The organism is Autumnicola tepida, from assembly GCF_031846485.1.
Classification (GTDB): domain Bacteria; phylum Bacteroidota; class Bacteroidia; order Flavobacteriales; family Flavobacteriaceae; genus Autumnicola; species Autumnicola tepida.
Genome location: NZ_JAVRHQ010000032.1, coordinates 1 through 44160 on the forward strand (window position 1 = coordinate 1; position 44160 = coordinate 44160).

At 41.3% G+C, this 44160-nt stretch carries 38 protein-coding genes and 1 pseudogene; 16 read left to right on the forward strand and 23 right to left on the reverse strand.

Going from position 1 to position 44160, the window contains the following annotated elements; translation table 11 throughout:
• Positions 1–68: 68 nt before the first annotated feature.
• From RM553_RS17755 to RM553_RS17770, 4 genes are all read right to left on the reverse strand, one after another.
• Positions 69–2336 (reverse strand): aconitate hydratase, encoded by a 2268-nt coding sequence (locus RM553_RS17755; RefSeq protein ID WP_311536306.1) that lies wholly within the window; start codon positions 2334–2336, stop codon positions 69–71.
• Between the two features lie 542 nt (positions 2337–2878).
• Positions 2879–3832, reverse strand: coding sequence for an AAA family ATPase (locus tag RM553_RS17760; RefSeq protein WP_311536307.1), 954 nt, complete (start codon positions 3830–3832; stop codon positions 2879–2881).
• 12 nt (positions 3833–3844) lie between these two features.
• Entirely contained in the window at positions 3845–5293 is a 1449-nt protein-coding gene (locus tag RM553_RS17765; RefSeq protein ID WP_432271474.1) for a peptidylprolyl isomerase, read from the reverse strand.
• Positions 5256–6119, reverse strand: coding sequence for a peptidyl-prolyl cis-trans isomerase (locus RM553_RS17770; RefSeq protein ID WP_311536309.1), 864 nt, complete (start codon positions 6117–6119; stop codon positions 5256–5258). The genes RM553_RS17765 and RM553_RS17770 overlap by 38 nt, the downstream gene beginning before the upstream one ends.
• Positions 6120–6327: 208 nt before the next feature.
• On the opposite strand from RM553_RS17770, the gene RM553_RS17775 reads away from it, so the two are divergent.
• Positions 6328–7002: an OmpH/Skp family outer membrane protein gene (locus tag RM553_RS17775; RefSeq protein WP_311536310.1), complete on the forward strand. Its 675-nt coding sequence runs from the start codon at positions 6328–6330 to the stop codon at positions 7000–7002.
• 404 nt (positions 7003–7406) lie between these two features.
• On the opposite strand, the gene guaB is transcribed toward RM553_RS17775, so the two are convergent.
• The 6 genes from guaB to ggt all read right to left on the reverse strand — a co-directional run bounded on the left by guaB (position 7407) and on the right by ggt (position 15562).
• Positions 7407–8879 (reverse strand): IMP dehydrogenase, encoded by a 1473-nt coding sequence (gene guaB, locus RM553_RS17780; RefSeq protein ID WP_311536342.1) that lies wholly within the window; start codon positions 8877–8879, stop codon positions 7407–7409.
• 67 nt (positions 8880–8946) lie between these two features.
• Positions 8947–10833 (reverse strand): tetratricopeptide repeat-containing sensor histidine kinase, encoded by a 1887-nt coding sequence (locus tag RM553_RS17785; RefSeq protein WP_311536311.1) that lies wholly within the window; start codon positions 10831–10833, stop codon positions 8947–8949.
• Positions 10834–10974: 141 nt separating this feature from the next.
• A complete protein-coding gene (locus RM553_RS17790) occupies positions 10975–11838 on the reverse strand; it encodes a hydroxymethylglutaryl-CoA lyase (RefSeq protein WP_311536312.1) in 864 nt (287 codons plus the stop codon).
• 140 nt (positions 11839–11978) lie between these two features.
• Positions 11979–12593, reverse strand: a complete 615-nt coding sequence (locus RM553_RS17795) for a LysE family translocator (protein ID WP_311536313.1) — start codon at positions 12591–12593, stop codon at positions 11979–11981.
• Between the two features lie 181 nt (positions 12594–12774).
• On the reverse strand, positions 12775–13803 hold the full coding sequence (locus tag RM553_RS17800; RefSeq protein ID WP_311536314.1) for a quinone-dependent dihydroorotate dehydrogenase: 1029 nt from the start codon (positions 13801–13803) through the stop codon (positions 12775–12777).
• A gap of 58 nt (positions 13804–13861) precedes the next feature.
• Positions 13862–15562, reverse strand: a complete 1701-nt coding sequence (ggt, locus tag RM553_RS17805) for a gamma-glutamyltransferase (protein WP_311536343.1) — start codon at positions 15560–15562, stop codon at positions 13862–13864.
• A 97-nt stretch (positions 15563–15659) separates the two neighbouring features.
• On the opposite strand from ggt, the gene pepT reads away from it, so the two are divergent.
• Together pepT and RM553_RS17815 are read left to right on the forward strand one after the other, a co-directional pair.
• Entirely contained in the window at positions 15660–16913 is a 1254-nt protein-coding gene (pepT, locus tag RM553_RS17810; protein WP_311536315.1) for a peptidase T, read from the forward strand.
• A gap of 12 nt (positions 16914–16925) precedes the next feature.
• Positions 16926–17516 (forward strand): YdeI/OmpD-associated family protein, encoded by a 591-nt coding sequence (locus RM553_RS17815; protein WP_311536316.1) that lies wholly within the window; start codon positions 16926–16928, stop codon positions 17514–17516.
• Between the two features lie 103 nt (positions 17517–17619).
• Here RM553_RS17815 and yajC read toward each other — a convergent pair whose 3' ends face one another.
• The 4 genes from yajC to RM553_RS17835 all read right to left on the reverse strand — a co-directional run bounded on the left by yajC (position 17620) and on the right by RM553_RS17835 (position 20575).
• Complete coding sequence (gene yajC / locus RM553_RS17820) at positions 17620–17925, reverse strand: preprotein translocase subunit YajC (protein WP_311536317.1); 306 nt, start codon at positions 17923–17925, stop codon at positions 17620–17622.
• Between the two features lie 9 nt (positions 17926–17934).
• Positions 17935–18396, reverse strand: coding sequence for a DUF1573 domain-containing protein (locus RM553_RS17825; RefSeq protein ID WP_311536318.1), 462 nt, complete (start codon positions 18394–18396; stop codon positions 17935–17937).
• A gap of 49 nt (positions 18397–18445) precedes the next feature.
• Positions 18446–19390 carry a transcription antitermination factor NusB gene (gene nusB / locus RM553_RS17830; RefSeq protein ID WP_311536319.1) on the reverse strand — a complete coding sequence of 315 codons (945 nt, stop codon included), beginning with the start codon at positions 19388–19390 and terminating at the stop codon, positions 18446–18448.
• 81 nt (positions 19391–19471) lie between these two features.
• Complete coding sequence (locus RM553_RS17835; RefSeq protein ID WP_311536320.1) at positions 19472–20575, reverse strand: Glu/Leu/Phe/Val family dehydrogenase; 1104 nt, start codon at positions 20573–20575, stop codon at positions 19472–19474.
• Between the two features lie 134 nt (positions 20576–20709).
• Between RM553_RS17835 and RM553_RS17840 the strand changes: the two genes are divergently transcribed.
• From RM553_RS17840 to RM553_RS17850, 3 genes are all read left to right on the forward strand, one after another.
• Entirely contained in the window at positions 20710–22467 is a 1758-nt protein-coding gene (locus RM553_RS17840) for an ABC transporter ATP-binding protein (RefSeq protein ID WP_311536321.1), read from the forward strand.
• A 71-nt stretch (positions 22468–22538) separates the two neighbouring features.
• Positions 22539–22922, forward strand: a complete 384-nt coding sequence (locus tag RM553_RS17845) for a PUR family DNA/RNA-binding protein (protein ID WP_311536322.1) — start codon at positions 22539–22541, stop codon at positions 22920–22922.
• A gap of 161 nt (positions 22923–23083) precedes the next feature.
• Positions 23084–23773: a hypothetical protein gene (locus RM553_RS17850; RefSeq protein WP_311536323.1), complete on the forward strand. Its 690-nt coding sequence runs from the start codon at positions 23084–23086 to the stop codon at positions 23771–23773.
• A 46-nt stretch (positions 23774–23819) separates the two neighbouring features.
• Here the strand turns inward: RM553_RS17850 and RM553_RS17855 are convergent, their stop codons facing one another.
• The gene (locus tag RM553_RS17855; protein ID WP_311536324.1) at positions 23820–24155 is read right to left on the reverse strand and encodes a tRNA-binding protein; all 336 of its coding nucleotides are present in this window, start codon (positions 24153–24155) and stop codon (positions 23820–23822) included.
• Between the two features lie 169 nt (positions 24156–24324).
• On the opposite strand from RM553_RS17855, the gene RM553_RS17860 reads away from it, so the two are divergent.
• On the forward strand, positions 24325–24966 hold the full coding sequence (locus RM553_RS17860) for a peroxiredoxin (protein WP_311536325.1): 642 nt from the start codon (positions 24325–24327) through the stop codon (positions 24964–24966).
• Positions 24967–25054: 88 nt separating this feature from the next.
• On the opposite strand, the gene RM553_RS17865 is transcribed toward RM553_RS17860, so the two are convergent.
• The 6 genes from RM553_RS17865 to RM553_RS17890 form a co-directional block, all read right to left on the reverse strand.
• Positions 25055–25600 (reverse strand): YfiT family bacillithiol transferase, encoded by a 546-nt coding sequence (locus RM553_RS17865; protein ID WP_311536326.1) that lies wholly within the window; start codon positions 25598–25600, stop codon positions 25055–25057.
• Positions 25601–25666: 66 nt separating this feature from the next.
• Positions 25667–26599, reverse strand: a complete 933-nt coding sequence (locus RM553_RS17870; protein ID WP_311536327.1) for a peptidylprolyl isomerase — start codon at positions 26597–26599, stop codon at positions 25667–25669.
• A 161-nt stretch (positions 26600–26760) separates the two neighbouring features.
• Positions 26761–28383 carry an amidohydrolase gene (locus RM553_RS17875; protein ID WP_311536328.1) on the reverse strand — a complete coding sequence of 541 codons (1623 nt, stop codon included), beginning with the start codon at positions 28381–28383 and terminating at the stop codon, positions 26761–26763.
• Between the two features lie 81 nt (positions 28384–28464).
• A complete protein-coding gene (locus RM553_RS17880; protein WP_311536329.1) occupies positions 28465–29592 on the reverse strand; it encodes a hypothetical protein in 1128 nt (375 codons plus the stop codon).
• A 398-nt stretch (positions 29593–29990) separates the two neighbouring features.
• Positions 29991–31808, reverse strand: a complete 1818-nt coding sequence (locus RM553_RS17885) for a porin family protein (protein WP_311536330.1) — start codon at positions 31806–31808, stop codon at positions 29991–29993.
• A 30-nt stretch (positions 31809–31838) separates the two neighbouring features.
• The gene (locus tag RM553_RS17890; RefSeq protein WP_311536331.1) at positions 31839–34856 is read right to left on the reverse strand and encodes a tetratricopeptide repeat protein; all 3018 of its coding nucleotides are present in this window, start codon (positions 34854–34856) and stop codon (positions 31839–31841) included.
• Between the two features lie 160 nt (positions 34857–35016).
• Between RM553_RS17890 and RM553_RS17895 the strand changes: the two genes are divergently transcribed.
• Positions 35017–35700, forward strand: coding sequence for a cell division ATP-binding protein FtsE (locus tag RM553_RS17895; RefSeq protein ID WP_311536332.1), 684 nt, complete (start codon positions 35017–35019; stop codon positions 35698–35700).
• A gap of 200 nt (positions 35701–35900) precedes the next feature.
• On the opposite strand, the gene RM553_RS17900 is transcribed toward RM553_RS17895, so the two are convergent.
• Positions 35901–36359 (reverse strand): DUF4442 domain-containing protein, encoded by a 459-nt coding sequence (locus RM553_RS17900; protein WP_311536333.1) that lies wholly within the window; start codon positions 36357–36359, stop codon positions 35901–35903.
• A gap of 143 nt (positions 36360–36502) precedes the next feature.
• Between RM553_RS17900 and RM553_RS17905 the strand changes: the two genes are divergently transcribed.
• From RM553_RS17905 to RM553_RS17920, 4 genes are all read left to right on the forward strand, one after another.
• Positions 36503–36961 carry a DUF4870 domain-containing protein gene (locus RM553_RS17905; protein ID WP_311536334.1) on the forward strand — a complete coding sequence of 153 codons (459 nt, stop codon included), beginning with the start codon at positions 36503–36505 and terminating at the stop codon, positions 36959–36961.
• Between the two features lie 106 nt (positions 36962–37067).
• A complete protein-coding gene (locus RM553_RS17910; RefSeq protein ID WP_311536335.1) occupies positions 37068–37412 on the forward strand; it encodes a PadR family transcriptional regulator in 345 nt (114 codons plus the stop codon).
• Positions 37405–39180 (forward strand): PspC domain-containing protein, encoded by a 1776-nt coding sequence (locus RM553_RS17915; protein ID WP_311536336.1) that lies wholly within the window; start codon positions 37405–37407, stop codon positions 39178–39180. Before RM553_RS17910 ends, RM553_RS17915 begins: the two co-directional genes overlap by 8 nt.
• Before the next feature lie 2 nt (positions 39181–39182).
• Positions 39183–39338, forward strand: coding sequence for a hypothetical protein (locus RM553_RS17920; RefSeq protein ID WP_311536337.1), 156 nt, complete (start codon positions 39183–39185; stop codon positions 39336–39338).
• 55 nt (positions 39339–39393) lie between these two features.
• Here the strand turns inward: RM553_RS17920 and trxB are convergent, their stop codons facing one another.
• The gene (gene trxB, locus RM553_RS17925; protein ID WP_311536338.1) at positions 39394–40389 is read right to left on the reverse strand and encodes a thioredoxin-disulfide reductase; all 996 of its coding nucleotides are present in this window, start codon (positions 40387–40389) and stop codon (positions 39394–39396) included.
• Between the two features lie 177 nt (positions 40390–40566).
• On the opposite strand from trxB, the gene RM553_RS17930 reads away from it, so the two are divergent.
• The 4 genes and pseudogenes from RM553_RS17930 to RM553_RS17945 all read left to right on the forward strand — a co-directional run.
• Positions 40567–41193: a trimeric intracellular cation channel family protein gene (locus RM553_RS17930; RefSeq protein WP_311536339.1), complete on the forward strand. Its 627-nt coding sequence runs from the start codon at positions 40567–40569 to the stop codon at positions 41191–41193.
• Between the two features lie 420 nt (positions 41194–41613).
• The gene (locus tag RM553_RS17935; protein WP_311536340.1) at positions 41614–42762 is read left to right on the forward strand and encodes a glycosyltransferase; all 1149 of its coding nucleotides are present in this window, start codon (positions 41614–41616) and stop codon (positions 42760–42762) included.
• On the forward strand, positions 42759–43919 hold the full coding sequence (gene glf / locus RM553_RS17940; RefSeq protein ID WP_311536341.1) for a UDP-galactopyranose mutase: 1161 nt from the start codon (positions 42759–42761) through the stop codon (positions 43917–43919). Before RM553_RS17935 ends, glf begins: the two co-directional genes overlap by 4 nt.
• Before the next feature lie 10 nt (positions 43920–43929).
• A pseudogene (locus tag RM553_RS17945) lies at positions 43930–44160 on the forward strand (hypothetical protein); the annotation flags it as partial.

Consider the following 44160-nt stretch of genomic DNA (forward strand, 5'->3'; position numbering starts at 1 on the left):
TTCTATAAAAAAATTCCCGTAGAACATGAAGTTTTACGGGAATTTTTTAGTCTGACAAAATTTGCTGTTTAAGCCGCGTTTTGCTTTTTAATGAGGTTTAGTGCAGATCCCTGCCTGTACCATTCAATTTGCGGCTCGTTATAAGTATGATTTGCTTTAATGGTGTCTTTACTACCATCGGCATGTACCACTTCAATAGTAAGTTGCTTATCCGGAGCAAATTCCTCAAGATCTATAAAGTTGAAGGTATCGTCTTCCTGGATTAGTTCATAATCTTCCTCATTTGCGAAAGTAATACCCAGCATCCCCTGTTTTTTAAGGTTTGTTTCGTGGATACGCGCAAAAGATTTTACCAGTACCACTTTCACTCCCAGGTGGCGTGGCTCCATGGCCGCATGTTCCCTGGAAGAGCCTTCCCCATAGTTATGGTCTCCCACAACAACTGTTGGAATTCCTGCTTTTTTATATTCCCGCTGTACAGAAGGTACGCCGTCGTACTCTCCATTAAGCTGATTTTTCACAAAATTTGTCTTCTTGTTGAAAGCGTTAACCGCTCCAATAAGGCAGTTATTGGAAATATTGTCCAGATGCCCCCTGTAACGCAACCATGGCCCGGCCATAGAAATATGGTCTGTGGTACATTTACCCCAGGCTTTAATAAGAAGTTTCGCTCCTGTAAGGTTTTTACCATCCCATGGCTCAAAAGGAGTAAGTAACTGAAGGCGATCACTGTCTTCTGCCACTTTTACTTCCACACCACTTCCGTCCTCTGTTGGAGAAACATAACCTGCATCTTCCACAGCGAAACCTTTTGTTGGCAATTCAATTCCCTTAGGCTCGTCCAGCATTACCTCTTCGCCATCTTCATTTATAAGCTTGTCCCGGGTAGGATCAAAATCCAAACGCCCTGAAATTGCTATTGCAGCCACCATTTCGGGAGAACCTACAAAGGCATGAGTGTTAGGGTTACCATCGGCACGCTTGGAAAAGTTTCGGTTAAAAGAGTGAACAATGGTATTTTTTTCCTCTCCTTTTCTGTCAGAACGATCCCATTGGCCAATACAAGGTCCGCAGGCATTTGTAAATACGGTAGCATCAAGATCTTCAAAGATCTGAAGCAATCCGTCCCTTTCAGCAGTATATCTAATTTGCTCAGAACCCGGGTTAATACCAAAATCTGATTTTGCTTTTACTTTTTTCTCCACGGCCTGTTTCGCGATAGAAGCGGCACGGGTTAAATCTTCATAAGAAGAGTTGGTACAGGAACCAATTAATCCCCAGTCTACATTAATAGGCCAGTCATGCTCTTTGGCTTTTGCTCCCATTTCAGAAATTGGAGTGGCAAGGTCTGGTGTAAAAGGCCCGTTAAGGTGCGGTCTTAATTCTGAAAGGTTGATTTCAATCAATTCATCAAAATATTCTCCCGGATTGGCATAAACCTCATCATCTCCTGTTAAATGCTCGCGTACGGCATTTGCAGCTTCTGCCACATCTGCACGGTTTGTAGCTTTAAGGTAGCGTTCCATGGAATCATCATACCCAAAAGTAGAAGTGGTTGCACCAACTTCTGCCCCCATGTTACAAATAGTACCCTTACCGGTAGCCGACATAGAGCGGGCTCCCTCTCCAAAATATTCTATAATTGCGCCAGTTCCACCTTTTACGGTAAGGATCCCGGCCACTTTTAAAATCACATCTTTAGGAGCGGTCCACCCGGAAAGTGATCCGGTAAGCTTCACTCCAATGAGTTTAGGAAATTTAAGTTCCCAGGGCATTCCTGCCATTACATCCACTGCATCTGCCCCACCTACACCAATGGCTACCATTCCCAAACCACCTGCGTTTACGGTGTGGGAGTCTGTACCAATCATCATTCCTCCGGGGAAAGCATAATTTTCAAGAACTACCTGGTGGATAATTCCCGCGCCAGGTTTCCAAAATCCAATGCCATACTTGTTGGATACCGATTCCAGAAAATCAAAAACCTCACTGCTGGATTTGTTGGCAGCCTGGAGGTCTATAGCCGCTCCCATTTTAGCCTGAATAAGGTGGTCACAATGTACCGTTGTTGGCACGGCAACTTTCTTTTTACCGGCCTGCATAAACTGCAAAAGAGCCATTTGGGCGGTTGCATCCTGGCAGGCAATCCTGTCCGGAGCAAACTCCACATAATCCTTACCGCGCTCAAAAGCTGAAGAAGTTTCTCCATCCCAAAGATGAGAGTAAAGAATTTTTTCTGAAAGTGTCAAAGGTTTTCCAACAACTTCACGTGCTTTATTTACACGATCTGCCATTTGGCTATACACCTTCTTGATCATATCAATATCGTATGCCATTTTCTAAAGTGTTTATTGTTCTAAAAGTCAGGCAAAATTACGAATTTCAGTCGGATTTTGAAAATAACAGCGATTATTCAAAAATTAATGGAAATTTTGTTACAACCAGCACTTCCTACTTCAAATAATTCAATAAAATCAAATATTACAGCTTAAAATTGAGAAGTCGGCAAAAGGAGCTGATTTATTTAAAAATTTCTGAATTTGTTCTGCTTCAGATGAAGCAACTTTTTCCTTCTGAAAAGATATACCACCGGGGCAAAAAAGGGAAGCAGAAACATTGAAAGCACCCAAAACGTCCTGTCCTTAATTTTTTGTTTTAGCATATCCAGGAGAATATTTAGCGAAAAAAGCAGAAGTAGGGCTCTGCAAATCCAGTTGAATATACTGGCACCAGAACCATACTGAAAGAATTTTAAGGGGCTGGTCATCGAAAAGGCCAAAATGATTAAATTTTACCTGAAACCACCCCGGCCTACGGCCACCCCTCCTTGAAAAAAGAAGGGGAGCTTTTTTTTCTTTCAGGATTACATCCCATTCCTTTAAAATAAAGACTTTATAATTTTTTCTTCGGAAATATCCTCTGCTTCGGCTTTGTAATTCTTAATCACCCTGTGGCGCAGGATTCCTATAGCCACTGCCTGTACATCTTCAATATCAGGAGAGAATTTTCCATTTACGGCGGCATGTGCTTTGGCGGCAAGAACCAGGTTTTGGGAAGCACGTGGCCCGGCACCCCAATCTACATAATTCTTTACCAGCTCCGGAGCGGTTTTTCCATTGGGGCGTGTTTTTCCTACTAAGCCAACGGCATATTCCACCACATTGTCGGCTACAGGAATTCTCCTAATTACATGCTGAAGTTCTGAAATTTCCCCGGCAGTAAAAAGAGCTTTTACTTCCGGCTTTTCGTCCGAAGTAGTGCTTTTTACCACATTAACCTCTTCCTCAAAACTGGGGTATTCCAGGTTAATGGCGAACATAAAACGGTCCAGCTGGGCTTCAGGCAGAGGGTAAGTTCCCTCCTGCTCAATGGGGTTTTGAGTAGCCAGCACAAAATAAGGAAGATCGAGTTTATAATGATGCCCGGCCACGGTCACCGCCCGTTCCTGCATGGCTTCAAGCAATGCCGCCTGTGTTTTGGGCGGGGTACGGTTAATTTCATCGGCAAGGATGATATTGGCAAAAACAGGGCCCTTGATAAATTTAAACTGCCGGTTCTCGTCCAGGATCTCGGCCCCAAGAATATCGCTGGGCATAAGATCTGGCGTAAACTGGATGCGTTTAAAGTCGAGCCCCAGGGCTTTGGCAATGGTATTCACCATTAATGTCTTGGCCAGCCCGGGCACCCCTATTAACAAAGAATGCCCTCCTGAAAAAATGGAGAGCAAAATTTGATTTATAACCTCATCCTGGCCTACAATTACCCTGGCGATTTCCTTCTTTAACTGTTGATTTTTTTCAACTAATTTTTCTACAAGCGCAACGTCAGACATCCAGAAATATTTCTACTTTTTCAACCAGTTACTGTTATATTCACAGTCCCTGAATTTACCATTAATTTTAATATACGTATCGGCAATTTTCTCTTTTTGCCATTTCTCTATAGCCTCTAATTGCTTTGCCTGCAGGGCAAGATCTTTAATTTTCAGGTAATCGGTGGCATAATCGGCTTTATGCTCGGGAATACGTTTGGTAACTTTTATAATCTTGAAGAATGGTTTTCCTGTCTGGTCCTGATCGCTCAATCTTAGGGACATTTCCCCTTCTTTTAAATTTACCACCTGGTTGTATAGTGACGGGTCCAGTTTGGTAAGCTCGAATTTAGTATCGCCGGTTTGAGGGTTTCTAAGCCTTCCGCCGTCATTTTTAGTTTCTTCTTCATCTGAAGATGCCTTGGCTGCTTCGGCGAAAGTTAGTTTCCCGGCGCTGATTCTTTTCCTGATAGTATCAATTTCTGCTTTGGCTTTTTCAACTGTTTCATTAGTCACTTCAGGAATAATTAAGATATGGCGTAAATCTACCTGCTGCCCCCTGATTTTATCAATTTCAATAATATGATAACCAAATTCTGTTTCAAAAGGCTCGCTTACTTCCCCTTCCTGGAGGCTGAAGGCAACATCTTTAAATTCCTTTACAAAATTGTCTTTTCTGCCAAGAGATAAAATTGATCCACCGGTATTGGTATCATCAGAATATAAAATCGCCTTGGTCCTGAAACTTGCCCCGTTATCTACCACATCTGCGCGGAATTCGTTCAGGCGGTCTATGGCTTTTTGTTTTTCACTTTCGGGTACCTCGGGTTCCACAACAATTTGTGCGATTTCCACCTCGTCGCCAAAAATAGGGAGCTCGTCCTTCTTCATTTCTTCAAAATAAGCCCTTACTTCTTCAGGAGTCACCTCAATGCCCTCGACAATTTTCTGTTGCATTTTCTGGGAAAGCTGTCTCTGCTTATTTATTTCAAAAAGCTCATCCCTTAATTCCTGTTCAGAAGACTTGTTATAGTACTCCACCACTTTTTCCATAGAACCCAGCTGCCTTACCATTTCAGCAAGCTGCTGGTCTATATAGCTCCTTATATCGGCATCAAGCACGATAATACTGTCCTGTACGGCATGGTGCGCATAGAGCTTGTTCTCCATAAGCGAACCCGCAAGCTGGCATTCCGTAACATCGGCAGTAGCCATATTCTGGCTCTGCATTTGCTTATACATAAGGTCTATGTCGCTGTCCAGGATGATATAATCTCCTACTACCGCGGCAATACCTTCCACTCTTCTGCGCTCGTTGTTCTCTTTTTTTACAGTATTTTCGGCAACCTCTTTTTCCGGCTGTATAGCAGTACTATCGGTTACCACCACTTCCTGCGCATTTGCGGCAAGGGCAGAGAACAGCAGTGCGACTCCTGCGGTGATCTTAGTTATATATTTCAAATTCATTGTTTTTAATTGCATCTTTGGTAATATCTTTTTCTAATTCCTTTACTAATTCCAGTTTTTGCTTGTTCAGCAAAATCTGTTCTATGGTTGCCGCCGCATATTCCAACGGCGCCTGTTCGTTCCTTTCCAGTACATCCTTTACATACACCAAATATACGTTTAGTGAATCTTCAAGCTGCAGATAATTCGATTTTTTTAGTAGTCGTGACCTGTCATCTGCAGAAAGCGGACCGATTTTATCATAAACAGCCTTGGTACGCACCCAAACCGAATCATTCATCGAATAATTTTTAAACTGAAGGGCAAGGCTTTCCAGTTCTTCCTTATCTTCCTCATTAAAACGCCGGATAGCTTCCTTAATTTCGTCAAAATTGGTGTTTTCCTTATCCAGGTTGATATAACGCAGTTTCACCAAATCTTCGTTCAGCCTGAAGTTTTCCTTGTTTTGCTCATAATAAGCTTCCACCTCATCGGGATTTACGGTAGTATCCAGTTTTTTGGAAACCACGGCATCGGTATAAGCATTGGTATAAATCTCATTCCGGTAATTTTCCACCAGGTCATTAAATTCTTCCTGCTGTTTCTGCGGAAGGTTTAACTCTGCCCTGTCAATTAGCAATTGCTGTGTCGCCCAGCGGTTGATGTAATTGGAAACAATCACGGCACTGTCTTCAGGCGAAGTATCTTCCTCTATAAGTGCCATAATATCCTCTTCATATAAATAGGAATCATTAACCCGTACAACCGCTTTACGCTCCTTAGCCGGTTTAAAATAATCACAGCCAACAATACAGAGGGCGATAAAAATAAAGATAACCGCGTAAAAGTTTTTCAAACTCATTATTAGATTGAAGATGCAATTTACATACCAAAAGCTCATTCTTTACTGCCACTGGCTTTAACGGGAGCAAAAATAAGAAAACCCTTAGGTCCTGCAAGTTATTGCCCTAACGTTTCTGCGGTATCATTTATTATTTCAGCAGGTTTCCAATATTTGGCCTACATTCCTAATAACTGTTACTGGTACCTACACAATCCGGCCACAGACTATGCAGGATATACAGGATTTTAAGGCTTTTGCTGAAGATGGCACAAGTGTTGCATCACCGCAACCAGATAAAATGGCAAAAAAATTAGGTTTTACAAATTTGCGCCTCTTATATTTGCGAAAAACTTATAATAAAATGAAAAAAACCGGATTACTTTTTACACTTCTTTTTGTGAGTGTAATGGCAAGTGCACAAACTAAAACAGGGACTATTGATGCAGATTATATTCTTTCCCAAATGCCGGAGATAACAAATGTTAACAAAGGCCTGGAAGAGTACAACACCGAGCTACAGGCGGATTTGCAGAAGAACATCGACAGCTATGAAGGCCTGGTGGGTGATTACCAGGAAAACAACACCAGCTTTACCGATGAGCAGAAGAAACAAAAAGAAACTGAAATTATTGGCCTTGAAAACGAGATTAAAGGTTTCAGGCAAAAAGCTTCGGTAATGCTTCAGATGAAAAGGAATGAGCTTACCAAACCATTATATGAAAAGATTGATGCGGCCATGCGTAAAGTAATCGCTGCTGAAGGTTATACCCACATTTTAAATGCCGGAGGCAATTCCCTGGCTTTTGCTTCAGAAGAATATGATATTACTCTGAAGGTGATGAAAGAAATGGGCATTTCTGCCCCTGCCCCTGCCCCTGCCCCTGCACAAGGAACAGAATAAAATTTTTTTAAAATTACAAAAGCAAAAGAGGCTGTTCAAAAATTACCGAACAGCCTCTTCTCGTTTCATATAAAAATATCCGTTTGACCTTTTTACAATTGAGTCAGGCCGGCCATTAATCCATTAATGATATATAAATTTCCACTTTTAAAGTTCAGAATTTTCTTTTTCGTCTTTAATTATCTGAGAATACAAACCAGCTATTATAATTACAGCCGTAATAATACTAATAGTTTTTCCATTGCTTTCATGGAATAAAATAATACTGCCCACTATCCATAAACAGATAGAAATTAATCCCATAATTTTTACTCTGTTGGATATTTTATTCATGGTTTTTACTTAATTTATTTTCAGAATTTTGGAGCAATCGAGGGTGAATTTCTTTGTACTTAACCTTGTAATTACCTACTGTAATTGGGAGATTCTTTGGTAATAGTCACATCATGAGGATGACTTTCGTGAATCCCGGAAGAAGTGATTTTGATAAATTTTCCGTTTTCCTTAAGAGCTTCAATGTCTTTCGCCCCGCAGTAACCCATACCGGCCTTTAAGCCGCCAACAAACTGGTGGATGCTCTCTTCCAGTTCTCCTTTGTAAGGCACCCTGCCAACAATTCCTTCCGGCACCAGTTTTTTGATATCATCTTCCACATCCTGGAAGTAACGGTCTTTCGAACCTTTTTGCATGGCTTCCACAGAACCCATTCCGCGGTAGGATTTAAATTTCCTGCCTTCGTAAATAATGGTTTCCCCGGGAGATTCCTTTGTTCCGGCAAGCAGGGAACCAAGCATCACGCAATCGGCTCCCGCCGCGATAGCCTTTGGAATATCCCCGGTATAGCGAATCCCGCCGTCTGCAATTACGGGAACTCCCGTACCTTTTATTGCCGCGGCTACTTCCAGTACTGCTGAAAATTGAGGAAAACCTACTCCCGCCACCACTCTGGTAGTACAAATGGAACCAGGCCCTATTCCTACTTTTACCGCATCGGCGCCAGCCTCAACTAAAAATTTAGCGGCATCGGCAGTGGCGATATTTCCAACCACCACCTCAAGATCTTTAAATTTTTCTTTTACCTGCTTCAGCACTTCCACCACTCCTTTGGTATGGCCATGTGCAGTGTCAATAATCACCGCGTCCACGCCTGCACCAACAAGTGCCTCCACCCTTTCTACCGCATCTATAGTCACTCCAACGGCCGCAGCCACGCGCAACCTGCCATAACTGTCCTTATTGGCCATTGGCTTTTGGGTGAGTTTGGTAATATCCCGGAAGGTAATAAGCCCAACCAGCTTATCTTCCTTATTAACTACCGGCAGTTTTTCAATTTTATTCTCCTGAAGGATATCTTCTGCCTGCTCCAGGGAAGTCCCTTCAGAAACAGTCACCAGATTTTTAGAAGTCATAACTTCAGAAATAGGACGGTCATTATTTTTTTCAAAACGCAAATCCCTGTTGGTTACAATCCCCAGTAACCTGCCTTCCCCATCAACAATAGGAATCCCGCCGATGCTGTGCTCCTTCATATAAGCTTTAGCGTCTTTAACTTTAGCCGAAATTGGCAAAGTCACGGGATCTATAATCATTCCGCTTTCCGCACGTTTTACTTTTCTCACCTTCAGCGCCTGTTGCTTAATGCTCATATTTTTATGAAGTACACCTATCCCTCCTTCCCTGGCCATGGCAATAGCCATACGGGATTCTGTTACCGTATCCATCGCTGCGGAAACAATGGGTACATTTATGGAAATATTTCGGGTAAATTTTGATCTGATGCTTACTTCTCGTGGCAATACTTCAGAAAATGCAGGCACTAACAGTACATCATCGTATGTAAGGCCTTCTCCTAAGATTTTGGAATCGTGTGCGGTCATGGCAATTAAGGATTTAATTGCGTGCAAATATAAGCCCTTTTCAGCAGAAACCTATGATAATGAGCGCCTAATTATCCTTTACGGCAGCTTTAGGAAAACTAACTATAAATTCAGATCCTTTCCCTGGAAAAGTATTGATCTCCAACTGCCCATTATTAAGTTCAAGAAACTGCTTGACCAGGAGCAATCCTATCCCCGTTCCAAGCTCCATATCGGTTCCCACCTGCGAGAGCATCCTGCTTGCAAAACCTTTTATTTCCTCTATTTTTTCTTCGGAAATTCCCTCGCCACCATCAAAAATGTGCAGAAATATTCTTTCTCCTGCTTCCCTGTAGAAGATTTTTATTTTCCTGCCTTTGCGGGTGAACTTAATTGCATTGGATAAAATATTATGAATGATCACTGAGAGATGGCCGCGATCTGCCCATACCACCGGAGCATCTACAGGCTCTTCATGAACAATATCGATATCTTTATTTTTAGCCGCCAGAAAATAAGCTGTTTGTATCTTTTTCACTTTCTCAGGAAGCACAACTTCTTCCGGTTTCACCTTATTTCCATCAAGCTGTGAATTTGCCCAGTGCAGCAAATTTTGAAGCATGGCAGAGGTGCCATTTACCTGGATGAGCATTTCATCCAGCAGGGCTTTTTGTTCTTCCTGCGAAACACCCCCCGCTTTTATAAGCTCCAATAACTGCTGAATGGATGCCAAAGGTGAACGAAGATCGTGGGATAGTATGGAAAACAGGCGATCTTTGGCACTATTTGAAACATCAAGCTCTTTATTACGCCGGGAAATAAGTTCATTTTTTTCAAGAATCGTTTTATTCCTGCTCTTGAGTGCTCTTGTAAATTGAGCCTTCTGCCGGGCATTCTTTCTAAAAAGAACAAATAGCAATACAAGAAAAACCACAGCTATAGCTAAGGCTATAGTAATACTACTATTTATAAACAATTTTTGTTCTACCAGATCATTCTCTGCCTGCAGCCGTTCATTTTCAGATTCCCGGCTTTCCAACTGCAGCAGGTTTATTTCTCTCAATTTCTGCTGATTATAGAGAGAATCTTTATACTTCTTATTAAGCTTTAGTTCTTTATAAGCTTTAGCCATTTCCCCGCCGGCAGCATAAACTTCAGCTAAAATTAGAGTATTCCTTTCCAGGTCCCAAAGTGATTCGACTCCATTTGCATAATCCACAGCTTTTAACGCGTTCTCCCGGGCGGCGATGATTTTATCCTGCTTGAGGTAAGCTTCAGCCAACCCGGCATAAGCAAAAGATTTTTCCCAGTTATTTGGCTCTTCCCCGTTTTCCAGAACCTGATAATAATAAGAAACGGCCTTATCTAGGTTTCCTCTTAAAAAAGCAACCTGCCCAAGCTTATTCAGCGATAAATGTTCCACATCCCTTCTGCCGGCCTTTTTGGAAAGCGCTATGGCTTTATGAAGATTTTCTTCCGCAGCATTTAATTTTCCTTCTTCAATCTGGGAAATAGCAATATTGAGAAAAGCAGGATTCGCATCTTCTGATGCTCCTGCCTTTTTATAAGCTTTTATAGCCTGTTCAAAAAATGAAATTGCTTCCCGATGCCGGTCAATTCCCTGCTGAATAAGGCCCTGTCCTATCAGACATTTGGCAATTCCTATCTTATTGTTGGTTACCCGGTAAAGTTGCAGGGTTTTTAGATAAAATTCCAAAGAAGCATCATAATCCCCTTTTATATAATAGGCTACAGCAAAATTATGGGCCACTTTGGCCCGCAAGTCTTCTCCTGAATTTTCGGCTAAAGCTTCTGCTTTTTCAAGAAACAGCAAGGCCGCAGAAACATTGTTGTACATTACGCCCTGCGCCTGGTCCAGGTAAAGATTTATGGAATCGGAAACAGTTGATTCCCGGGCGGAGGCAGAAAGAATGCTGCTCCACAAGAATATTATGAAAAGGGCAATACGGTACAATTATTTAAATTTGGGGACTGCAATTATAAAAAGAAAATTTTAGAAATTACAAACATAACCCTCTCCGGTTAAGACTTTAACCTTTCTAATTATAATAAATTTCCGAAAAATCAGCATCCCAATAATCCTGAAAATGAAAAATTAATGATAGGCCCCAAACACTTTTGAAGCTTCATTATAAGAAGATTCAAAACTGCCCATTCTGATGTTGGTATCGGCCTTTTTTGAATTAAAATAAGAAACCATTCGCTCGGTAGGCATGTTGCCGGTAAGTTCATCTTTGGCCATGGGACAGCCGCCAAAGCCCTGTATGGCTCCGTCAAACCGATAACATCCAGCTTTATAAGCCGCATCTACTTTTTCATGCCAGCTGGAAGGAGTGGTGTGCAGGTGCGCCCCAAACTCTATATTTGGATATTTCGGAATAAGGTTCGCGAAGAGATAATCTATAATATCCGGGGTGGAACTTCCAATAGTGTCAGATAAAGAGAGGATTTTAACTCCCATTGCAGAAAGCTTCTCTGTCCACTCCCCCACGATCTCCACATTCCACGGATCGCCATAAGGATTTCCAAAACCCATGGAAAGATAAGCTACCACTTCTTTATGAGACTTTTCTGCTATTTCCAGAATTTCTTTCAGGATCTCGACAGATTCAGCTATGGTTTTATGGGTATTGCGCATCTGGAAGTTTTCAGAAATCGAAAAGGGATATCCAAGATACCGGATTTGCTCATACTCTGAAGCATCCTGCGCCCCGCGGGTATTTGCCACGATGGCCAGCAGTTTGCTATGCGTCCTGGAAAGGTCCAGCTGTTTTAAAACCTCAGCGGTATCGGCCATTTGCGGAATGGCTTTAGGCGAAACAAAACTCCCGAAATCTATGGTGTCAAACCCGCATCTTAATAAAGACTGGATATACTGTACTTTTTTTTGAGTGGGAATAAAGGTTTTAATGCCCTGCATCGCATCCCGGGGACATTCGATAAGTTTTATTTCCTGCATATGCCCAAAGATAAGCGAACATTTTTAGAAAACGGAATGATGTTGATTTTGTTGTTTTCCTTATTAAGGATTGGAAGTTGGAAATATAAAATTTAAAAAGCTAAAGAATCAAACAGGAAAAGGATTTTTTGAAACTGTGCTTAAATTAATATAAGCACGGCAATAAGAATAAACACCACCACCTGCATCCATTTAAGCACACTCCCGGAATTTGGATGTTTTTTTAGGTAACCCGAAATTTTCCCGGCCATCATTGCCACTGCGGAAAAAATCACAAAGGCCTGCAGCATAAACAAAAGGCCCAGAATATAAAACTGAAGCACTGTATTCCCTGAAGGTTCCCACAGGAAACCGGGGAAAAATGCCAGGAAATAAATAGTGACTTTAGGGTTGAGCACGTTCATTATAAAGCCCTGCCTAAAAAGGGAAAGCAGCGTTTTCTTCTGCAAGCCTTTCGTAGAAAAAGCAATTTTGGAATCGCTTTTAAAAACCTGGTAAGCCAGAAAAAAAAGGTACAATGCCCCAAAAATTTTAATCAGCATAAACAGCACAGGAGAATTTTTAATAATGGCAGAAACACCAAAGGCCACTAAACTGGTATGCACCAGAATTCCTGAAACCAGCCCTAAGACGACAATAATCCCATATTTGCTGCCGTTGGCCATCCCCCTCACCAGCACATAAATGATATCGGGCCCGGGAGATATGGTTAGCAAAACTGAAGCGGTTAAAAATGGAATTAGCTGTTCAAGCATTTAGGATGTTGTGGGTTGTGGATTGTGGATTGTGGATTGTGGATTGTGGATTGTGGATTGTGGATTGTGGTTGGGTTATTATGCAAAATTACAACTCATGACTGATAACCGATAATGTTTTCCATTCAATTTCCCACTTCTAATTTTGTACCTCTTTGCCACTCAACCTTTCAATAAAAAATTACTGTACAAATTCACTCTCCAGGAGTTTTTTATTAATTTTCCTTATCAGCCCTGGGCCTTCGTAAATAAAGCCGGTATATAACTGCACCAAACTGGCCCCGGCCCGCAGTTTTTCCAGCGCATCTTCAGGAGAATGGATGCCGCCCACGCCAATAATGGGAAAGGCATGATTACTTTTTTCAGCTAAAAAGCGAATGACTTCCGTAGAACGTTCCCGCAGGGGCCTTCCGCTTAAGCCTCCCATTTCATTTTTATTTTCAGATTGTAAACCTTCGCGAGAAATAGTGGTATTGGTGGCAATAATCCCTGCGATCCTGGTCTCCTTCACAATTTCAATAATATCGAGCAGCTGCGCATCGGTAAGATCTGGAGCGATTTTTAACAATATTGGTTTGGGCTTTGGCCGGCCGGAATTTAACTTTTGAAGGGTATTTAAGAGCAGCGTTAAAGGTTCCTTATCCTGAAGTTCCCTTAAATTGGGCGTATTGGGAGAACTTACATTTACCACAAAATAATCTACATAATCGTATAAAGCCTTAAAGCAAATTTTATAATCTTCTACCGCCTCCTGGTTTGAGGTGAGCTTATTTTTGCCAATATTCCCGCCAATAAGTACATTTTTATTCTTCTTAAGCCGCTTTACCATTTCTTCCACCCCTCCATTATTAAAGCCCATGCGGTTAATAATGGCTTCATCTTCTTTTAGGCGGAACAGGCGCTTTTTTTCATTTCCGGGTTGTGGTTTTGGCGTAACGGTTCCAACTTCAATAAAGCCGAAGCCTAAATTGGAAAGTTCCCTGTAAAGTTTCGCGTCCTTATCGAAACCCGCCGCCAGTCCAACCGGATTTTTAAATTTTAAGCCGAAAACCTCCCTTTCCAGGCGGGGATCTTCAACTAAAAACTTTTTCTTGAGAATGGCAGAAATACCGGGGATTTTATTCAGCTTTTGCAAGGCATCAAAAGTGAAATAATGGACTTTTTCAGGATCGTACTTAAACAGGATTTTCCTGATGAGCGTTTTATACATAATGGCTGGTTTGTGCAAAAATAGCTTAATTTCGGCAGTGATAAAACTTCAGGAGAAACTAAAAGCCTGCCGCGGTATCATCTCCCCTCCTGTCGGCGCCGCCTTCCAGTTTTCCATCTGGCAATACCCTAATGGCATCTACTTTTCCAATAATTGTAGACTCTCCTTCATTTATATGATAACCCTTAATCCGTAGTGTATTTAAAACATCTGGGGCAAAAGCGTTAGGTTCAAACAGGATTTCGTCCGGGAGCCACTGGTGATGGAATCGTGGCGCATCTACAGCTTCCTGCATGCTCATGTTGTATTCTTCCACATTAAGAATGGTTTGCAGAACCGAAGTAATAATAGTGGAACCACCAGGCGAACCCAGGACCAGCCATAATTTCCCTTTTTTCTCCACGATGGTTGGCGTCATGGAACTCAGCATCTTTTTGCCCGGGGCTATGGAATTTGCTTCCGCTCCAATAAGGCCGAACATGTTGGGCACACCTGGTTTGGCGCTAAAATCGTCCATTTCGTTATTCAGAAAAAATCCCAGTTCTTCAACATAAAGTTTAGACCCGTAGGCCCCGTTTAGGGTGGTTGTGGCCGCGACGGCATTTCCAAACTGGTCCACGATGGAATAATGGGTGGTTTCCATACTTTCCTTAGCGGTAATAGCTCCGTGTTCCATTTCAGAAGAAGGTGTGGCTTTAGAAAAACTGAAATTATCCATGCGCCCATTCAAATATTTATCGCTGAGTAAAACCTCAACGGGAATATCAACAAAATCGGGATCGCCCAGGTAAAAACTCCTGTCGGCATAGGCCCTTCTTTCTGCTTCTGTCATTACCTGTATCATTTCTACGGAATTGTGGCCGTATTTTTCTAAGGGAAAACCTTCAATCATCTTTAAAATCTGCCCCAGCACAATCCCCCCGCTTGAAGGTGGCGCCATGGAGATAACATTCAGGTTGTTGTATTTTACATGGATGGGATCTCTCCAAAAACTCTGGTATTCCCTTAAATCCTGCAGGCTCATAATGCCGCCGTGCCGCTGCAGGTAAGCGATTATTTTTTCTCCGGTGGGGCCATTATAGAATTCGTCCCGGCCATTTTCAGCAATTCTCTCAAGCGTACGGGCCAGGGCCAAATTCCTGATGGTATCACCTTCAGCAAAATTTTTAGAATAAAATATACTGTCCCGGTTTACCCGAACAAAATTTTCCCGGTAACGGCCAAGGCTGGCCTCCTGATTCGCAGTAACCACATAGCCATTACGAGCCAGGGCGATTACCGGTTCAAGGATTTCTGCCATAGGCATGGAGCCAAATTTTTCATGTACGGCAAAGATGCCCGCCACCGTGCCGGGTACCCCCACAGCCATTCCTCCCACCTTACTTAGGTGAGAAATCACCTCGCCATTCTCATCCTGGTACATATCTTTGGTAGAGAGCAGCGGTGCTTTTTCGCGATAATCCAGCGTGCCGGTTTGCCCGTCTGCTTTTCTATAAACCATAAAACCGCCTCCCCCAAGATTGCCGGCATAGGGATAAACAACCGCCAGCGCCATCTCGGTGGCTATCATCGCATCGAAAGCATTCCCTCCCTTTTTCAGAACTGCAAGGCCAATGTCTGATGCTTCTTTCCTGGCTGAAACCACCATCGCCTTTTCGGCTATCAGTCCGGTTTTTTTAGCAGAAGGGGTTGCGGTATTTACTTTAGTTTTACAGGAAGTAATTGAAAATATTATAAGAAGCAGCAGTAGTTTTTTCATAAGTTTAAGGCAATAGGTTTTCGCGATCGTATATCTTTGTTCTTGCCAGCTAAGCATTTGCAAAATAGCCATATTTTTTTCATTAAAAACTCCTGAAATGATTAATAAGAACAAGCTCATAGATAAATTTATTAGTTACGTTAAAATCGATACCCAAAGTGACCCTGAAAGCTCCTCGACCCCCAGCACCGAAAAACAATGGGACCTTGCCAACAAACTTGTGGAAGAGCTGAAGGAAATGGGCATGCAGGATGTTACCATAGACGAGCATGCATATGTTATGGCGAGCCTGCCTGCCAACGTGGCCCACAAAGTGCCGGTGATAGGCTTCGTTTCCCATTTTGATACCACGCCTGATTTTAGCGGAACAAATGTGAATCCGCAGATTATTGACAAGTATGACGGGAAAGATATTATCCTGAATAAAAAAAAGAACATTGTACTGTCTCCAGATTATTTTGAAGACCTGGAACAATACAAAGGGCAAACCATTATTACCACAGACGGAACAACTTTACTGGGAGCAGATGATAAAGCCGGAATTACGGAAATTATGACTGCCATGCAATATCTTATAGACAATCCGCAGATTGAGCATGGCGAAATAAGGATTTGCTTCACCCCCGATGAAGAAATTGGCCGGGGCGCCCATAAATTTGACGTGAAAAAATTTGGGGCCGAATGGGCATATACCATGGATGGCAGCCAAGTTGGCGAACTGGAGTATGAGAATTTTAATGCTGCCGGGGCGGTGGTAAAAATCTTCGGAAAAAGCGTTCATCCGGGTTACGCGAAAGACAAGATGATTAACAGCCAGTATATCGCGCAGGATTTTATAAGCTCGCTGCCCCGGTTGGAAACCCCGGAACATACTGAAGGCCGGCAGGGCTTTTTCCACCTTAGCAAAATGCAGGGAGATGTGGAAGAAACGACCTTGCATTATATTATCAGGGATCACGATAAAGAGCATTTTGAAGCCAGAAAAAAAATGATGCTTGATCTTGGGCGGGAAATTTGCGAGCAGTACGAGCGGGAATGTGTTCAAATTGAAATAAAGGACCAGTATTTTAATATGAAGGAAAAAGTTGAGCCCGTAAAGCATATTGTTGACCTTGCCGAAAAAGCGATGAAAGCTGTACATGTAAAGCCCATCATCAAACCTATTCGCGGCGGGACAGACGGGGCGCAGCTAAGCTATATGGGCCTTCCCTGTCCCAATATTTTTGCGGGGGGACACCATTTTCATGGCAAGTACGAATATGTGCCCGTGGAAAGCATGATAAAAGCCACCGAAGTTATTGTGAAAATAGCTGAACTTACTTCGGAAAAATATAAAAAAGAAAACCTTTAAAAGCTGAAAATTATGCCGGTAGATTCTGCAGAGCAATACATTGAAGTCCATGAAAAATGGCAGGAAGAGCTACACGTGCTAAGAGAGATGATGCTTTCTACCGAACTGGAAGAAACGATAAAATGGGGGGCACCGGTTTATACCTTAGCAGGAAAAAACGTGGCCGGACTTGGCGCGTTCAAAAATCACTGCGCCATCTGGTTTTTTAACGGTGCTCTGTTAACGAAGCATACCGACCTGCTCCACAATGCACAGGAAGGTAAAACCAAAGCTTTACGGCAAATCCGCTTTACAAAAGGAGATGAAATTAAGCCTGAAATCCTGCTGAAATATGTAAGCGAAGCTATTGCCAATGAGAAATTAGGAAAAGTTATAAAGCAGGAGAAGCAAAAGTTGATTGTTCCGCCGGAACTTAAAACCGCTTTGGAGAACGATAAGGAATTAAACAATGAATTTCAAAAGTTAACCGAAGGAAAACAGCGGGAATATGCGGTATATATTTCTGAAGCAAAGAGAGAAGCCACTAAACAAAGCCGACTTCAAAAGATAATCCCCATGATTAAAAGAGGAGAAGGCCTGAATGATAAATATAAAAATTGCTGAGATTGAATCGGCAGGTATATTAATAAGTTATCATCTGCATAAACACCAACAAAAAAGCCTTCCGGAAAAGAAGGCTTTTATTTTTATAAAATTTGAGCAGAAATTATTTTTTCTCCTTAACGACAGGTTTCGCGGGTTCATTTAACTTTTTGCTCATTTCCATAGAGATGGAAGAACGGTCGAAAGTTATTTTACCTGCGCCTGTTTCAATAATCACCGCGTTGTTTTTTTCGCTGAAATCCAGGATTTTCCCGTGCATTCCACTTTTAGTTACAATTCTGTCACCTCTCTTAAGTTCGTCCACAAAGTTTCTTTCCTGCTTTGCTTTCTTCATCTGTGGCCGTATCATAAAAAAATACACCACAAGAAACATTAAGATGATGGGAGCAAACTGCGCTAATTTATCCATATTTCGCTGTTAGCTATTGGTTCCTTCCGCTGCTTCAACGAAAGCTTTGATTTGTACTTGTTCTTTTCCGGCTTCGGTATTAGCAGATACTGTTACTGTTTTAGTTACCTGCCCGTTTCCGGAACCATTATATTTAACAGTCATTTCCCCTGTTTCACCGGGAGCAATAGGCTCTTTTGGAGCATCTGGAACTGTACACCCGCAGGAACTTGTGGCATTTGTAATTACCAAAGGCGCACGTCCAGTATTGGTAAATTTAAATACATGCTCTACACTTTTTCCTTTTGGAATGTTCCCAAAATCGTACTCACTTTCTTCAAAAGTAATTTCAGGATAGACGGTAGCTTCTGCATCACGCTCGGCAGCTGTTTCTACATTTTCAGCTTTTACCTTATCTGAGGCGTTGTTATCCTTACAGGAAGAAAAAAGCAGAGCCCCAACCGCTGCTATCATTAAAAGTCCTTTTTTCATGGTTATGTTTTTTATTATTTTAAGGGTTAAAATTAAGAAAATTTCTGCATTACATAAGGCCGCGGCCCATTTTATTTAATTTGCCTTCGGTTTTGTATTCCCTGGATAATTTATCCAGAACACCATTTATAAAAATACTGCTTTTGGGGGTGCTGTATTCCTTGGCAATTTCAAGATACTCGTTAATGGTTACCTTTACCGGGATGGAAGGGAATTTCACAAATTCGCAAATGGCCATTTTAATTAAAACCATGTCTACTTCAGCAATACGGTCTTTATCCCAGTTCGGGGTTTTTCCGAGCATTTCTTTGGAAAGCATCTCATCGTTGAGATAAGTTTTTCTGAAAAGCTCAATGGCAAACTCCTTGTCTTCGGGGCTTTTGAAAAGCTTGGTAAGTTTCATGGAGCCTGCAGAAGATTCCTTTAGCTTCTGAAGCATTTTTAGAATGGCAGTATTGATTAAAGGCAGGTCGTCCAGCCAGGTAAGCTTTTTATCTTCCAGGTATTCGTAAAGCTTGTCATTAGGCGCAACAATCTCTTTAAAAATAGCTATAACAAAATCTTTGTCTTCCTTAAAACTGGATTCCCGCGTTTGCATATATTTCTCATATAGCTCACTTTTCCTTATTTCCTCCCAAAGAATCACCACATATTCGTCATCACGTTTCCAGTGGGTAATTTTCCTGTCCTCTATAGCCTGCCGCAGAGGCTCATTTTCATCCAGGATCTGAAATATCCTGTTTTCAACAAATTTTTTATTGGGATCTATATCTTCCCGGGTGGCAAGATGTTTTTGCTGGGATTTTTCTATAAAGTTTTCAGCTTTACCTCTAATCTCAGTGAGTAGGTTTAACTGCAGCAGGTAAAGATCGTACATCTCCTCCATACTTTTTTTAAGGAATTTCTCTTCCGTGGCAAGTTTATCGTTCTGGCTTTGGTTAAAGGCGTATAAAGATTGCATTACTTTAACCCGGATATGTCTTCTTGTCAACATGAGTGTAAAAGAACTTTTAGAATTAGAAAGGGCGAAAACACTTGTTTTCGCCCTGCAAAAATATCAATAATTTGATATTGGCTACTTCAAATTAAGATTTTTTCTTTCTTCAATTCTTTGCCTTGCGATTTCCAGCGCGGCAAAATGCGTGGTGAGATCCCTTTTCCTGGCCGTTTCAAAGATCTGCAGGGTGGTATTATAAATATTTTCAGTCTTGCGCATAATCTCCTTCCTACCGTAATTTTCCAATTCAGCATAAACATTAATTATTCCGCCGGCATTAATAAGAAAATCAGGGGCGTAAACAATTCCTTTTTCCTGCAGGATTTTTCCGTGGGAAACTTCATCTGCCAGCTGGTTATTGGCCGCACCCGCAATAATTTTTGCCTGCAGCCTTTCTATGGTGTCATCATTAATAGTGGCCCCAAGCGCACAGGGTGCATAAATATCCACATTGGCGCTGTAAACATCTTCTTCCTCAAAAATTATCGCACCATATTTTTTGCTGATTTCCTGTAATCTGCCTTCATTAATATCGCTAATATAAACCTTAGCGCCTTCCTGCGTTAAGTGCTCTACTAAAGTCTCCCCAACATGACCAATCCCCTGAACGAGTACTGACCTGTCCTCGAGGTTATCATCTCCAAACTTAAATTTAGCGGCAGCCTTCATCCCCATAAACACTCCATACGCGGTTACAGGAGAAGGATTCCCGGCACCACCTTTCGCTTCGGAAATTCCGGTAACATAAGGTGTTACTTCTCTAATGGTGTCCATATCTTCTGTTTCCATGCCCACATCTTCTGCAGTGATGTACTTTCCACTTAAAGAGTGTACAAATTCCCCAAAACGGCGCATAAGCTCTGGTGTCTTTTGCGTTTTGGCATCTCCAATAATCACCGCTTTCCCTCCACCAAGGTTAAGGCCTGTAATAGCACTCTTAAAGGTCATCCCGCGGGACAGGCGCAGCACGTCATTTAGAGCCTCCCATTCACTGGTGTAATTCCACATCCTGGTGCCGCCCAAAGCAGGCCCCAAAACAGTATTGTGAATACCAATAATTGCTTTTAAACCTGTATCTTTGTCGTTGCAAAAAACCACTTGCTCATGATTATCAAAGGAAAGCTGGCCGAATACCGGCGCTGCTTTTTCAAGTTCTTTAGCATTTAGCACATCTACTTGCATAACTTTTTCAGATATTAAGAAATCTATTTTAAATAATCCGTAAAAATGAAGGGCAAAAATAATCAATATTTTAATTATCTATTATTTAAAGGATGTTAAAATATTAAATCCTCAATTTTACAGCATTAACTAGCATGAAACACCTCAGGCACCTCAATAAATATTTTGTAAAATATAAATGGAAGCTTATCAGCGGCCTCATTATTACCATAGCTGCCCGCATTTTTGCCATTTATTATATCCCGCTAATAGGGAATTCCACCAACGTAATTGAAGGTTATGTAAAAGGAGAAATAACCGATGTTTCCTTTGTGCGCAGCGAACTGGTTTATAATATCCTGCTAATTATAGGGGCCACGCTAATATCTGCCTTCCTCACTTTTTTAATGCGCCAAACTTTTATAGTTGTGTCCAGGCATATGGAATATGACCTTAAAAATGAGGTGTACCGGCATTACCAGGACCTTTCCCTTAACTTCTATAAAAAGAACCGTACAGGAGACCTTATGAACAGGATTAGCGACGATGTTTCTAAAGTGCGCATGTACCTGGGGCCGGCAATTATGTACAGCGTTACCACTTTCACTTCTACAGTTGTTGTACTTATTTATATGATTGAGGCCGCGCCGGAACTTACCCTTTTTACCGTAATTCCCTTACCGGTACTTTCTTTTGCCATTTATAAGCTTAGCGTGGCCATTCACAAGCGCAGCACGGTTGTGCAGCAATATCTTTCAAGGCTCAACACCTTTACCCAGGAAAGCTTTAGCGGAATTGCCGTAATAAAGTCCTACGGAATTGAACCGCAAACCAACCGCAACTTTACCGAACTCTCAAACACAAACCGCGATAAAAACATAGACCTTGTAAAAGTGCAGGCCTTTTTCTTCCCGCTTATGGTGCTGCTTATCGGGATTAGCAACATCCTGGTGATTTATATTGGCGGAAGAAAATACCTGAACGGCGAAATAGAAAACCTGGGCGTAATTGTGGAATTTCTGCTTTATGTTAATATGCTTACCTGGCCCGTGGCTTCCATTGGATGGGTGACGTCGCTTATCCAACAAGCCGAAGCTTCGCAGGAAAGGATAAATGAATTTCTTAATCAAAAACCTGAAATCAAGAACCATAAATCGGCTCCCGATAAAATTGCCGGCAGTATAGCGTTTAAAAACGTGAGTTTTACTTACGACGATACTAATATTACCGCCTTAAAAAATGTTTCTTTTGAAGTGAAAAATGGAGAGACACTCGCGATAATTGGTAAAACCGGCGCCGGAAAATCTACCGTCCTGGAACTTATCGGGAGGCTTTATGATGTTGACCAGGGGGAAATTAGTATAGATGGCACCAACATTAGGGAACTCAACCTGGAAAGCCTTCGGAATAGTATAGGCTATGTTCCCCAGGATGCCTTTCTTTTTAGTGATTCTATCAGGAACAACATTAAATTTGGGAAAACCAGTGCCAGCGATGAGGAAATTTATGAAGCAGCTAGAAACGCTTCGGTTCATAAAAACATTACCGGCTTCAGCAAAGGTTATGATACGGTATTGGGAGAAAGAGGTATTACACTTTCCGGGGGGCAAAAACAACGGGTTTCTATTGCAAGGGCTATTATTCATAATCCTGCCATCTTGCTGTTCGACGATTGCCTTTCAGCCGTAGATACCGAAACTGAAGAGGAAATACTTAATAATCTTTTCAAAATTTCCCAGAATAAGACTACAATTATTGTAAGTCACAGAATTTCTTCCGCGAAAAATGCCGATAAGATTATTATCCTGGAAGACGGGAAAATAGTGCAACAAGGCGCTCATTCCCAATTAATAAACCAGGAGGGATACTATAAAGAACTCTATGCAAAACAGTTGAACGAAAAAGAAATGTGAAAATTCTTTGGGAAATGTTAAAAATTTTTGGATTTTTGAGCATCATAATAAACAACTAAAGAATCTATTTTATGAGCGACAAGGGAATGATGGAGAAAGAGGAAATATTCTCTAAAGTATTAAGAGCCGGAAGAAGGACTTACTTTTTTGACGTAAGGGCAACCCGGGCTAACGATTACTACCTGACCATTACGGAAAGTAAGAAATTTACCAACGATGATGGTTCTTTTCACTACAAGAAGCACAAAATTTACCTTTACAAGGAAGATTTTGCTGGATTCAATGAGATTCTACAGGAAATGACCGACTTTATCCTAGAAGAAAAAGGAGAAGAGGTTATTAGCGAACGCCATCAGAAAAACTTTAATCCTGAAGACAAGGAAGAAGTTGGCGCCGGAGCAACCGCTACCGCGTCTCCAAAAGCTTTTACTGATGTAAGTTTTGATGACATTTAAGCCAACCGCTTAATGAAAAAATTTAGAAACCGTCTTTCCAGGCGGTTTTTTTATGCTGATTTTTTTTGTGCAAGCTGAAAAAGCCTTGCGTATAAGCATTTTCCCGGCCATATTTCCATAAATTGAAAATTAAGAAGAAACCATTCCCAATCTTTTTACTTATGAAAGCACCGAAAAATTCAAAACGAAATTACTTCCTGCTGCTCATCCTTTGTATTTTTTCATCTTCCTTAAATGCCCAGTTTCTGGAAAAGATTTACCTGGAAGGCGAAGCTGTAACCAAATATTCCATAGGCAAAGAATCCAGGAGGAGTATTCAATACCAGGATAATATTACTGTAAACGTTCCCGAAAATTCCAGGTTTGATGCGCCGGTTTATGGTATAGGTTTTAGCCTTAATTACAGGTTTAATCATTCGTTTTCTGCAGGAGTGGGCTCAGGTATCAACTTTGTAAAAGACCAGGGCCATCCATATATGGCCAATGAAAATTACGACAAGCTTATGATACCAATGATAATTAAGCTGAATTACGACCTGGACATTTCTGAAAACTGGAAGATTGTTTCAGAACTTAACGGCGGAATCCAGTTAAATGAAGCTGCTTACGGGAATAGTCCGCAGGGCTTCTATTTTAAAGAGCATGGCGGAATGCTGGCGGGCGTGAAAGCAGGTATAGGCAGAAAAGTTGGAAAATATGCTGCTGTTTTAAAAATTGGATATGAATGGAACCAGCTTACCAATGAAAACAGCCTTGGCTGGTACAATTATGACGGCCTTACCTATAACGATATTATTGAATATAAAACAAACTACCATTTGCTGAACGTTTCCCTGGCAGTAAGATTGTAATTTTCATAAACCGCCTTGCGTTTCTCATTCATGCGCGGCGGCCCATTCAACCAATCCTTAACCCATTCTCAATTTTGGCATCCGGGCTTAGGAGCACAATATCATTGTCTTCCCCCACAGCTCCCAGCACCAGGCATTCGCTCATAAAATTGGCGATTTGTTTCTTCGGAAAATTTACCACGGCCACTATCTGCTTCCCCTGCAGTTCTTCCTTTTTATACCTTTTGGTGATTTGCGCCGAAGTTTTTCTAAGTCCGATTTTTTCTCCAAAATCGATCTTTAGCTGGTAAGCAGGTTTACGTGCTTCGGGAAAATCGTTTACCTGTATGATCGTCCCCACACGCATTTCAACTTTTTCAAAATCTTTCCAGTTTATTTCCATACATCGAGCTTTACCACGAAAATAACAAAACCGGGCCTCTTTTTACCAGCACAATTCCGTTAGAAATTGATAATATTTATTTTCGGTTATAATATTCCTATTGGTCTACTAGGTTTCTAAGCTGAAAATTCTTTAATTTTATCTACTGAACATTAAAAACATAAAAGAGATGAGCGATTTAAAATTAGGAGACAAAGCCCCCAATTTTGATGCGGAAACATCAGAAGGAAAAATTAATTTCTATGATTATTTAGGGGACGGCTGGGGAATTCTCTTTTCCCATCCGGCAGATTATACGCCGGTATGTACCACAGAACTTGGTACTGCCGCGAAATACAAAGAAAAATTCGCTGAGCGCAATGTAAAGATGATGGCTCTGAGCGTGGACGGAGTAGAATCTCATAAAGGCTGGATACAGGATATTAACGAAACGCAAAACACCAACGTGAATTTCCCAATTATCGCCGATGAGGACAAGAAAATTTCTAACCTCTACGGGATGATTCATCCCAAAGCCGATAATACTCTTACCGTAAGATCGGTTTATGTGATCGCGCCAGACAAGACGATAAAACTGATGATTACCTACCCTGCCAGCACAGGTCGTAATTTCGATGAGCTGCTTAGGGTGATCGATTCCCTGCAGCTTACCGCATACCAAAAAGTGGCCACTCCGGCTAACTGGAGAGAGGGAGATGATGTGGTAATTAGCCCTGCGGTATCTAATGATGAGGCCAAAGAGCTTTTCCCAAAAGGTTTTAAAGAGGTGAAACCATATTTGAGGATGACCCCCCAACCTGAAAAGAAATAACCCAATTCTTTTTCGCTGAATTTAAAGGCTGCATAAAATTCTGAAATTGCTTCAGCAAAAATTAGCAACAACAGGTTTTATGCAGTTTTTAGATCCAGTCCCTTCGGCGCAGCAAATGTTCAATATGCGTATAATGGTGCCGGCCGTGCCAAGAATACATGGCCAGGCATTTCAGGAGTGAAATTTCCGCCTGGGTTCCCGGATGCCTGAAGGTTTTCTGAAAGTCAGCTTCAGCCATATTTTCAATCAGGTAAATCCATTTTACGTGCAGTGCCTTCAGGTAATCCAGTGAAATTTGCACCGGCGCTTTCCTGCTGTCTGGCAGTTTAGCAAAAGCTTTTTCATCATAAGCTTTTATTAAGGGGTTCTCTTCCGTCAATGTCCACTTAAACCGTAAATAGGCATTCATGTGGCTGTCTGCCAAATGATGAATTACCTGCCTCACCGTCCATCCTTCCGGGCGGTATGGTGTGTTTAATTGGGATTCCTCAAGATTTTTTACCAGGTTTTCCAGCTGCTGCGGAAAATCGGCGATTTCCTGCTTCCAGTCTTCAAAATAACCCATAGCATGATGCTGTGGAAACTGCATCTTGCCAATGGGATATTTTAGTAATTCCAATTGCTCTGAAGTCATACCTAAAGATAAAAAAACGTGCTGAAATCACAGCACGTTCAAATCTTCAATTTTCGGGAAGAAATCTTATTTAACATCCATAAGTTCCACATCAAATACAAGGGCGGCGTTTGGCGGAATCACTCCACCTGCACCACGCTCGCCATAAGCAAGATGTGAAGGAATAACAAAACGCGCCTGGTCTCCCACCTTCAGTTTTAAAATGCCTTCATCCCATCCCGCAATTACGTGACCCACACCAACAGGGAATTCTAATGGTTGTTTCCTTTTATAAGAAGAATCGAAAACAGTACCATCTGCCAGCATTCCTTTATAATGCACCGAGACCGATTTGCCTTTTTCAGCCTTTATGCCGTTTCCTTCTTTTTCGATTTTATAACGCAGTCCGCTTTCGGTCTTTTCGAAACCCTGGGAAAGTTCCCCTAGCAGTTCTTCCTGTTGCTTTTTGGCCGCGGCCTCCCTCTCGGCTTTTGCACCATTAAACTGGCGAAAAGCTTCCACAGCATTAAAATCTTCAGCCTCCTGGCCTTCCCTTATAATTTCAAGCTTCTCTATTTTATCGCCCTGTTTGATTTTATTTACCACTTCCTGGCCATCCACAACATTTCCAAACACGGTATGCTTCCCGTCCAGCCATGGCGTCTCCACGTGGGTAATAAAAAACTGGCTGCCATTGGTACCCGGCCCGGCATTGGCCATAGATAATTTCCCGGGAGCGTCATGTTTTAATTCAGGATGAATTTCATCTTCAAAATTATAGCCGGGGCCACCGCTGCCGGTTCCCTGCGGATCGCCGCCCTGGATCATAAAATCAGGAATTACCCGGTGAAATTTAAGTCCGTCATAATAAGGTTTTCCCTGTGGGATAGCATCATTTTCAAGATTTCCTTCGGCAAGGCCTACAAAATTACCCACCGTACCGGGAGTTTTTTCATATTCGAGTTCTACTAAAATCTCCCCTTTGGAGGTATGAAATTTAGCATATAATCCGTCGTTCATTTTTTTAATTTTAATTGAATTGCAAAGATACCTAAATAATTTATTAAGGTTAAAGGCTGAAGCTCAACGGCTACATGAAAATTAATAATCGTTTAAAATTCAGGACCGCTTTTCTCTTAGAAAAAGAACATTAAAAGTCTCAAAAGAGGTTGTGGAATTAGCTAATATACTTTTTCGCCATTTACATAGGTTCCAATAACCTTTAGACCCGGGATTTCATTCTCTTCAACTTCCATAATATCCTCATTCAGAATAACAAAATCGGCAAATTTACCTGGTTCAATACTTCCCTTCTCTTTTTCCTCGAAGTTAGAATAGGCTGCCCAGATGGTCATTCCTTTTAATGTTTCTTCGCGGGAAAGTGCCTGTTCTTTCATAAAGCCGCCTTCAGGAAAATTTTTGGTATCCTTTCGTGATACGGCAGCATAAAAAGTAAGGAACGGGCTCACTTCTTCTACAGGAAAATCTGTGCCCAGCGCTACAAGTCCCGCCTGATCCAGGAGTTTTTTATAAGCATAGGCTCCCTGCATTCGTTCTTCCCCAAGTCGGTCCTCAGCCCAATACATATCACTGGTGGCATGCGTTGGCTGTACGGAAGGAATAATATTTTTGCTGAAATATTTAAAATCCCCTTCATCAATCACCTGAGAATGTTCTACGCGCCACCGCCTGTCTTCAGCATCACCTACCAGGCTGTCGTAAGTTTTGAGCACAAGGTAATTTGCAGAATCCCCAATTGCATGGGTGTTCAGCTGGAAATCTGAATCTGCTATACGAACAGCTGTTTCTTCGAAATCTTCTATGGGAGAAAGCAGCGCGCCAAAATGGCCGGGGCGGTCATTATACTCCTCCTTTAACGCCGCACCACGGGAACCCAGGGCGCCATCACCGTAAAATTTAACTGAACGCACATTTAAACGATCTGTTTTATAAGGCCCTTTGGACAGATAATAATCCAGGTTTTCTTCGGAATTGCTGATCATGGCATACATCCTTATCTTAAAATCCCCCCTTTTATGCAGGCTATCCATCAATTCAATAATTTCACGATCTATCCCGGCATCATCCACAGTGGTAAGCCCATATTCAAAACATATTTTCTGGGCGTCCATTAAAGCCGTCATTTTCTCTTCAATAGTAGGTGCAGGCTGGGCTTTAGCTATAAGATCCATTGGATTATCTACAATTATGCCGGTAAGCCTGCCGTTTTTTTGTTCAATATCGCCACCTTCATAGGGAGTATTTGGAGTAATCCCGGCAGCATCCAGTGCAGCCTGATTGGCTAAAAGGGCATGGCCGTCTATACGCGTTACGGCAATGGGGGTGTCGGGAAAAAGCCGGTCCAGCGTATCCTTTGTGGGAAATTCTTTAACTTCCCAGTCATTTTGGTCCCAGCCTCTTCCGGTAATAAAATCTACTCCCCTTTTCTGCTGAAATTCAACAATGCGCGCCACCACCTCATCAAAACTTTCTGTCCCGGTAAGATCTACTTTATTTTGCTGAAGGCCGAGCCTGTAGAAATGCGCGTGGGCATCAATAAATCCCGGATAAACAGCCTTTCCTTCAGCATCATAAGTATCGGCGGCTTCATATTTTTGCTCTAACTCATCTGTTGAGCCAACTGCTATAAATTTTCCGTCGCGTACAACAAAAGCCTCTGCTTTGCTGAAGTTGCCATCTACGGTATAAACTTCAGCATTAAAAACAAGCAGATCTGCCTTTTCCTTTTGGCCACAGGAAAACATGATTAAACAGGAACAAAGGAGTAATAAATAACTTTTCATTTTTCAGAATTTGAGGTAAAAATAAAAAATGCACCTCAGGAAAGGCACATTTTGGATTATAATTAGTTTTTTCAGAAGCTTTTATGTAAGACCCAGGCCTTCCCAAACAGCATGCCTGATATCTGGATTGGCCGCAGCAGCAAGGGCTACCGAAACAAACAGACCTATCATCGCGTAGGCAAAATCTTTAAAAATCATCTTCCCCGCTTTCTTGCGATGTTTCTTGCCTTTCTTCTTACGGGCAAGGCTAATAGCAATCTCACGGCCACCAATAACCCCCAGGAAAACCCAGGTGGTGCTCATTGGCACGGTACTAATAAAGAGTTTATAGATAAGCATTACCACGTAAATTAAATCTACAAGGGTTGCCGCACGAATATCTGAAATACGGGTTTTTTCACTTACTACCTGCTGAATCTTATCTCCTCTAAGGTAAAACAATAATCCCAGGCCAAGAAAAATGGTCGTGGCAAAAATACCAAATTGAAAAGCATCTAATCTTCGTGGAAGGAAAACCGCGATATTTGCGCCATCCTGCATCACCCAGACTCCCCATAGGGTTCCGCTTACCAGCCATTGAACAATAGTCCAGCTGTTGCTGAATTTCCTGCTTTTAAAGTACTTTTTTATCAGGTTGTAAGATAAATACCATACCAGAAAAGACAATACAAATGCCATAATATAACCCGTCCAGCTCTTCCATACCACCGAAGTTATTCCCGAAGTATCTGCGCTAAATACGCTTAAAATAAGGAAGGTTGTGGAAACGGGCATCCTTAACCTGGTTAAAATTAAAAGTATAAGGGGTGCGATAATCTGGAAAAAACTAAAGCTCTCCGGGTGGGGATAAGCCGTAGTGCCATCGGGATTTAAAAGCCGCTGATAGGTGACGTCCCCATTAAAATAAAACCAGCTAAAGGTTACCACTCCAAGAAAAATCGTCCCCACGTAAAGCCACAAAATCCACCATGGTTTGGATTTATTACTTTCAATAAAAGTTCCCAGGGACTGGATACTATCGTTTGCTACAGTGGCATAGGCAGCAAAAAAGAACCCAAGCCACATGGCAGCCCGGGTGTTTCCTGTAAAAATACCGGCCAGGATAATCCCGCCAATAACAATAGCGAGAAAGGTTTTTTCTTCAACAATAAAATCAAGAATGTTCAGGTAGGGACGGTCGCGATTAGTACGCCTGAATTTTTTTGCCATCTATGAATTAATTTCAGTAATGCGAAGTTTCACTTCTTTGATTTCAGGATGCAATATTACTTTAAATTTGAATCTTGAATGTTTAGTAATTGTTAAGTCGTATAATTGATGAAGATAAGGTTTTCTGAAAAATAAAATTCTAAGGCTAAGATTTATGACCGCTTAGCTGCAAGATTGATAATGACACTAGTTACGACAGAGCTTCAAAAAGTGAGCTACCTGTTTATTTTATTTTTTCAGTTTAAAAAGGAGATTAAAACCTGTCTAAAAGATACCAGCTTTGAGGGAATTGGAACCTGCTAAAATTTTAGTTTTACAATGTGCAATAAATGGCAAAAGCCTGAAAAGTTCTATTTCTGATAGAATTTTTCAGGCTCTTTTTAATTTCCAAAGATTTATTAAAAATCGAATTTATAAGTAGCTCCTGCCAGGAACTGTGCTCCCTGCACGGGGAAGTTCATCCAGCGCTCGTAATTGTTATTTAGAAGGTTACTGCCTTTTATAAAAGCGGAAAGCTGCTCATTAAACCTGTAGCCAAGATGCGCGTTTAAATCAAAATAGCCATCCAGCGTCACCACCTCATTTTGTTCCGGGTTAACAGGATTTGTGATCACGGTGCGTGAAAGGTCTTTCCGTTCTCCCCTGTAAAAAATATTCGCACCGGTGTACCATTTTTCGGTGATCTGATAATCTGCTGTTAAAGCCGCTGTAAGCTGCGGCAGGTTCCATGCCTCAACTTCTTCTTCAGTAGAATAGCTAAAAACTTCAGCATTTGCAGAGAGTGTAAAATTTCGGTTTACATCTACATTAACCTCCCCATAGAAAGAAAAGGTATTGATATCATCATAAACCACCTCAAAAGAATTTCCGTAGGCATAATCCTCTTCAGTCACCCCAATGGCATAAGGATTTCTTCTGTACATGGCTTTATTAAACTGCGAAGAATAGCTCACCCTGGCATTATAGCCCAGACTATTGGTAAGCCTGCCCTTTGCCCCCACATAAGCATCATATTCAGTATCTGTGGGCTGAATGGCTAAAGTTGGGGACACAAAATGATTGTCCTGGTAGAAATCGTAATAAGTATTCTGCTCCAGCTCACCTTCTATCCCTCCGTAAGCGGTAAGCATATCTCCGGCAAGCTCGTAACTGGCCGTAATTTTTGGATAGAGATAAAAATTACTGTCAGAATTCTGGGTATCAAGGCTATAATAAAAAGCGATTCCTAAATTAAGGGTAAGATCATCCCTCAACACCAGTAAACTGGGGTTTAACCCAAAGTTCATAAAAGTATAGTCATAACCGTTGCTGCCATAAAAAGCTTTATCAAAACTCCCATTTACAATATCTGCAGTAATATTTGTTGTAATAAGCTCGCCGGCAATGTTAGCTTCAAAAGCTGCTGTAGCGTCAAATTGGTTTTCTGAAGAACTATAGGAATCCCCGGAATGGCGGAATTTTGCTTTTGCCCTGTCAAAAAAAGAATCGTACAATTCAATTTCCCCACCTGCATAAACCGAAAAATAGTTCTGCTGCGGATCTATCTCCAGCACCTGGGCATCGGTAAGTGCAGGACTTTCAGGCAAACCATACCAGTTAAAGAGCTGGTGCTGGCCGCCGACTTCTGTTTTCCAGGACAGGTCCCGGTCTCTACGGGTATAGCTAAGGTTTAATTCCGTATCATAAAATTTATCGTCCAGGCGAACTCCCTCAATGCCTCCCTGGGAAGAATTATGGGTGAGAAAAACTCCAAAGTTATCGGTCCTGTTTACCTCCAGGTTGCTGTAAAATTCTGCCAGCACATTAGAGTAATTTCCAAAACCAAGGGTGGCGTAATTGTTAAATACCTTAGGCGGCCTTTCTCTTTCTACCGTTGTTGCCCGTCCTTTGGCCGGAGTAAAAGTGGAAGCCACAGGTACAGAGAAAATACTGTATTTTACTTCTTTCTTGGCCAAATTCACTGAATCTGCCCTGCCCGGCATTTGTTTAATTTTTGACGCGTCCCGCACAGATGGGGAATAGGGCTTTACAACTGTTACGGTTTCACTGCCAATAGGATCCTGGGCAAAAAGAACACTGCCGGACAAAAACAAGACTAAAAACAGGCTCATTTTTATTCCTGCCAGATGTTTAAAAGCTTTAAGGTCCGGGCCGGATTTAAAGCTATTGGAACCTTGTAATCTTAGGGCGAGGTCCGTGCTTGAGAAAATTCGCATATAGGGATTTCTTAAATTAGGTTTAGTTGATTAATTATTTTCTACGGAAGAGTTGGTTTTGGCTTCCTGAGTTTTAATCCTGGCCAACTCGGCTTTAGCCTCAGAAACAATTTCAGGATAGTTGCTAAAGTTCTTAATTACATTGTCCAGAATATATGTTGCCTGGTAAGCATCTCCAAGCTTGTCAAAATTTTTGGCCATAAGCACCAGGCCTTTTGCGCCCCAGCGTTTATAGCCAGAAAAATCCTTTGCCAAAATCTGAATGGCGGCATTCGAAGCTTCATAATTTCCATTTTTGTTCTTGAAGTAAGCATCGTAATACAGCGCTTCTGCAGCCAACTCGCCTGTAGCTGTTTTTTGAACTTCGGCATAAGCGGTTTTCGCCCGGTTTTCATTTCCCGCCTTCATTGCAGACCTGGCGATTATCACCTGCGCATCCGTTTTCGCCTGTTTTTCAGCGCCTGGGCTGTTCAGTACTTTTTCAGCATAAGCTTCGGCTTTTTGAAAATTTCCTGCTTCGTAGTAGGATTTCATCAGGTTAGACTGGGCATAGGCCACATTTTCCTGGGAATCTGCTTCTTTTTCCAACCTTTCCAGGAGCGGAGTGGCTTCAGCGTAATTCCCTTTTTCGAGATAAATCTGGGATAGCCTTGCCAGCGCCTGTTCGGTAAATTCGTTCCCGGGCCTTTCCACCACATAACGGTAATGGCTCATGGATTTGTCTTTATTCCCCTGGCGGAAGTAAAGCTGGGCCAGGTAAAAATGCGCGTTGATGGAATGAATCCCGTTAGGAAAATCCCTGAGGTATTTTTCAAATCCGTTAATTGCCTGATCGGCCTTATTGTTCAAATACTGGTTTTCCGCAGATTCATAGGTGGTGTTATCAAGATCGGCATCTGTAACTTCAACAAAATCTATATTTCTCACCCAACTCGCATACTCGTCTGTTCTTCCCAAATCCACGTAAACGTTTCTTGCGGTGGAAACAGCCTGTTTTGCTTCAGGCGTATTAGGATAGTCAGAAACTACTTTTTTCAAACGTTCCAGGGCTTTGTTGCCTTCATTGGAATTGTAATAAATCAATCCCTGCCGTAGCATCGCCTTTGGCACAAAAGCACTTCCCGGCACGTCCCTTATCAAGCGGTTATAAGCCTGTATTCCCTGCTGGGTATTCTCCATTGCTACGTAGGTATTCCCCAACTCGAAAAGGGCATCATCGCGGTAGGGGGAACGTGGATATTTACTAATGAAGTTATTCAGCTCCTCAATTTTAGTTTCATTACGGTTTACAAATCCATAGCTTATTGCTTTTTGAAAAGCTGCATAATCACTGTCGCTCACATTATTCGCAATCGCTTTATTATAAGCTTCCATGGCGGGCCAGTACTGGCTGTTCACGAAATAGCTGTCACCAAGCCTTAACCATGCATCATCCCTCCTGGCATTATCATTCCCGGTGTTTTCAGCATATCGTTTAAAGTAACTGGTCGCCTGGGCATAATCGTTCTTTTTGAAATAGGCATAACCAATATTATAATCCAGGTTTTTCATTTCTTCGGTACCGCGGGCAGCAGTCATTCCGCCAAATTCCTTATAGCCAATAATCGCATCATCTATACGGTTAACATTGAATTCACTCTCTGCCTTCCAAAAAGTAGATTTAGCAGTAATAGCGGGATCCCGTGGTTCATTTAAGGCTTTATCAAACATTTCTATTGCCTTGTAATAATCGCCCTCTTCGTAAAGTTCCAGTCCGTAATAATAAGCGACCTTCTGGTAAGCTTGCTTATCGCTGAAATTCCTGTTATTTTCCAGCAAACGCATAGCTTCTTCATAATTTTTAGTAGTAATAAAAGAATCTATAAGTAAGGTTTCCACTTCCTGTCTTTCGGCAGCATCGGGATATTTTTCAAGATAATTTAGCAGCACCTGTGATGGGCTCTCGTAAGAGTTTCCAATTTCGTAGCTAAGTTTTGCATAATTCAGGAGCGCGTCCTGCTGAATTTTAGCATCAAAAGGCATTTCGCTGGCATTTTTGAAAGCGTTCAGCGCCTGTTGCTTCTGCTCCAGGTTAAGGTAAGACTGCGCAAGGTGATAATAGGCATTTTGGGCGATGGAATTATTTCCGTCTATTATTTTATTAAATTCTGAAATGGCCTTTTCATAATCGCCCTGTTTGTAATAGGCGTAACCTAACTGGTAATAATCGGTATTATTCCATTTTCCGCGAAGGCCCTGGTATTCCTTTAAATAAGGAATCGCTTCTTCATATTTACCTAAATTGAAATAACTCTCTCCTATAATTTTGTTCAGCTGGGATTTTTCCTGGCGGTTGGATTTTGGAAGTTGTTCCATTCCTAAATCGATCGCCTTTTGGAAATTCCCTAATTTGAAATTCATATCTGCCTGGAAATAGGAAAGGTCTTCGCTATACCGGGAATTATCCTGAACCTGCTCAAAATTCTCACTGGCTTCCTCGTAATCATCACTTTCATAAGCCATAAAACCGATGTAATATTTGGCCTGTGAACCGTATTCTTTAGAATCCCTCACCCGTTCCAGATATGTTCGCGCTTCCTCATAATTATTGGTTCGAAAATAGGCATAGCCGTTGTTAAAATAATACCGCTGCCTTTCCTTACGGCCCATGGCATTTTCATCCACCTTATCGTACCATTTCCTGGCAAGAGCGTATTTTCCTGTGTTGAAGTAATAATCTGCCACGTCAAGATAAGCCGAATTGGTTTTGGTGCTGGTAGGATAACGCGTTACAAATCGCTCCATAAGGCGGTCTGCTCCAGGCTGGTTTAATCTTACCGCGGCGTTGGCTATATAATATGCAGCATCGGCCTTAATTTTTTCGTCTTCAGTTTCATCTTTAACTTCATCAAAAAGATTTTGGGCCGCCAAAAACTGCTGGTTATTATAGAGCTCTAGCGCACGGTTAAAATCGGCTAATTCATTGGTATAAGTAGCAGATTGCTGGGAAATACCTTTAAATGAGAGGGATAGTAAAACAACAATGAGGAGAGATTTACCAGGTGTCATTTATATATGTTTAGATTGAAGTTCAAAGATAATTTAATGCTTATTTTAATAACGATGAAAGTGGCCTATAATTATGTTAATATGAAAAAAAGTAAACCGGCACTTTTTGAAAAATGTATATTTACCGATAATTTTACACCATAATCTAGCATTTCTATTTATGTCTCAAGCCGTCCTGGAATTAAAAAACGCCGCCATTTATCAGCGTGAAAGTTTGATCCTTTCTGAAGTAGATGTAACCGTAAATAAAGGTGATTTTGTCTACCTCATCGGAAAAACCGGTACCGGCAAGAGTAGTTTTATGAAAACGCTTTACGGGGATTTACCTTTAACTGAAGGGGAAGGCCATATTGTTGATTTTAACCTGCGCACCTTAAAGGAAAAGGAAATTCCTTACCTGCGGCGCAAATTAGGGGTGGTTTTCCAGGATTTTAAGCTGCTTACCGATAGAAATATAAACGATAACCTGCAGTTTGTTTTAAGGGCCACCGGCTGGAAAGACAAATCTGCGATGGAAAAGCGCATTGAAGAGGTGCTGAATAAAGTGGGCATGAAAACCAAAGGCTTTAAATATCCTTACCAGCTTTCCGGTGGGGAGCAACAACGTGTGGCAATTGCCCGGGCGCTGCTAAACGATCCTGAGCTCATTCTTGCCGATGAGCCTACGGGGAACCTGGACCCGCAGACCTCTGTGGAAGTTATGGAAGTGCTGCAGGAAATTAGCAAAAACGGAAACACCATTTTAATGGCCACTCACGATTACGCTTTACTGCTGAAGTATCCTTCAAAAACTTTAAAATGCGACGGGCAGAGGGTTTTTGAAGTCGTGCAGAAAACAGTATAGTTCGGAGTTCTTGGATGGAGGTTTGGAGCATCACGACTGCGCCCGATGTTACAGATGTTCGGCCACCTCACCTCCAAAAGTGGAAGGCTTTCCATTTTTTATAACCCATTCACTCTTCACTAAAACTCTCCCGCAGGTTATCGCAGAAAGTATGACAGAGATCAGTCCTTTGTTCATTCTAACTTCCAGACCGCTAAATCCTAACTTCCCTTCACTTTCACCGTCCATTCAAAGTTAAAACTGGAAACTTCCACTCCTTCTTCATTATAGCCTTTGCTCGTCATCCAGAAGGTTTGCCCCTCGCCGGTCTCCAGCGTACGCTGAATTGCAGCCTCAATCTTTTGTCCGTCATGGCAGGAAAAAGTTATTTTCCCGGTTGCCTTTTTGGAGAATGAAGAATTATTTTGGGCTACCAGCATGGAAATCTTTTGGTTTTTCTTTTGAATTTTAGACATAACCAAGGCTCCCGTGCTAAGTTCTGCTGCCATAGCCTGAACCGCAAAATACATAGAGTTAAAGGGGTTCTGATTGATCCTGCGATGCCGCACCTTCACCGTACAAGTTTCTTCCTCTATCTTCTTAACGCGCACTCCGCATAGCCATGCGCTGGGTAACTTCAGCATTAAAAAAGAATTAAGTTTAGCGGGAGTGAACTTCATATAGCTTCTTATTTTATTAAATGTACCCAAAATAAATGAAACTCAGGGAAAACCTTAAATCTTAAATAAAAGTTAAATTAAGGTACTATGCTTTGCAAAATACCTGCTTTTAACCATATATTTGTATTAGAAATTAATAGGTTATGAATTCACAGGCATTACATCAGGATAAAACACTGGCAACGCTTATCCATTTATCGGTATTCTCCAAATACCTTTTCCCGTTTGGAAACTTTCTCTTCCCACTTTTGCTATGGCTGGTAAAAAAGCAGGACGCGTTTGTAGATAGTCATGGCAGAAATGCCATAAATTTCCAGATAAGCATCTTCCTCTATTTTATTCTTTTAGGCTTACTGGGGCTTTCCATTCTGCTAATTATGGGACTGAATTTAAGTTTTGATACTCCTTTACATCTATACAACGACCATATACATACAGAGAATTTTCAGGATCTTATCCCATTAATCGTAGTTGCCGGGACTTTTGGAACATTAATCCTGGGGCTCTTTGTACTGGAAATCTATGCGGTGATAAGCGCGAGCTTAAAAGCAAGTGAAGGCGAACTGTACAAATACCCGCTATGCATCAACTTTATAAAATAAAAATATGGCCTGAAAAACTGGCTACTGAAAATGCATCATCAAATTTTCAATTATAAAACCATCAATCAAAAAATGGACAGTTTAACAAAATTCAAAATCAGACATTATGAAGATTGAAAACACCAAGGCACAAATGCGTAAAGGTGTGCTGGAATATTGCATCCTTTCTGTCCTGCGGGATGAAGACGCCTATGTGGCTGAAATCCTGGAGACCCTGAAAGACGCTAAGTTACTGGTAGTAGAAGGAACTATTTATCCTTTACTTACCCGGCTTAAAAACGCGGGCCTTCTCTCCTACCGCTGGGAAGAATCCAGCAGCGGCCCCCCACGTAAATATTACGGATTAACCGACACGGGGAAATTATTTTTAAAAGAACTAACCACTACCTGGGACGAGCTACAAACAGCCGTGACAATCGTAACCACTCAAAAAAAGAAAAATCATGAATAAGACAGTCAATATAAATCTTGCCGGCGTTTTCTTTCATATAGATGAAGATGCGTACACCAAACTGCAACATTACCTGGAGGCTATTAAACGCTCTTTCACCAATACGCCGGGCAATGATGAGATTATAGCAGATATTGAAGCCCGTATTGCTGAATTATTCACTGAAAAAATCAGGGATAAGCGCCAGGTGGTAAGTTTAAAAGAAGTGGAAGAAGTTATCGCTATCATGGGCCAGCCAGAAGATTACATGGTAGATGAAGAAATCTTTGAAGACGAACCCGAATATGAAAGCAGCACCCGTAAAACAATTAAGGGCAGGAAACTTTTTAGGGATACACAACATTCATACATTGGCGGGGTTTCCTCCGGGCTGGGCCATTATCTTGAAATAGAGGCTATATGGATAAGGCTGTTATGGGTTTTCCTTACATTCCTTACCAGCGGAGCCTTTATTTTGATCTATATCGCAATGTGGATTTTTGTACCCGAAGCTAAAACCACTGCAGACCGCCTAGCCATGGAAGGCGAAGAAGTGACCATTAGTAACATTGAAAAAAAAATTCGCGAAGGCTTCGACAATGTTACCGGTAAAATGAAGGATGTAGATTACCAGAAATACGGAGACAAAGCCAGGTCTGGCGCAAGCTCTGCCGGCTCGGCAATAGGCAATATTATTAAAGTTTTACTTAATGTTTTTGTAAAATTCATCGGGATCATACTTCTCCTTTTTGCAGGTGTAATTTTAATAGGTCTTTTTATAGGCCTGTTCACCGTGGGGATATTTGGACTAATTGATACTCCCTGGATTGATTATGTAGAAATGGCAGTGAGTGGTGGTCCTTTTTGGTTAATTTCCATAATTGCATTTTTTCTCGCTGCGATTCCGTGTTTCTTCCTGTTCATTTTGGGCTTGAAAATCCTGGTGCCCAACCTGAGATCTATAGGAAGAACCGCGAAACTTGTGTTGCTTGGGCTTTGGATAATATCATTTATCGGGGCCGTAGTAATTACTATTCAGCAAGCTACAAATACGGCTTTTGACGGGGAAACCGTGGTGAGCCAAAGCCTTAATATAAATAAACAGGACACTCTTTTTGTAAGCATGCGGAATACAAATAATTTTTCCAGTAGTTTTTATCGCGGTGGCGATTTTAAAATAAGGCATGATGAAAATGGTCAAAAAATGTTGTTTTCAGATCGTGTATGGCTAAGCATTAAATCTACGAGGGATTCCCTTGCCAGAATAGAAATCTTAAAATCTGCTGAAGGAAGAGATTTTGAAGATGCCAATCTTAGAGCTCAAAATATAAATTATGACATGTCACTCCAGGGGAATGAGCTTCAACTGGATAGTTACCTCACTTCCGATTTAGAGAATAAATTCCGGAACCAGGAGGTTGAAATCAGCCTTTATGTACCTGAAGGGGCAACACTATACGTAGATTCCGGGGCAAGTGCCTATGTAAGCAGGTATGAGAGTGACAATATTTTTAGAAGAGCAGACCAGGAAAGGTTTCTTGAAGTAATTGATGGCGCCACGATTTGCCATAATTGCCCTGTGGAGCAAACAGATTTTAATGATGAAACAAATTCTGAAGAATGGGAAAGTGATGAGTGGAATGAAGAAGATGACTACAACGCCAAAGTTAATATAAACAGGGATGGTGTGGATATTCAGATTCAGAAAAACTCAGCAAATAATACTCCCAATGTCCAATCTGCGAACGCGGAAGAGGAAGATACTACAACAACCGATTCAATTCAGTAATCATGAGCAATCTCATCAATCTTATTATTATTTTTCTGATGTCATTAATCCTGGAAGTTCCTGCCGAAAGTTCTCATCAAACTTCTTCGGAAAAAGGAACTGCCACGGTTGAAGTTATTCCGGAAGAAAAATGTTCTTCGGAAGAAGTAGCGCTATAAAAACAAAAAAGTCCCGCAATGGGACTTTTTTATTTTCAATTTTCAGGCTGGGAGATTATTGAACAGCTTCCTTTTTTGTCTGCGCGTTTTCAATATCTTCTTCCGTCTCAATTTCGGCAAGATAACGTTCGGCGTCAAGGGCAGCCATACATCCGGTGCCGGCTGCTGTAATAGCCTGCCTGTAAACCTTATCCTGAACATCTCCTGAAGCGAATACTCCCGGAATATTGGTTTTTGTGGTTTTACTTTTAGTCACTATATAACCGGTTTCGTCCATATCAAGCCAATCCTTAAAAATATCGGTGTTTGGCTTGTGCCCGATAGCTACAAAAAAGCCGGTAATTTTAATCTCTTCTTTTTCCCCGGTTTGGTTATTCACCATTCTAAGGCCTTCCACTACCTGGTCTCCCAGAATCTCATCAACTTCGGTGTTATACCGCAGCTCAATATTTTCTGTAGTTTCCACCCTGTGCTGCATGGCTTTGGAGGCTTTCATGTAATCTTTACGCACAAGCATGGTCACTTTATTGCAAATATTGGCAAGATAGGTAGCCTCTTCAGCAGCAGTATCCCCACCACCAACAATTGCCACATCCTGACCTTTGTAGAAGAAACCATCACAAACCGCGCAGGCAGATACACCGCCACCTCTTAACTTCTGTTCACTTGGCAGTCCCAGGTATTTCGCGGTTGCACCTGTAGATATTATTACTGTTTCTGCTTCCACCCATGTGGAATTATCGATACAAGCTTTATGGATTCCACCAGCTTTTTTACTGAATTCCACTTCAGTAACCATTCCTATTCTTACATCGGTACCAAAACGCTCCGCCTGCTTTTGAAGGTCTACCATCATCTGGGGGCCATCAATTCCTTCAGGATAACCGGGAAAATTGTCAACTTCAGTAGTAGTGGTCAACTGTCCGCCGGGCTCCATTCCGGTGTACATCACCGGCTTCATATCGGCTCTGGAAGCATAAATGGCCGCAGTATATCCTGCAGGTCCCGATCCTATAATTAAACATTTTATTCTTTCAGGTGTATCGCTCATATCAAAAATATTTTGGACTGTAAAAATACTAACTTTAGACAAAACCCGAGGCTTAAACTAATTAAGATTGATTATTTGCCAATAGTTGTAGGACATAAATTGCTACTAATTGGTCTGGCTTTAATTAAAAAACTTACTTTCTTCGGGTTTACACTATAAAAAGTAACTTTGCCGGTGATGGAGCTAAGCTTATTTAATATACTGGATATCCTGGGAACTATGGCTTTCGCGACTTCAGGAGCGCTTACTGCAATGAACCGTAAACTGGATTTGTTCGGGGTATTCATCATTGCGTTTGTGACTGCAATTGGAGGCGGTACCCTTAGGGATGTTCTTATTGGAAACACTCCGGTTATCTGGATGGAAAATACCATCTACATTTACCTCATCGGCCTTTTTACGATTCTTGCCATTATCTTCCGCAAAAAAATTTATTATTTAAGGCGTTCTCTTTTTCTCTTTGATACCATTGGATTAGGAGTTTTTACCATTACAGGAGTAGAAACAGGAATTAGAAATGAGCTGGATCCCATCATTTCTGTTGCCCTTGGCGCTATGACGGGGACCTTTGGCGGGGTAATAAGGGATATTCTCTGTAATGAAATCCCTGTTATTTTCAGAAGGGAAATTTACGCGACCGCCTGCCTGGTTGGAGGTGTGGCATTCGTAATTTTATATAGGTACAACATAGATCACGATTTAATTTATATTATTACTTCTCTTACCGTAATTGTTATCCGCCTGGTGGTTGTAAAATATAAAATAGCGCTACCTTCTTTTTACTTACCTGAAAAAACGGGATAAAATAAAAGGCTTATTCTTATAAAATTCAGATTATCAAATATTTGATTGTCTTTAGAGCTCATTTCTAATGAGGCAGTTTATAACGAATAATCTAAAGAGAGAAGTTCCCTGTAACACGCCTGCAAAATATTCATTTCTTCCTACCACCTCCCGCATCAGCCTGTTTAGACATCCATTTACATAATTGAAAAAGGATATTCCAGTTCAGGAGTTAAATTTACAAAATTGCTTGCTAAATTATTCATAACGGACTTTGCTGCTGTAGTTCCTCATTATACATTTAATAAGTTTTAGAGCACCTCCTCATTTAGCTCTTAATAGTTTATCAATCTCATTTTATTAATCGAATTACCGGCACTCCGGGAAGGCTGTTCTATATCCTTTTCCGGAAAGACACGGTTAATGGTAAAACTGCCATTTATGGAAAAGAGCTCAATTGCACAAAAACAAGAATTTAAAAAATCCAGCGGCTTTAATAAAGAAAAGGAAAAAGGTAAAAAAACTGAATACGATATGCTGGTTTTCTCCCATTTAAGATGGGGATTTGTATATCAGCGACCACAACACATCATCAGTCGTTTATCTGCAAATTATCATATTTTGTTTATAGAAGAACCTGTTCATTTTGATGTAGGTGAAGAAAAGTCATTTGAACTGGAAATAATAAACCAAAACTTACATGTTCTTAAGCCGAAGGTCTCAGATATACCTTCCATCAGTAACATTCTTAAACCGCTAATAAAAAATGGCCCAACAGCAGTCGGGTGGTTTTATTCAGCCGCATTTAGTCCATTGCTTACCGATTTCAGGTTTGATAAAGTAATTTACGATTGCATGGATGAACTTTCTCTTTTTAAGGGCGCTCCATCTGAGCTTATAAACCAGGAGAAGTTCCTGCTGTCCGAAGCTAATATTGTCTTTACCGGTGGAAAATCTTTATATGAATCGAAGCATAAAAGCCACAACAATGTTCACTGCTTTCCAAGTTCTGTAGAGCAGGAGCATTTTCGGAAAGCAAGTCAGGAGAAATCTTTAAGTCCTGAGGATCTTCAGAAAATAAATTCTCCTATGGTTGGCTATTGCGGGGTTATAGATGAACGGATTGACCTGGATTTACTTCAGAAGACTGCAATACTGCTTCCAGAAATTGCTTTTATCATGGTTGGCCCTTTGGCTAAAATCCAGGAAGAAGATTTGCCGAGGGAAGAAAACATACATTACCTGGGAATGAAGCCTTACAACTCTCTTCCTGTTTACCTGGCAACATTTGACATCGCTATGATGCCATTCGCCCTAAACGACTCTACAAAATTTATTAGCCCGACAAAAACATTAGAATATATGGCGGCAGGAAAACCTATAATTTCAACAGCAATTAAAGACATTATGCGGGATTACAGCAACTGCATTCCTATTATCGCCAGTGCCGAAGAGTTTGCAAATGCTATTAAAAACATTCTCAAAGATCCTAAAGATTTTTCAGCAGATTATAAGGAAATACTCAGTAAGACTTCGTGGGACAGCACTGCAGCGCAAATGGAAGAAATTATTAAAAGCAAGGTAAAATGAAGGTGGATATTTTAATTATTGGCGCGGGAATATCTGGAGCTGTTTTAGCTGAAAGATATGCCACACGGGGCAAAAAAGTGCTCATCCTGGAAAAGCGCCCACATATTGCCGGTAATTGTTTCGATTATATTGATGAAAACGGAATCCTGGTTTCAAAATATGGCGCTCATCTGTTTCATACCAACGAGGAAGGGGTATGGAACTATGTAAATAGGTTTAGCGAATGGTATGCATGGGAGCATAAGGTCCTGGCGAAAGTCGATGAAAAACTTGTTCCCATTCCGGTTAATATTACAACCGTGAACATGCTCTTCGATCTTAAAATTTCTTCGGAAGAACAAATGAAGGATTGGCTGGAAAAGAATAGAGTTCATACTGACAATCCCAAAAATGGAAAAGAAGCCGTTCTTGCCAGAGTAGGACCGGAATTATACGAAAAAATGTTCAGGCATTACACTAAAAAGCAGTGGGATAAATTTCCTGAAGAACTGGACGCTTCTGTCTTAGACCGCATTCCGGTTAGAACCAATTACGATAACCGCTATTTTTCAGATAAATATCAGGCTCTTCCAAAAAATGGATATACCAAATTATTTGAAAAGCTCCTCTCACATCCCAATATTCATGTAGAATTAAATACCGATTATTTTGATGTTAAGGATAAAATAACTGGCTATTCAAAACTTTTTTACACAGGGCCCATCGATAGGTTTTTCGAATTTAAACACAGCCTGGAAGACAAACTGGAATACCGCTCCATCAACTTTGTAAGTGAAACGGTAAATCAGGAATATTACCAGGAGAATTCCGTAGTAAACTACCCGGGAACCGAGGTGGATTTTACCCGCATAATTGAATACAAACATTTTGGAAATCAGCAATCCAAAAAAACCACTATTGTTAAAGAATATACTGTGGATAGCGGAGAGCCATATTATCCTGTTCCCAATAAAAAAAACCGGGAAATTTATGAAAGATACCGCAGGGATTCTGAAGGATTGAAAAACATCTATTTTGTAGGAAGACTGGCAAATTATAAGTATTTCAATATGGACCAGGCCTTTAAAAATGCCCTTGATTTGTTTAAAAGCCTGGAAGGAAGGAAAAAACGAAAGAGAATATTCAGGAATGAAAAGCAGGCAGTTCAAAGGTTTTAAAAGCTTCTTTATGGGTGGCTTCGAGTGCGCCGATCATATTAACCGTACAGGGAGACGAATTAATCTACTGGAAGAAACCGAACATGATGTAAGGTGCGAAGAAGATTACGCCCTGCTCTTCTCTTTGGGAATAAAAGTGGTGCGGGAGGGAGTTTGCTGGAGTAAAGTAGAAAAAGCCCCCTTCATTTTTGACTTTGGCTCCTTAAAGTCCAGAATAGATGCGGCTGCAAAGTTTAAAATA

Bases quoted from the DNA above. Each gene is read 5' to 3' on its own strand.
- RM553_RS17800 (WP_311536314.1), bottom strand. From the start codon at position 13,803: ATGTATAAAACGCTCATCAGGAAAATCCTGTTTAAGTACGATCCTGAA.
- RM553_RS17845 (WP_311536322.1), top strand. From the start codon at position 22,539: ATGAGCGACAAGGGAATGATGGAGAAAGAGGAAATATTCTCTAAAGTA.
- RM553_RS17900 (WP_311536333.1), bottom strand. From the start codon at position 36,359: ATGAAGTTCACTCCCGCTAAACTTAATTCTTTTTTAATGCTGAAGTTA.
- RM553_RS17770 (WP_311536309.1), bottom strand. From the start codon at position 6,119: ATGAGTTTGAAAAACTTTTACGCGGTTATCTTTATTTTTATCGCCCTC.
- RM553_RS17890 (WP_311536331.1), bottom strand. From the start codon at position 34,856: ATGACACCTGGTAAATCTCTCCTCATTGTTGTTTTACTATCCCTCTCA.
- RM553_RS17790 (WP_311536312.1), bottom strand. From the start codon at position 11,838: ATGCAGGAAATAAAACTTATCGAATGTCCCCGGGATGCGATGCAGGGC.
- RM553_RS17775 (WP_311536310.1), top strand. From the start codon at position 6,328: ATGCAGGATATACAGGATTTTAAGGCTTTTGCTGAAGATGGCACAAGT.
- RM553_RS17935 (WP_311536340.1), top strand. From the start codon at position 41,614: ATGGAAAAGAGCTCAATTGCACAAAAACAAGAATTTAAAAAATCCAGC.
- RM553_RS17885 (WP_311536330.1), bottom strand. From the start codon at position 31,808: ATGCGAATTTTCTCAAGCACGGACCTCGCCCTAAGATTACAAGGTTCC.
- RM553_RS17860 (WP_311536325.1), top strand. From the start codon at position 24,325: ATGAGCGATTTAAAATTAGGAGACAAAGCCCCCAATTTTGATGCGGAA.
- RM553_RS17880 (WP_311536329.1), bottom strand. From the start codon at position 29,592: ATGGCAAAAAAATTCAGGCGTACTAATCGCGACCGTCCCTACCTGAAC.
- guaB (WP_311536342.1), bottom strand. From the start codon at position 8,879: ATGACCGCACACGATTCCAAAATCTTAGGAGAAGGCCTTACATACGAT.
- RM553_RS17835 (WP_311536320.1), bottom strand. From the start codon at position 20,575: ATGCAAGTAGATGTGCTAAATGCTAAAGAACTTGAAAAAGCAGCGCCG.
- RM553_RS17920 (WP_311536337.1), top strand. From the start codon at position 39,183: ATGAGCAATCTCATCAATCTTATTATTATTTTTCTGATGTCATTAATC.
- RM553_RS17755 (WP_311536306.1), bottom strand. From the start codon at position 2,336: ATGGCATACGATATTGATATGATCAAGAAGGTGTATAGCCAAATGGCA.
- RM553_RS17910 (WP_311536335.1), top strand. From the start codon at position 37,068: ATGAAGATTGAAAACACCAAGGCACAAATGCGTAAAGGTGTGCTGGAA.
- RM553_RS17895 (WP_311536332.1), top strand. From the start codon at position 35,017: ATGTCTCAAGCCGTCCTGGAATTAAAAAACGCCGCCATTTATCAGCGT.
- RM553_RS17915 (WP_311536336.1), top strand. From the start codon at position 37,405: ATGAATAAGACAGTCAATATAAATCTTGCCGGCGTTTTCTTTCATATA.
- RM553_RS17760 (WP_311536307.1), bottom strand. From the start codon at position 3,832: ATGTCTGACGTTGCGCTTGTAGAAAAATTAGTTGAAAAAAATCAACAG.
- RM553_RS17905 (WP_311536334.1), top strand. From the start codon at position 36,503: ATGAATTCACAGGCATTACATCAGGATAAAACACTGGCAACGCTTATC.
- yajC (WP_311536317.1), bottom strand. From the start codon at position 17,925: ATGGATAAATTAGCGCAGTTTGCTCCCATCATCTTAATGTTTCTTGTG.
- glf (WP_311536341.1), top strand. From the start codon at position 42,759: ATGAAGGTGGATATTTTAATTATTGGCGCGGGAATATCTGGAGCTGTT.
- trxB (WP_311536338.1), bottom strand. From the start codon at position 40,389: ATGAGCGATACACCTGAAAGAATAAAATGTTTAATTATAGGATCGGGA.
- ggt (WP_311536343.1), bottom strand. From the start codon at position 15,562: ATGAAAAAACTACTGCTGCTTCTTATAATATTTTCAATTACTTCCTGT.
- RM553_RS17875 (WP_311536328.1), bottom strand. From the start codon at position 28,383: ATGAAAAGTTATTTATTACTCCTTTGTTCCTGTTTAATCATGTTTTCC.
- RM553_RS17865 (WP_311536326.1), bottom strand. From the start codon at position 25,600: ATGACTTCAGAGCAATTGGAATTACTAAAATATCCCATTGGCAAGATG.
- RM553_RS17930 (WP_311536339.1), top strand. From the start codon at position 40,567: ATGGAGCTAAGCTTATTTAATATACTGGATATCCTGGGAACTATGGCT.
- RM553_RS17855 (WP_311536324.1), bottom strand. From the start codon at position 24,155: ATGGAAATAAACTGGAAAGATTTTGAAAAAGTTGAAATGCGTGTGGGG.
- RM553_RS17870 (WP_311536327.1), bottom strand. From the start codon at position 26,599: ATGAACGACGGATTATATGCTAAATTTCATACCTCCAAAGGGGAGATT.
- nusB (WP_311536319.1), bottom strand. From the start codon at position 19,390: ATGTTGACAAGAAGACATATCCGGGTTAAAGTAATGCAATCTTTATAC.
- RM553_RS17825 (WP_311536318.1), bottom strand. From the start codon at position 18,396: ATGAAAAAAGGACTTTTAATGATAGCAGCGGTTGGGGCTCTGCTTTTT.
- pepT (WP_311536315.1), top strand. From the start codon at position 15,660: ATGATTAATAAGAACAAGCTCATAGATAAATTTATTAGTTACGTTAAA.
- RM553_RS17850 (WP_311536323.1), top strand. From the start codon at position 23,084: ATGAAAGCACCGAAAAATTCAAAACGAAATTACTTCCTGCTGCTCATC.
- RM553_RS17765 (WP_432271474.1), bottom strand. From the start codon at position 5,293: ATGCAATTAAAAACAATGAATTTGAAATATATAACTAAGATCACCGCA.
- RM553_RS17840 (WP_311536321.1), top strand. From the start codon at position 20,710: ATGAAACACCTCAGGCACCTCAATAAATATTTTGTAAAATATAAATGG.
- RM553_RS17795 (WP_311536313.1), bottom strand. From the start codon at position 12,593: ATGCTTGAACAGCTAATTCCATTTTTAACCGCTTCAGTTTTGCTAACC.
- RM553_RS17815 (WP_311536316.1), top strand. From the start codon at position 16,926: ATGCCGGTAGATTCTGCAGAGCAATACATTGAAGTCCATGAAAAATGG.